Origin of the sequence: Vibrio sp. 1159, from assembly GCF_033340395.1 — a bacterium.
GTDB lineage: Bacteria > Pseudomonadota > Gammaproteobacteria > Enterobacterales > Vibrionaceae > Vibrio > Vibrio alginolyticus.
On sequence record NZ_JAWOWL010000003.1, the window covers coordinates 1 to 57285 of the forward strand.

Here is a 57285-nt window from a genome sequence, read left to right on the forward strand (position 1 = left end):
TTCTTTTAGTTGTTGATTTCATAACACTCTCCAATTTTGGGGGTAGAAAGTGTCAACCTTATTTAGGACGGCACAATCGTTGTAATAAGGTCGAGCATAGTCTCGACCTTTTTTAATCCTGCTTTACTTTGATTCAACAGGTGCGTTTGTCAGCCTGATCAGGTAGTATCTGTGACACGAAATTTTTGGTAGGGCGAAGGATAAATGCTAAAGGTTGCGATCAATGGATTTGGACGTATAGGTCGTAATGTTCTGCGAGCGGTGTATGAAAGCGGAAAACACCAGCAGATCAAGGTTGTGGCGGTAAACGAACTAGCACAGCCAGAGGCGATGGCACACCTACTGCAATATGACACCAGTCATGGTCGCTTTGGTAAAAAAATTTCCCATGACCAAGAACATTTGCATGTTCATCATGACAGCGGTGAATATGATTCCATTCGCATTCTCCACCTCTCCGAAATCGAATTACTTCCTTGGCGTGATTTAGAAGTTGATATCGTCTTGGATTGCACTGGCGTATTTGGTTCGCAAGCGGATGGGCAAGCGCATATAGAAGCTGGCGCGAAGAAAGTACTGTTTTCGCACCCGGGCGCAAACGACCTAGATAATACGATTATCTATGGCGTGAACCACGAAACTCTGAAAGACGAGCACCGTGTTGTCTCCAATGGCTCTTGCACCACCAACTGTATCGTTCCCATCATTAAAGTATTAGACGAAGCCTTCGGCATAGAGTCTGGCACCATTACGACAATTCATTCGTCCATGAACGATCAACAAGTAATCGATGCGTATCATAACGACTTACGCCGTACCCGCGCTGCAAGCCAATCTATTATTCCGGTGGACACTAAGTTGCATAAGGGGATTGAAAGAATCTTCCCGAAATTTTCCAACAAATTCGAAGCAATTTCTGTTCGTGTTCCAACGGTTAACGTCACTGCAATGGATTTAAGTGTCACAATTAGTACAAATGTGAAAGTTAATGACGTAAATCAAACCATTGTTAACGCATCTCAGTGTACATTACGTAACATTGTTGACTATACTGAATCGCCACTCGTTTCCATCGACTTTAACCACGACCCCCATAGTGCGATTGTGGATGGAAGCCAGACTAGAGTGAGTAACGGGCAACTCGTAAAAATGCTCGTTTGGTGCGACAACGAATGGGGCTTTGCTAACCGGATGCTGGATACTGCCTTAGCAATGCAAGCTTCTTCGCAAGTGGAACAGTAATGACGAAGAAGTGATGGAGAATTTTTATTTCAAGCCTTGAAATAAATCCATAATATCTCCATATCTATAACCAGTTTGAAGAATTAACAGGCTTGGCAGGGTTGCCGAGTTTTCAAAAACTTTAATTATTAAATATTTGAGAGGACACATCATGTCTGTAATCAAGATGACTGACCTGGATCTTGCAGGTAAACGTGTATTTATCCGTGCTGACCTAAACGTGCCAGTAAAAGACGGTAAAGTAACTTCGGATGCACGTATCATCGCATCTCTTCCAACTATTAAGCACTGCCTAGAAGCAGGCGCTAAAGTAATGGTTACGTCTCACCTAGGTCGCCCAACTGAAGGTGAATACGCTGAAGAGTTCTCTCTACAACCAGTTGTTAACTACCTAAACGACGCACTAGATTGCGAAGTGAAGCTAGCAAAAGACTACCTAGATGGCCTAGAGCTAAATGCGGGTGAACTTGTTGTTCTTGAAAACGTTCGCTTCAACAAAGGCGAAAAGAAAAACGACGAAGAGCTATCTAAGAAATATGCAGCACTATGTGACGTATTCGTAATGGACGCATTCGGTACGGCTCACCGTGCTCAAGCATCTACTCACGGCGTTGGCATGCACGCAGACGTAGCATGTGCTGGCCCTCTACTAGCAAACGAATTAGAAGCGCTAGGCAAAGCAATGGACAAGCCAGCTCGTCCAATGGTTGCTATCGTAGGTGGTTCAAAAGTTTCTACTAAGCTAACTGTTCTTGAGTCTCTATCTAAAATCGCTGACCAACTCGTTGTTGGTGGTGGTATTGCTAACACATTCATCGCAGCTGCTGGCCACAACGTTGGTAAGTCTCTATACGAAGCAGACCTAGTTGAAACAGCTAAGAAGCTAATGGACGAGTGTGCAATTCCAGTAGCAACTGACGTTGCATGTGCGAAAGCATTTGACGAGAACGCAGAAGCTGAAATCAAGCACGTTTCTGAAGTACAAGACGACGACATGATCTTCGACCTTGGTCCAGATTCAACTGCTGAACTAGCTGAAATCCTTAAAAACGCTAAGACTATCCTATGGAATGGTCCAGTAGGCGTATTCGAATTCAAGAACTTCGAAGCAGGTACTAAAGGTATCTCTGAAGCTATCGCAGCTTCTGAAGGCTTCTCTGTTGCTGGTGGTGGTGACACGCTAGCGGCTATCGACAAGTTCGGTATCAAAGCGGATGTATCTTACATCTCTACTGGCGGCGGCGCTTTCCTTGAGTTCGTAGAAGGTAAAGTTCTTCCAGCAGTAGAAATGCTAGAAGCACGCGCTAAGTAATTAAAGCAAAGCGGGGGAGTGATTCTCCCGCTTTCTTGTTTGCTGCAACGTGTGAGGAACTCTGCTAGAATAGCCTCAGTTGTGAGCAAACGTTTGCAAGATTTTCAACTTAACAAGTTTTGTTTAAAAACGACAGATAAATAGGATTACATCCATGTCTAAGATCTTCGACTTCGTAAAACCAGGTGTTATCTCTGGCGATGACGTTCAGAAAGTATTTGAAGTTGCAAAAGAAAACAGCTTTGCACTTCCAGCAGTAAACTGTGTGGGTACTGACTCTGTAAACGCAGTACTTGAAGCAGCTGCAAAAGTTAAAGCTCCAGTTATCGTTCAGTTCTCTAACGGTGGCGCTGCTTTCTTTGCTGGTAAAGGTCTAAAACTTGAAGGTCAAGAAGCTCAAATCCTAGGTGCTGTTGCTGGTGCGAAATACGTTCACGCTGTAGCTGAAGCTTACGGTGTTCCAGTAATCCTACACACTGACCACGCAGCTAAGAAACTACTTCCTTGGATCGACGGTCTACTAGACGCTGGTGAAGAGTACTTCGCGCAAACTGGTAAGCCACTATTCTCTTCTCACATGATCGACCTTTCTGAAGAGTCTCTAGAAGAGAACATCGAAATTTCTGCTAAGTACCTAGAGCGCATGGCTAAAATGAACATGACTCTAGAAATCGAACTAGGTTGTACTGGTGGTGAAGAAGACGGCGTTGACAACTCTGATATGGATGCGTCTGAGCTATACACTTCTCCAGAAGACGTTGCATACGCATACGAGAAACTAAGCGCAATCAGCCACCGTTTCACTATCGCAGCATCTTTCGGTAACGTACACGGCGTATACAAGCCAGGTAACGTTGTACTAACTCCAACTATCCTACGTGATTCTCAAGCGCACGTTTCTGAGAAATTCGGTCTTCCAGCGAACTCTCTAAACTTCGTATTCCACGGCGGTTCAGGTTCTTCTCTAGAAGAAATCCGTGAATCTATCGGCTACGGTGTAATCAAAATGAACATCGATACTGATACACAGTGGGCTACTTGGGATGGTATCCGTAAGTTCGAAGCTGAAAACCACGATTACCTACAAGGTCAGATCGGTAACCCAACTGGTGAAGATGCACCAAACAAGAAGTACTACGATCCACGCGTATGGCTACGTGCAGGCCAAGCTTCAATGGTTACTCGTCTAGAGCAAGCATTTGCTGACCTTAACGCAGTTGACGTACTATAATCGTTACTGATTAAGTTACTTAAAAACCCGCTCTTTGAGCGGGTTTTTTTATGTCTATCACTTTCTTCCCTGCTGCTTTCTCCCGATATTTTTATGCGTTAGATTGTATTTGCTAGTGAGATATCTCACCTTTAACGTTTTTTTAAAGAAAACATGGGAATATCAGTCTTAAGAGTGGCGAAATCAGAGTGCATTGCGTAACCTGTAACAAGTCAGTGTCAGAAAGCTCTGATAAAGTCTTGTTTTGCATATCTTTGCGAAACTCTGACTTTGAAAAAAGTCAGAGTTGGGATATTGTGCCAAAAATCTGACACTGTTCAGTGGAGCAATAGGGATGTTGTTTTAGAAAAGAGCCTTTAAAAAACAAGGTTCATAAATTAACGGCAATTGGATTTATATCTCTTTATTTTTGAGGATAAGAATTATGGCAGGTGAATCGGTGGGTATCGATACCACTTTAACGGATGGTCTAACTCAGGCTGAAACTTGGCTGACAAACAATTCAGATCTACTGGTTCAGTACGGTGTGAACATTATCTCTGCGCTGCTTATTCTGTTTATCGGTAATCTTATCGTTAAGGCAGTCGCTGGTAGTGTTTCTAAAGTACTAGAAAAGAAAAACATGGATAAGGCCGTCGTTGAATTTATTCACGGTCTTGTTCGTTACTTGCTATTTGTAATCGTGCTAATCGCGGCTCTTGGTCGATTAGGAGTTCAAACCGCTTCTGTTGTTGCTGTGATTGGTGCGGCAGGTCTTGCTGTTGGTCTTGCACTACAAGGTTCGCTATCAAACTTTGCAGCAGGCGTACTTATTGTTGCGTTCCGTCCATTCAAATCAGGCGACTACGTAGAAATCGGTGGTGTAGCGGGTAGTGTTGAAGCAATTCAAATCTTCCAAACCGTTCTAAAAACACCAGATAACAAAATGGTTGTTGTGCCTAACTCTTCAGTTATCGGCGGTGCCATTACTAACTACTCTCGCCATGCGACACGACGTGTCGACCTAGTGATTGGTGTTTCATACAAAGCAGACCTTAAACTAACCAAGAAAGTGATTCGTGAGACGCTAGAGAAAGATCCACGTATCTTGAAAGACCCAGATATCACAATTGGTGTACTTACGTTAGCAGACTCTTCAGTTAACTTTGTGGTTCGTCCATGGGTGAAAACTGCAGATTACTGGGGCGTATACTTTGATGCAATGCAAGGTATTAAAGAAGCATTGGATGAAAATGGTATCGAGATTCCATTCCCACAAATGGATGTTCACCTGAACAAAGTCGACGCTTAATCAAAAGCAGTCGATATTCAAAAGCGAGGCCAATAGGCCTCGCTTTTTTATATTTCGTAAAGGGTGTGATGACCAGCAAGTAAGAGGCGTTTTAGATGTTTACCTGCAAATCCAAATGTGAACTCAGGTAAGCCAGGCGTATAGAGCAACTCTTGATGTTGATAGAGATTGGTATCAACAATGATAGTGATGTATTCCGGTAAGCCTATTGGGCAAACCGCGCCGGGTACGCAACCTAACACTTCGACCATTTCATCGTCATTACAAATAGAGGGACGTTTACCTGTAATCGCTTTAATCTGCTTGGCATCGAGGCGCGAGTCCTTATCTGCCAGATAAACCGCGTAACCTTGTCCTTTGAGGGTTAAAAAGAGGCTTTTGGTATGCGTACCCGTCCAACCAAGCTCTCTCGCAATGCGTATATCTGTCTCAAAGTCTAAGATGGCTTCGTGCTGCCATTCCCGAAAAGGAATAGAGAGCGCGTTGAATCGCTCTCTATTGTTGTTATAAATACGTTTTAGTGACTCCATGTCTTTGCTGCCTTACTACCTGGTGATTACCAATACTTATCAATAAGCTCACTCGCTAAGATATATGCGATTGTGAACATCATCATTGCGATTGCAATGTCGATGGTTTTTTTCACTTTTGGTTTAGAGAGTGTTGGACCTAGTTTGGCTGCTCCTATCGATAAAGTGTAGAACCAAACAAAGGAAGCCATAATCGTACCTAGTGCAAAAGCAATGCGATCATGGCCTTCAAATTGTCCACCGATCGAACCTAGAATAACGACAGTATCTAAATATAAGTGCGGATTAAGCACAGTGACGGCTAACGCACCTAGAATAACCGTTCGACGACCTCGAGCTACGATCTCCCCTTTTGATTCCGATTCACTCTCTGGCTTAAAAGCACTTTTTAGTGAGAGCAGTCCATAGAAGCTCAAGAAAGCAATACCACCAAGTGTCACCGACGTCAGTAAGATTTCATTTTGAGACAGAATTGCACCACCACCAAAAATACCTAGAGAGATGAAAATCATATCTAGCACGCTACAAATAGTGGCGGTTGTTAGGTGGTGGTTACGCTTTATGCCTTGATTCAAAACATACGCATTTTGCGCGCCGATCGGAATGATCATTGATGCTCCTAAACCAAAACCTTGCAATAGAACCCACAAGCTCACACTTCACCTCACTTCAAAATAACAAATACATTTACAGAAAAGGGAAAGATAAAGCGTTTATCTAAATAAGTATAATTAATGATTTTAATCTTACATTAGATAGACTAATTTAACGGGAGGCGTTTGATCAAGAGTGAGAGGAAAGGTATGCGAGGGTTAGATTACAAATGGATTGAGGCATTAGACGCTATAGTTTATCAGGGTAGCTTTGAGCGTGCTGCCGAGCATTTATTTGTTTCTCAATCCGCCATTTCTCAACGTATCAAGCAGTTAGAGAAGTTTCTCGCGCAGCCTGTTTTAATTCGAAGCCAGCCACCTAAGCCAACGCCAATTGGTAAAAAATTGTTGGGTCTTTATCGGCGAGTACGCTTGCTAGAGCATGAAATTCTCCCCGAACTAAAAAATGATACCAGTACGCGACCTGTGCAACTCTCTTTAGCGACTAATGCAGATAGCCTTGCAACATGGCTACTGCCAGCGCTGCAAAATGTTATGAAGCAGCGTCAAGTTGAACTAAAACTGACTATCTATGGTGAATACCGCTCTATTGAAAAACTCAAAAGTGGCGAAGTGACAGGAGCGATCAGCTTGGAGTCCCAGCCAATCCCCGGATGCAGAGCAGACTATTTAGGTCGCATCGATTATGTTTGTGTCGCGAGCCCAGAGTTCTATCAGCGTTATTTTTCTAAAGGCGTAAATAATCAGACATTGGCAAAAGCACCGGCCGTTTCATATGACCAATATGATGATCTACATAAAACATTTCTTACCGAGCATTTTAACGTCAATCCTGACAGCGTTATTCATCACAACATCAGTAGTTCTGAAGCGTTTCTAAAAGTGGCGTTAGCTGGTGTTGCTTATTGCTTGATCCCCCGCTTGCAAATTACCGACGAATTAGACAGAGGTGTGTTGGTTGATGTGACTCCAGGTTTTTTAATGTCCCATCGGATTTATTGGCACCACTGGCAGTTAGAAACTGGGGTATTACAAGAAATCTCACACGCGATAGTGGGGTATGCGCAGCAGCATCTACCTCAATAAGTTTGTCAGAGCTGCATATCGTTAACTTAGTGTGTTTTGTTTAAAAATTACGCCAATGTTACATAGTCAAAGTTGTGTTAGAAGTCACTATGGGTGCTTGGATAATCGGCGGAAGTTTCTATTATGAAACCACACGCTTTCTCAGCCATGATAGTGATGTTGGAATCTGAGATTAAGTACTTAATTTTGTATGGATGGATTTATTGAATGAAATTGTATTCATTTTTGCTGGCTTCAGCACTCAGCCTTACCAGTGCTTCAGTTTTGGCGAATACGCCAGAGTTTGCTCATGTTACGACAACGGGGTATGGCGAAGTGACGGCCACACCTGATATGGCTACGTTTTCTGTAAAAGTAGTCGATACGACAATGACGGCCGAACAAGCGAAATTGTCCGTAGATAAAACCGTTGAAGAGTTTCTAAAAAGCTTATCGGATGCCGGCTTGTCAAAAGACAATATTACTAGCTCGAATTTATACCTTGCTCCTCAGTACCATTACCCTAAATCGGGAAAAGCAGAACTTGTTGGGTATCGAGCATCTCGCAGTATTGATGTCACGGTGACGGAGCTGAAAAACCTTAACCAATACCTAGATATGGCGTTAGAAGCGGGAATTAATCAGGTTGATAATATTCAACTTAAGGTAAGCAACCAAGCCGAGTATCAGCAAAAGGCACGAATGGCTGCGATTAAGGACGCAAGAGAAAAAGCAGGGTCATTAGCGACTGGTTTTGAGAAAAAGTTGGGCGATGTATGGCAGATCAATTACAGACAGATGCACGTTCAGCCTGTGTTAATGCGTTCAATGGCGATGGATAGTAAAGAAGGAGCGAATAGCTACCAAGATTCAACCATGATCATTCGCGATCAAGTCGATGTCATTTATAAGCTAAAGTAAGGCTTAGCAAACAGTAAAAAGCAAAAGGCAGGGAGTTACAACCCCTGCCTTTGTCGTTTCTGTTTCACTGTTTAGTGAAGGATACGAGCACGGATTGTGCCTTCAATGTTTTTGAGCTTTGTTAGAGCTTCTTCTGCTCGTTCAGTTTCAACGTCGATCACTACGTAGCCTATTTCAGCGGCTGTTTGTAGGTACTGCGCGGCAATGTTAATGCCTTCTTCAGCAAAGATGGTGTTGATCTGAGTTAGAATACCAGGACGGTTCTTGTGAATATGAAGCAGACGAGAGCACTCACCACTGTGTTCTGGCAATGACACTTCAGGGAAGTTTACGCTTGAAAGTGTCGAGCCGTTATCAGAGTACTTAGCCAGTTTGCCCGCCACTTCTAAGCCGATATTCTCTTGTGCTTCTTGCGTTGAACCACCAACGTGTGGAGTGAGAATGACGTTATCGAATTTTTGTAAAGGAGACTCGAACGGGTCAGCATTTGTTTTTGGTTCAGTTGGGAATACATCAATTGCAGCGCCGGCAAGGTGACCAGCTTCTAAGCTATGGCAAAGTGCAGGAATATCCACAACGGTGCCACGTGCCGCGTTGATAAAGATGGAACCTGGTTTCATTCGAGCAAATTCAGCTTCACCCATCATGTTTTTCGTTTCCGGTGTTTCGGGAACGTGCAAAGAAATCACATCACATTTGTTCAATAGTTCACTCATGGTATGTACTTGCGTCGCATTACCAAGGGACAGTTTGTTCTCAATATCGTAGTAGTAAACGCGCATACCTAAGTTTTCGGCAATAATACCAAGCTGCGTACCAATGTGACCGTATCCGATAATGCCAAGGCACTTACCACGAGCTTCGTAAGAGTTGTCTGCACTTTTCTTCCAAATACCGCGATGTGCAAGAGCATTCTTTTCAGGAATACCACGCACTAGTAAAAGGATTTGCCCAAGTACAAGCTCTGCCACGCTTCGAGTGTTAGAGAATGGTGCATTAAAGACAGGAATACCGCGTTTTGCTGCTGCGTCTAGGTTTACTTGGTTAGTGCCAATACAAAAACAGCCAATTGCAACCAGCTTGTTCGCCGCATTGATTACCTCTTCGGATAGGTTCGTACGGGAGCGGATACCAATGAAGTGCACGTCTTTTACTGCTTCAATTAGTTCTTCTTCCGGAAGGGAACCTTTATGGTATTCAATGTTGGTATAACCAGCTGCTTGAAGAACTTCAACTGAAGAAGGGTGGAGTCCCTCTAACAAGAGGATCTTAATCTTTTCTTTTTCCAGTGAAACTTTGGCCATTTTTTCTCGTCCTTAAAATGGAAAGGTGGGCTAATGTGGCGCACATTGGGCAAAACTATTAAAAAGGGGATAATTAACAGTTTTGTAGGAAGACAAACGTTTCCCTGTGCGTCTTCTGTTCAATAAAGTAACAAAAAAAAATTGCTTTGGGTAAGAAAATTACGGAATAAGAGATAATTTTCTTATAGAAAGGAATAAAAAACGGTGCCTTTCAGCACCGTATGTAATGAAATAACAGAAAAGTGAACCAGATAGGTTCATTTTGGGCTGTTATTTACTCTTCAATTTTTGCACCTTCTGGTGTGCCAGTGATCACTACGTCTGCACCACGATGAGCGAAAAGACCCACAGTCACCACACCAGCGATGCCGTTTATTTTGTCTTCCATTTCTTTCGGGTTGGTAATTTGCATATTGTGCACATCCAGAATCACGTTGCCGTTGTCAGTCACAACGCCTTCACGGTAAGCTGGATCACCACCTAGTTTTACCAATTCACGAGCCACGTAAGAGCGTGCCATTGGGATTACTTCAACAGGCAATGGGAACTGGCCAAGTACGTCAACTGCTTTAGTGCCGTCAACGATACATACGAACTTATCAGAGATTGCTGCGACAATTTTCTCACGAGTCAGAGCCGCGCCGCCGCCTTTGATCATTTCACGTGCTGGGTTGATCTCATCTGCGCCATCAACATACACATCCAGCTTCATTACATCGTTACACTCGTATACTTCAATACCAAGCTCTTTAAGGCGCTCAGTTGAAGCGACAGAGCTAGACACTGCACCTTTAATATCATCTTTGATAGTGCCTAGTGCATCGATGAAGTGATTCACGGTAGAGCCAGTACCAACACCGACAATGCTGCCTTTCTCAACATATTTTAGTGCTGCCCAACCAGCCGCTTTTTTCATTTCATCTTGAGTCATGCCAATCTCCTGAATAGATGTTCGTTAACGTTTGCGGGCGTGATTATAGCGGCTTACTTGTCACTTTCCCATTGCCATATTTGGCTTGGGGTCACGATCTTAGGTAATGGAATATCCCAGCTTTCAATTGGTAAGCGTTCTACATGTTGGCAGTCATGAGCGATACCAACAGGTTTAGCTCCCTCTCCAGTTATAAACCAACGTGATAGAGTGCGATCGTAGTACCCTCCGCCCATGCCTAAGCGGTGTCCGATACTGTCGAACCCAACTAAAGGCGTGCAGATTAAATCAAGCTGGCGAACGGGTTTGAGGTGTCTGATATCGAGCTTGGGCTCTAAGATGCCGTACTTGTTGTAGACGAGCTGTTCATCACTTATATACTGAAGAAACAGTAACTGACCTTTAGAAAAGGGATGGATGACGGGCAGATAAACCGATTTTCCCTGTTGCCATAACCATTCAATGAGCGGTTTAGTATCAAGCTCACCGTCTGCAGAAAGGTAGATGGCAATATGTTGCGCCTGATCGATTTCAGGAAGTTGGGAAAATTGAGTAATAAGGTCGATTCCCGCTTGGTATTGCGTATCACTGCACAGAGCGTTGCGCTTTTCACGAATCAGTTTGCGGAAGTCTTGTCGAGAGAGGTCTGACATAGAGAGAATACCCCAGGGTGCCGTTGAGGATTGTGGCCCTTGAACCAGCTGGTTCAAGGCGGATCAGCAATGACAACCGTAGGCTTCTCGGTGCATGCCGAGCTTGCTCAATAGTTACCAAATACTAACCCTTAGGTATTGCTTATCGGCTCAGGGACTTAAATCCTGCTGACGCACACCCCAGGGTAAATTTTGTATTTACTGCTGTCCTTGCGTAACTTTGCTTAGTGCGTTCTCTAAAGACGCGGTGAGCTTTTCCATTCGCTCAGTAATTTCTTGCTGTTGACCATTGGATTCGTATGACTTGGTGTGCAACTCATAGCAAATATTCAATGCAGCAAAGGTCAGCAGTTGGATTTCATTGGTTACCTTAGTACGTTCGCTCATTTCTTTCAATCGGCGATCCAGATCTTTTGCCGCTGCAACAAGAGACTCTTCTTGTCCTGTCGGACAATTCACTCGTGTAAGTTTGCCTAATATTTCAACGTCGATCGCTTGATTGCTCATGATGAATAAACTCTATATTCGCGCTATCTAAGGTGTTGCTTCATACAACTACCGAGGAGCAAACTATAGGAAAACCGCTATTAAGATTCAAGCATTTCCCATCACAGAAAGAGAAATGATGACGAGATCACACAGGAATTGGGCAAATTGAACAAATGCTGTCCAAAATTGAATTTGATAGCCGTTTCAGACCACTAACCTTGATGGTAGGATATACCAATACATTATTACGCAAGAATGAGCCAAGTTATGAGTGAAATCACCCTTCCTGAATACCAATCTATTGCTGCTGAACTGCAATCGGCAAGCCTGGCTGTGACACCGGCGGAGTTACATGGCTTATTTGTTGGCATGTTAAGTGGTGGATTGGCGATCAATGATCAAACTTGGCAGCCGATTCTTTTTGACTACACCAATGATGGGATGGGGTGGCCCTCGACAGCACTCACTTTTGCTCAGAGCATATTCAACGTTACTGTTAATGAGCTTACTGGCACATCAATGGAGCTGTCTTTACTATTGCCAGATGAGCCGGGCGAAGAAGGCTTATTCGCATTAGCCGACAGTGTGTCCGACTTTGTAAACCACTTTATTTCTGGGCTAGGTCTAGCAGGCGTTGCGCTTAACAAAGCATCTGATGACGCTAAAGAAGCACTGGCTGACCTAGAAGAGATTGCCAAATTAGGCATTGATGAAGATGACGATCTTGGTGAACAAGCGCAATTGCTAGAGCAAGTGATTGAGCACATCAAAGCTTGCGTACTAACGATTCATGCTGAATTTGGTGTTCGTCCTGAAAGCAGCGACAAAAACCCTACTATTCACTAATCGTAGACCGTCCAGAGGTTAGTATGAAGCAATATGATGTAGTCATTGCTGGTGGTGCCATGGCTGGTGCAACGTTAGCATTGGCGATTGACCATTTGTCTCAGGGAAAGCTCCGCATTGCCGTCGTTGAGCCTTTTAAAGCACAATCAGATATGCACCCTGGTTTTGACTCTCGCTCAATCGCATTGTCTTACGGTACTGTCAATCTGTTGCGTCAACTACAGCTCTGGACGTCAGTAGAACCGTTTGTCACACCCATTGAACATATCCACGTTTCTGACCGTTCTCATGCTGGGATGACGGAGATTACCAAGCAAGAGGTTGGGGTGGGAGCTCTAGGGTATGTTGTAGAATTAGCCGATGTTGGGCGTGTATATCAAGAATTATTAGACAGCAGCGCATCCATTACGCTGTTTTGTCCTGACTCCGTTACCGATATCGAGCGCGAGCAAAACTGTACCCATGTGACGTTGAAAAGTGGTGAGCAACTTGAAGCAAAACTGTTGGTGGCTGCAGATGGTGCTGTTTCGACCTGTTGTCAGAAAATTGGTCTAGAACTTTCTGAGCAAGATTTTGAACAAGTGGCTGTCATTGCCAATATTGTGACTCAAGAATCTCATCAAGGTAGAGCCTTTGAACGTTTTACTGAGAATGGCCCTGTTGCTTTATTGCCAATGAGTGACAATCGAATGTCCTTAGTTTGGTGTTTGCACCCTGAAGAAGCCCAAGCCGTTCTTGAGTTATCTGATCAAGCATTTCTCCAGCGTTTACAGAACGATTTTGGTTGGCGTTTAGGCGCGATGAAAAAAGTGGGGCGCCGTGCAAGTTACCCATTGCTTCTTCGCCATCGAAAGCAAAATATTTCACATCGCTTTGCGATTGTTGGAAATGCGGCGCAAACGCTGCACCCGATAGCTGGACAAGGCTTTAATCTCGGTATTCGCGATGTAGTCTCACTAGCAGAAGAAATTGTGCAGCAAAGTGAGGATGTGGGTCTTTATCAAGGCCTGATGCGCTTTAGTCAACGTAGAGAAGCAGATCGAAGCGAAACTATTTGGCTAACCAGTGCCTTAGTGCATGTTTTTTCAAATGATTTACCCGCGATGCGAATTGGCCGAAATACTGCCTTAGCAGCGATGGATAACCTTTCTATTTTTAAGCAGCCGCTACTACGCCATACACTTGGCTTGGTAAAACGATGAACGGCCGCACTGAATTAGGTAATAAAAAGCAATGATGCAAAGTGTAGATATCGCCATCATCGGCGGAGGGATGGTTGGGTTGGCACTTGCTGCCGCGTTCAAAGACAGTGATCTGCGTGTCGCCGTTATTGAAGGTAAAGTGCCAGATGATTCGTTGAAAGAATTACCCGATGTTCGTGTGTCTGCGCTGAGCCGCTCTAGTGAGACGATTTTGCGTAAACTTGGTGCTTGGCAGGGCATAGAACAGCGCCGAGCTTCACCTTACCATGGCATGGAAGTATGGGAACAAGATAGCTTTGCCAGCATTGAATTTAATGCACAAAGTATGGCACAACCTGATTTAGGGCATATTGTTGAGAATCGTGTGATTCAACTTGCGCTGCTTGAACAAGTCCAAAAGCTCGATAACGTCACTATGTTTATGCCTGCACGTTGCGCGACTCTCGCGGTCGGTGAGCAAGAAAGCTGGCTGACGCTCGATAATGGCCAAGCCATGACCGCTAAATTAGTGGTCGGAGCCGATGGGGCGAATTCGTGGCTTCGCCATCAAATGGATATTCCATTAACGCATTGGGACTATGGTCATCATGCTTTGGTCGCGAATGTCAAAACTGCTATGCCACACAACAGCATTGCGCGCCAGATATTTACTCCTCACGGACCGTTGGCATTTTTGCCAATGTCTCAACCAGATATGTGCTCTATTGTTTGGTCCACGGAGCCAAATCGAGCAGAGCAGTTAGTGGCGATGAGTGAACATGATTTCAATAAAGCGTTGACGAGTGAGTTTGATGCTCGACTTGGTCTATGTGAAGTAGTGGGAGAGCGTGCTGCGTTTCCTTTGAAAATGCGCTATGCGCGAGATTTTGTTGTCGAGCGAGTCGCGCTGGTTGGTGATGCGGCCCATACCATTCACCCATTAGCGGGGCAGGGTGTGAATTTAGGTTTATTAGATGCGGCCAGTCTTGCTCAAGAAGTATTAGCACTTTGGAAGCAGGGTCAAGATATCGGCAGTAAACGCAACCTAAGAAGCTACGAGCGTTGGCGAAAAGCGGAAGCGGCAAAGATGATCGCTACTATGCAAGGGTTTCGAGATTTGTTCTCTGGCGAGAACCCAGCTAAGAAGCTCGTTCGTGGCATTGGCTTAAGTTTAGCGGGGCAACTGCCGGGAGCGAAAGATGAGATCATGAAGCGCGCGCTTGGTTTAAAGGGACACTTGCCGGATCTAGCGCGTCAGTAAGTGCAAAGCGAACTTCAAATACACAAAAGGCTGGTTAATCCAGCCTTTGTTTTATCAACATCTTGCTAAGCATATGCGCATCGGAGTTTCATTATTTCTTGATTGATCTCTTTGACCGCTCGGAAATGGCGTTGCTCTGCTTTCTCCGGCAGTATTAACTTACCGTTATCAAACTCGAATCTACCGACCCCGTAAATATAAATTCTTCCTTTAAAAAGACGACTTATATGTTTAGCAATCATACTTGGTGTATAGCGCTTAAACAGTCTCATATTTACTTTCCTTTTATCTAACCTAGCCTAGGTATTCTACGTTCTGGACGCGAAAATTATTGTGACAGCAATAGTATTAAATACAGATGTAGGGTGTTGCGTCAGAGAATTGTGTTGTCTTAGACAATTTGACAGTGTCATCTCTTAAATAGCGTGAGGATTACCCCAAAAATAACCTCTCTAAAGGAACCCTTACGCCAATACACTCCTTTTTACGTGACGCATTAAGCAATAGTTTTGTTACAGAATTAAGAATAGAACGAAAACGGTTGTTTGCTAGTTGTTTCTATTAAGGTCGTGCCTCGCGCAACACACTTTGCGTTCTAACGATTAGAGGAAATGAAAGAGAAAAAGTTCCACGTAAAAAAAAGCCCGCTTCAGCGGGCGAATAGTCACAGATGCATTACACAAAAGTGGATAACTAACTGCATGAATGCTGTCACTCAGCTAGCTGACTCACTTTATATTGGTTAAGTGCTTGTTTGAAACTTAACCAACAAATTCAGCATATACGAGTTTTATCTTTGTGACTATTTATGTTTTATATGTGATTAAAAATTCTCATGTCTATTTTTGTAGATATGAGCGAGATCACGCAGTGATAGAAACACTACGTGTCATTACATTGTTTTTAGACGATTAACGACAGATCTCAGCTACGGTCGGCTGGCACAATTGGATAAGATCTTGAATAGAAAGCGCCAGCCCAGCCATTCGATCGCCACTGCTGATCGTGACTTCCTGTTCTTCTAGTAAGCTGGGGTCGAACACGATTGGCATATGACGTTTGAGTAACAGAGGAGTGACAGTACCAACTTTGTAACCAGTGATGGACTCAACATCGGCTTGATCAACACAAGTCATCCGGCGACATTTCAGTAACGAGCGCACTTTTTTGGGATCAACGCTACGATCACCTGGTGCACAGGCGAGTGCATATTGATTACCCATGTCTCGTAGCAAGATTGCTTTCACCATTTGAGAAGGGCGAATGCCGCGTTGGTGCGCGGCATCCTCAATGGTGGTTGCTGGTCTTTGATGCGGTAACAGACGAAACGGAATGTGTTGGTCTGTGAGAAATTGCATCAAAGGAGTATTGATTGTATTACTCATCATCAAGACTGTAAGGCAGTGATTCGATTGTCCATTCACATTCTGGTTGCGCAACTAAACGAAGACGAGTGTCTTCATCGAGATTATTAGGCAGTACGATCAGGCCAATCGCGTGATTGTCACTGAACTGGTAGTGATTTAATAAAGCACCTACTGAACGCCAGTTTTCACCTACGCTGCGTTCGAGCTCAATTGGTTCGTCACTGAATGGAGCAGAAGTTGCACCTTTTACGATATACATCGCACGTTTATTGGTACCGCGATACTTCGCTCGTGCTACCGTTTCTTGTCCCGTGTAGCAGCCCTTTGTGAAGCTTATGCCTCCTAAAGCTTGCACGTTAAGTGCTTGTGGAATGTGAGCATTCTGCGCGGATGCAGAGACAAATGGTAAACCTGCCTTAATATCGAAACGATTCCAAAGCTCATTTGTCGTAAAGACAGCGTCGGTAGTTTCAACGATTTGCTGTGCTTCTGGCGCACTTAATATCAGTAACCAGCGATCTTGTGCAACTTGCACTGCTGTGCCACCGTCAACTGGGCGAACGCTGCCAGTTGTCTTGCTCATTGTTGAAATGAATTCATCGGCTTTGACGCCAGCGACACCTAAGATAACGTCATCAGAAGCTTCAATCGTTACTTTAGAGAAAATGGCGTATTTCTTTATTTCACTAAGTTCTACGTCAATCGCCGATTTTGGTTGGATCATGCCGTAGCCATCATGATGATGGAAAAGGCGGAACACGCTCCACACTTTGCCTTTCGCATCACAATGTGCGCCCAGTGTTGATTGGTCTTGTTCTAAAGAAACAACATCGCAGGTAACCTGACCTTGTAAGTATGATTTTTTATCGTCACCGATCATGGTGATCATGCCGAAGTTATCCAGCAGTGAGATAGATAACTCTGGAAGTGCGTCTTGAGTTGAGAGAGGTAATGCTGAAAAACGAGTTTGCCATTCCATAATTACAATGCCTTTTGAAGATATTTTTCCGCTATGTTATACCCAAATAACCTTGAGATACTAGGGGAGCGATTTACGAATCAACATTTGTCTGCTTTCACTATCGTATTGTGACCCGCACACTAGTGACGTAGCACATCCCTTGTTACACTCCGCACTAACAACAAGACATCTATGAAGGAATAGTGAATGTACACTCCGGAAGAAAAAGCGCGTATTAAATGGGCTTGTCGTCGAGGCATGCTTGAGCTTGACGTAGTAATTATGCCGTTTTTTGAAGAGTGCTTTGATACTCTGAGTGAACAAGAGCAGCGTGACTTTGTTTCTTTACTTGAATGCGATGATCCTGATCTGTTTACTTGGGTAATGGGGCATGGCCGTAGCGAAAATTTAGGTCATGCAGCAATGGTTGATAAAATTGTCGCCCATAACCTCAGCAAAGTTCGTTAATTTTACTGCTTCTCCCTCTCTGACTGCCCGAGTCCTCAATGTTGTACTTTTCTTATTGATGACTTGGGCTGTTATCTTCTCTAGCATTCCGCTCGTATTATCGACTTATTTGTTATTACTGATTGTTAAGGCTCTCTCAAGCCAAGGCCTTGTTCAACCTACAAGTCATGGGCATTGGTATGTGCACTGCGATGGCTCGGTTAGGTTTGATGCCCTTGAGTATGGCGAATACTCGGAAGATATTGAGTCCGAAAAGGGTCATTTACAGCGAGTCGATACATCGGCATCACCATTCAAGATAACATTCCAATTGCAATCTGGCCGTAGTGTTACGATTTGGCGTGATAGCTGTGACGATGAGCAGTATCGTCAACTATCTTTGGTATTACGCCAATGGGAAATGAAACAGGGAGCTAATGCTCCCTGCTGATGTAATAGTTTACTTGGTAAAGTTAAAGCTGTTTAGCTGGAACCAAAATCGTTGGGCCGCTGTTTTCCAGTTGGTTCGGATAGTCAAGCGTGTAGTGCAAACCTCGACTCTCTTTACGCTGCATCGCACAACGAACCATCAACTCTGCTACTTGTAAAAGGTTACGCAGTTCTAATAAGTTGTTCGACACGCGGAAATTGCTGTAGTACTCGTGTGTTTCTTGTTGCAATAGTTGGATACGGCGTAAGGCGCGCTCTAAACGCTTGTCAGTTCGCACAATGCCCATGTAGTCCCACATAAACAGACGAAGCTCGTGCCAGTTGTGCTGAATGATCACTTCTTCATCACTATTGGTTACTTTGCTTTCATCCCAACATGGCACCTGTGAAGGTAGCTCAACGTTAGTGTGATGTTTTAGAATATCTTTTGCCGCAGACCAAGCATAAACCACGCATTCGAGAAGTGAGTTTGATGCCATGCGGTTAGCACCATGCAGCCCGGTGTAGCTAACTTCACCAATCGCATACAAATTTTTCAGATCGGTGCAGCCATTTCTATCCACCATGACACCGCCACAAGTGTAGTGTGCAGCAGGTACGATTGGGATTGGCTCTTTAGTCATGTCAATGCCCAAGTCCATCAAACGTGAATAAATGGTTGGGAAGTGTTTCGTAATAAAGTCAGCAGGCTTATGGCTGATGTCGAGATACATACAGTCGGCACCTAAACGCTTCATTTCGAAGTCGATAGCACGAGCCACGACGTCACGCGGAGCAAGCTCTTTACGTTCATCGAAATCTGGCATAAAGCGAGAACCATCTGGACGACGCAGGTAAGCACCTTCGCCACGTAACGCTTCAGTTAGCAAGAAGTTACGTGCTTCTGGGTGATATAAACACGTCGGATGGAACTGGTTAAATTCCATATTAGCCACACGACACCCTGCACGCCAAGCAATCGCAATACCATCACCAGACGACACATCTGGGTTAGAGGTGTATTGATAAACCTTTGAAGCACCACCTGTAGCGAGAACCACAAATTTGGCTCGCACGGTTTCGACATGCTCTTCGTTGCGGTTCCAAATATAAGCACCGATAACTTTGTTTTTATCACCGCCAATTTTGTCTTCGGTGATTAAGTCCAGAGCATTATGACGTTCGAGAACATGAATGTTTGGATGATTATGAGCGTTATCTTGCAGGGAGGTTTGCATCGCCATACCTGTCGCATCTGCCGCGTGAAGAATACGACGACGGCTATGACCACCTTCACGAGTTAAGTGGTAGCGAGGTTCATCGTCAGAGTCATCTTCTTCACGATCAAATGGGACACCACCGTCAATCAACCACTGTACACACTCTTTTGAATGCTCAGCAATGAACCTTACGGTCTCCTCATCGCAAATACCATCCCCGGCGATTTGCGTGTCTTCAACGTGTGAATCAATGGTGTCTGACTCATCAAATACGGCAGCGATACCGCCTTGAGCATAGTAGGTCGCCCCTTCGCTGCGTGGTCCTTTACTCAGCACCATCACCTTACAGTGGTTAGCAACGCGCAAAGCCAACGACAAACCTGCCGCGCCACTCCCTACCACTAATACATCACACTCATGTTCACGATTTGTGTTCATATAACTTTTATAATCCCAAGCTAAGGTAACAAAGTTACCTTGTGTATTATTTGCACACCATGTGCATTCCATTATCGCGACATCTGTCGCTAAGGGCTAAGTTGGGAGACCTATCGACGTCCGTGTTACGGCGGTGACTGAGCCACTCTTCTTTTTCATGCAGAGCATGAGCATGCTTCCTAAGTTATAATTTGTAACGCGGTGTTCAGATAGCCATTAGCCATGCAAATGAAAAGTAATAGTTTGTCAATGCCATTGCTTTTCCATGCTCGACCCAGCACAATCTGGGACAGAGATCATTCATTATACCCATTTCCCTCCAAGATGCTCGCTTGTCAAACTTAGACTAAAGTCAGGCAGCGGTGGTCATTTGGGTACAGACATCACACTGTGAAAAAACAATGACAAAAAACTTGAGAAACCATGGAACTTTCTCATTCACGTTAGGGTCACAATAGTGCTCAAGTAAGCAGTGGTGTCAATACTACGTTTTGCATAATTAGTACCCATATCTGAGAAGAGTAGGGGCATAACAAATAGGAGTATCCGCTCGAATGAACGAGCAGCTGACCGATCAAGTATTGATTGAGCGAGTTCAGAATGGCGATAAGCAAGCATTCAACCTGTTGGTAACAAAGTACCAGAATAAGGTATGTAATCTTATTTCCAGATACGTTAGTAATCCTGGCGATGTACCAGATGTAGCACAAGAAGCGTTTATTAAAGCTTACCGAGCTATCCCTAGCTTTCGTGGGGAAAGTGCGTTTTATACGTGGCTGTATCGCATTGCAGTGAATACTGCGAAAAATCACATTGTTGCTCAAGGGCGTAGACCTCCAGCGACAGATGTCGATGCTGAAGATGCTGAATTTTACGAAACAGGTAGTGCACTTAAAGAAATATCGAACCCTGAGAACTTAACGTTGTCCAAAGAATTGCAACGGGTGGTGTTCAGTGCAATCGAAGCTTTACCTGAAGATTTAAAAACCGCAATGACATTACGAGAGCTCGATGGCTTGAGTTATGAAGAAATTGCAGAAGTGATGGATTGCCCGGTAGGAACGGTACGATCGCGTATCTTCCGTGCTCGTGAGGCGGTGGAAAAGAAAATCAGACCTCTTTTGCAACGCTAGTACAAGTAATAACTATGGTGAAAATAATGGCTGACAAAGAAAAACTTTCAGCTCTCATGGATGGAGAATTGGTCGATAAGGCTTTAATTCAAGAGTTAGAGCAAGACCAAGAGAGCCGTGATGCTTGGCAGAACTATCACCTGATTGGTGATGTGATGCGAGGCGAAGCGCCAGCAAAACCTGAGTGGAATATTGCTGAAAGCGTGGCGTTAGCGTTAGAAGATGAACCTGCACACCGTGCGTTTGATTCGCACAGTGCAAATGTTATCTCAATTGCGGATACGCCAAAAGAGTCGCAACCAGAACCGCAAAAAGCAAAACGTCAGTTGCCAGGTTGGTTGACGCAGTTTGGTCAAGTTGCTGTTGCTGCATGTGTATCGCTTGTTGTTATTTTAGGTGTACAGCAGTACGGTGGTAGCGATTCAATGTCGCCGCAAACAGATCAATTACCTGTATTGCAGACGGTTCCGTTTGCTGGCAGCGCAGAACCAGTGAGTTTGACTCGTGAGTCTGTAGAACGTTCTGTAGGCGAGGCAAATATGCAAGAGCAGCGCAAGCGTGTTCATGCTATGCTGCGAGACTACGAATTGCAGTTACGAATTAACAGTGATGCATCTCAACAAGATGCAAATCTGAATCCGGATATTGAATGAAAAAATTTCTGATCAGCGCTTGCGCTCTGTTCAGTATGATGTCTTCTCAAGCCTTTGCTGGTGATAAGCCAGCGGAGGCTTTATTGCATCAAATGAGCGAGGCGAGTAAGAATTTAAGTTACGAACTCTCTTATATCCTTATCAAAAAGAACAGCATTGAGCCGTTGCTGTATCGTCATGCCACGCATGGTGACGATCAATATGCTCATCTTGTCTACTTAAGTGGCCCTGTGCGTGAAGTGATTCGTCGCGGAACTGAAGTAAGTTATATCGAAACGGGTTTAGAACCATTCACCATCGAGTCAGGTAAAATGGTCGCTCCGACTATGCCTATGCTCAACACCAATATCGATGAGCTAAACTTGTATTACGACTACGTAAAAGTGGGTAGAGCTCGTGAAGCTGGTGTGGCAACACAAGTGCTGCGTATTGTTCCTAAAGACGGTCTGCGCTATTCATACGTACTATGGATCGATGAGAAGAGTAAATTGCCGTTACGTGCCGACCTTGTGGACCGCGATGGTGAGATGCTTGAACAATATCGCACTATTTCTTACACGGTAAACCCAAAAATCGCAGAGTTAATGAGTGGCCTGCAAGATGTTCAATTACCTGCTGTTCTCACCATGCCAAAAGGCGATATTGGGACCAGTAATTGGCAGGTTGGTTGGATCCCTGAGGGTTTCGAGCCGAACGAGCTCAACCGCTATCGTATGGCCGTTACTAACCAAATGGTGGAGAGCCAGCTGTATTCTGATGGTCTGTTTAGCTTCTCTGTTTACGTAGCAAACAAGGATGAGCATTCGTTAAAAGGGCAGTTGGTTCGCCAAGGCAGAAGAACGCTACACAGTTTTGTGAGTGGTCAACATGAAATCTCTGTTGTAGGAGACATTCCACCGACCACAGCACAGCGTATCGCCCAATCTGTCACATTTAATGTAACAAAGAGTAAATAACAATGATGACCGCGTTGGCTACCGTGACAGACGTGCATCGTCGCGGCAAGCAATACGAAATTGATTTAAGTTGCGAACAGCAGACCAGTTGCAGTAGTTGCTCTTCACAGAAAAGCTGTGGAACGGGCGTTGTTACTAAAGCCATTGGTAACAAGAGTTTATCTTGGCACCTGCGCACGGATAAATCGGTGAAAATAGGTCAAGTCGTCGAGATTGGTTTTCCTGAGTCGAGCCTAATAAAATCAGCAATGGCGGTTTATTTACTGCCATTGTTTGGTTTGATTATCGGTGCGATGTTTGGTCACTTCCTATTAGCGCCGCTGACAGCCGGCGGGGAAGGCATCATCATATTGGCATCGGTATTGTTTGCCGCTGGTGGAATGTGGATCGCAAAACGTGTTTCTCGTCCGTTAGAAGATGAATCTAAGCGCCAAGTTACCCTCGTTCGGGTACTTGGAGAGCCAATCCAGTAAGTGCTGTCCCCTCCACTAAAGGTTATTTGGGTATGTACTTTAAATTACGTGCGCCCGTTAACGAAATTCGGTAGAATCTGCCAACTTGATTGAAATGCCGTCAGTAGATGGCGTTTCTTACTGTCCCTATTTGTAAAGAGTTAGTCACCCTAAATCTATGAAGCACATTCGTAACTTTTCGATTATCGCCCACATCGACCATGGTAAGTCGACCCTATCAGACCGTCTAATCCAAGTTTGTGGCGGGTTAACCGATCGTGAAATGGCCGCACAGGTTCTGGATTCTATGGATCTTGAACGTGAGCGTGGCATCACCATCAAATCTCAGAGTGTGACGCTAAACTACACCGCTAAAGACGGTGAGACGTATCAGCTGAACTTCATCGATACTCCGGGGCACGTTGACTTTGCATATGAAGTATCACGTTCTCTAGCGGCTTGTGAAGGTGCGCTATTGGTTGTGGATGCGGGTCAAGGTGTTGAGGCTCAAACACTGGCTAACTGTTACACCGCGATCGAAATGGATCTAGAGGTTGTGCCAATCTTAAACAAGATTGACCTACCTGCAGCCGATCCTGAGCGTGTAGCGGAAGAAATTGAAGAAATCGTTGGTATCGATGCAATGGAAGCAACCCGCTGTTCTGCGAAGACAGGCATCGGTGTTGATGACGTTCTAGAGAACATTGTGTCAGCGATTCCAGCACCGGAAGGTGATCCAGATGCGCCACTACAAGCGCTGATCATTGACTCATGGTTTGATAACTACCTTGGCGTTGTTTCTCTAGTGCGTATTAAAAACGGCGAACTGAAGAAGAACGATAAGATCAAAGTGATGAGTACGGGCCAAGTTTGGGGTGTAGACCGCCTTGGTATCTTTACGCCAAAACAAGTGGATACCGATACCCTTCGTACTGGTGAGGTAGGTTGGGTTGTTTGTGGTATCAAAGACATTCTTGGTGCCCCTGTTGGTGATACGCTGACTCTAGCGAAGAATGGTTGTGATAAACCGCTACCTGGCTTTAAGAAAGTTAAACCTCAGGTTTACGCAGGTCTGTTCCCTGTATCTTCTGACGATTACGAGAACTTCCGTGACGCACTAGGCAAACTAAGCCTTAACGACGCATCGCTATTCTACGAGCCAGAAAACTCTGCGGCACTTGGCTTTGGTTTCCGTTGTGGTTTCCTTGGCATGTTGCACATGGAAATCATCCAAGAGCGTCTAGAGCGTGAATACGACTTGGATCTTATTACCACAGCACCAACGGTAGTTTACGAAGTTGAGAAGACGGATGGCGATCTGCTGTATGTTGATAGCCCAGCAAAACTACCAGCGATCAATGATATTGAAGAAATTCGTGAACCGATTGCGCGTTGTAATATCCTTGTGCCTTCAGAGTACCTCGGTAACGTAATCACCCTGTGTGTTGAAAAGCGAGGCAGTCAAGTTGATATGGTTTACCACGGTAACCAAGTCGCTGTGACTTACGATATTCCAATGGCTGAAGTGGTACTGGATTTCTTCGATCGTCTGAAATCAACATCACGCGGTTACGCATCTTTGGATTACAACTTCCAGCGTTTTGAAGCTTCGAACATGGTACGTGTAGACGTTCTTCTTAACGGTGACACTGTTGATGCATTGGCGATGATCACACACAAAGATCAGTCTCAGACTCGCGGTCGTCAGTTGGTAGAGAAGATGAAAGAATTCATCCCTCGCCAAATGTTTGATATCGCAATCCAAGCGGCAATTGGTAACCACATTATCGCTCGTTCAACGGTAAAACAGTTGCGTAAGAACGTTATTGCGAAATGTTACGGCGGTGACGTAAGTCGTAAGAAGAAACTTCTGAAGAAACAGAAAGAAGGTAAGAAACGCATGAAGCAGATCGGTAACGTTGAGCTGCCTCAAGAAGCGTTCCTAGCCATCCTTCACGTAGGTAAAGACTAAAGTTGAACTTTGTCTCACACTTGTCGGTCTTAAGACGTTAGATATTAAAATAAGTGAAAGGGTTTCGGCTCTTTCACTTTCGTATTTTTAGATAAGGGAATTTAATGGCGAATACATTCTCACTGATGTTGGTTATTGCGACTTTGGTAACTGGCGTGGTTTGGCTATTGGAAAAGCTGGTTTTCGCGAAAAAGCGTCAGGAAAAACTGGCTGAGATTCAAGCTCAGACGTCTAATGGTTTGGATGCAGTGACCTTGCAAAAAGTTGAGCGTCAGCCTTGGTGGGTTGAAAATAGCGTCTCTATTTTCCCTGTGATCGCGTTCGTTTTAGTATTACGTTCTTTTATCTACGAACCATTTCAAATCCCATCAGGCTCAATGATGCCTACCTTGCTGGTTGGCGATTTCATTTTAGTTGAGAAGTACGCGTACGGTCTAAAAGACCCAGTATGGCGTACTCAGCTAGTGGAAACTGGTAAGCCTGAGCGTGGTGATATCGTGGTATTCAAATACCCACCACAACCAAGTGTGGACTACATTAAGCGTGTAGTTGGTTTACCTGGTGATATCGTGCGTTATTCAAGTGATAAGCAGCTTTGCGTGCAAAGCCAAGGCGAATCGGCGTGTAAGCCAGTTAAACTGAGCAATGTTGAAGAAAGTCAGTTTAGCTCGAACGGTATTCCAATGATCCAACTGGATGAAAAATTGGGTAACGTTGAGCACAATATTTTGGTTAACCCTCTTGTGCGTAACCGCGTGGAGCAATATTTCCCACGCAGCGGCACGACAGAGTGGGTTGTACCACAAGGTCAGTATTTTGTGATGGGTGATAACCGTGACAACAGTGCTGACAGCCGTTACTGGGGCTTTGTTCCAGAAGCAAACTTAGTCGGTAAAGCTGTCGCGATCTGGATCAGCTTCGAGTTTGATCGTGGCGCAGATAGTGTTCTACCTTCATGGATTCCAACTGGTGTGCGTTTTAACCGCATCGGTGGCATTCACTAACCATTCAAATATCGAGAGAGTATGAATTCTCCAATTGATAAACTAGAGAGAAAGCTCGGCTACCAGTTTCAAGATGCCGGGCTTATCAATTTGGCGCTGACGCACCGCAGCGCCAACAGTAAGCACAATGAACGTCTTGAGTTTCTGGGCGATTCAATTTTAAGTTTTGTCATCGCTGATGATCTGTACCATCGTTTCCCAAAAGTGAACGAAGGTGACATGAGCCGCATGCGTGCTACTTTGGTTCGCGGACATACATTGGCGGAACTGGGTCGTGAATTCGATCTAGGAGATTATTTAAAATTAGGTCCAGGTGAATTGAAGAGTGGCGGTTTTCGCCGAGACTCTATTTTAGCCGATGCGGTTGAAGCCATTATTGGCGCAATTTACCTAGACAGTGATCTTGAAGTTGTGCGAGGCATTGTACTGAGTTGGTATCAGTCACGCCTTGAAGCCATTAAACCAGGCGTTTCACAAAAAGATCCGAAAACTCGCCTACAAGAGTTCCTACAAGGCAGAAGAAAACCGCTGCCTGTCTACACAGTGACTAATATTAAAGGTGAAGCGCACAACCAAGAGTTCACGGTTGAGTGCGAAGTAGCAGGTGTGGATAAGCCTGTAATCGGTAAAGGCACCAGCCGCCGCAAGGCAGAACAAGCGGCTGCTGAAACAGCACTTGAGCAATTAACAAATGGCTGATAACGAATTCGATATCGATGCGTTTTTCGCATCACAGGGTGAGCCAAGCTCGCCAGAAAACCAACACTGTGGCTTTATTGCGATTGTTGGTCGCCCAAACGTAGGTAAGTCGACACTTCTGAACAAAATCTTGGGTCAGAAGATTTCGATCACCTCACGTAAGCCGCAAACAACACGCCACCGCATTATGGGTGTGGACACGGATGGCGATTACCAAGCGATTTACGTCGACACGCCAGGACTTCACATTGAAGAAAAGCGTGCGATTAACCGCCTGATGAACCGTGCGGCTAACTCATCTCTAAGTGATGTAAACCTAGTGTTCTTCTTAGTCGATGGTACGCATTGGACCAAAGACGATGAGATGGTGCTAACTAAGCTTCAAAAATCGAACTTCCCAGTTGTGCTTTGTGTCAATAAAGTCGACAACGTACAAGATCGTAACGAGGTGATGCTACACATGGCTGAGATGTCGAAGAAGATGGACTTCGTGGACGTTGTGCCAATCTCTGCCAAGCAAGGTAAGAACATTGACGTACTGCGTAAGCACGTGCGTAATCACTTACCTAAAGCAACGCATCACTTCCCAGAAGAATACGTGACTGACCGTTCTCAGCGTTTTATGGCGTCTGAGATTGTGCGTGAAAAGCTGATGCGCTTTACTGGTGAAGAGCTGCCATACTCAGTAACGGTTGAGATTGAACGTTTTGATTACAACCCAGAAACCGACGGTTTCCACATCAATGCCTTGATTCTTGTTGAGCGTAATGGCCAGAAGAAAATGGTGATTGGCAAAGGCGGCGAGAAGATTAAGACCATTGGTCGCGAAGCGCGTTTAGATATGGAAGAATTGTTCGGTCGTAAGGTTTACCTAGAAACCTGGGTAAAAGTGAAATCTGGCTGGGCAGACGACGAACGAGCGTTGCGATCGTTGGGTTATATAGACGATTTATAATCTTGGCTGCGAAGGTGCTTCGCTCCAACATCGATGAAAAATCAGTATCGATTAAAATAAGGAGCCGCTCGGCTCCTTATTTTTTATTTCACACTTTTTAGGCACAATGACTTAGATGAGTAATCTGTCTTCCGAAGGTTTACAGCGCTGTTTTGTATTGCACCGACGCCCTTACAGTGAATCGAGCTTAATCCTTGATGTATTTAGTGAGGAATATGGCCGAATGACTTTAATGGCCAAAGGCGCGCGCAGTAAGCGTTCGAACTTAAAAGGCGCATTGCAACCTTTTACCCCGCTATTACTTAAATGGTCGGGGAAAGGCTCAATGAAAACTTTGCGTCAAGCCGAGCCGATAAGTCTAGGCTTGCCGTTAACGGGCATTAATCTCTACTCAGCCATGTACGTCAATGAACTGATTGGCCGTATTTTGATGGCTGAAGTGCCGATGCCAGCACTATTTCATGATTATTTGCATGCGTTAACCGAGTTGGCGCACAACGAGAACCCTGAGCCTGCACTGCGTCGTTTTGAGTTAGCCTTGCTGTCTGCGATGGGGTATGGCGTGGATTTTTTGCATTGTGCAGGTACCGGCGAGCCCGTCGACCCAGAAATGACCTATCGTTACCGGGAACAGAAAGGGTTTATTGCTTCGGTTAGGCGCGATAACCTCACGTTTTTAGGGAATGAACTGATTGCTATCAGTGAGCGGCGGTTCGTCACTAAAGAGCAGCTAAAAGCGGCAAAACGCTTTACACGTATAGCCTTAAAGCCGTATCTTGGCGGCAAACCTTTAAAAAGTCGTGAATTTTTCATTCAGACCCCCAGAGCACGGAGTAACGGAAAATGAGCTCAATTTATTTAGGCGTCAATATCGACCATATTGCCACTCTACGTAATGCACGTGGTACAAAATACCCAGATCCTGTTCACGCTGCTGAAATTGCTGAGCGTGCAGGCGCGGACGGTATCACTATCCACTTACGTGAAGACCGTCGCCATATTTTGGATCGTGATGTACGTATTCTGCGTGAAACCATTCAAACGCGTATGAATCTAGAGATGGCAGTGACGGACGAAATGGTTGAGATTGCGCTGCAAACTAAACCAGAGTTTGTGTGTCTAGTGCCTGAAAAGCGTGAAGAACTGACGACGGAAGGTGGCTTAGATGTAGTAGGACAGCTTGAAAAAATTAAAGCTGCGACGAAAAAGCTGACAGATGCCGGCATTAAAGTTTCGCTCTTTATTGATGCTGACCGTCAACAGATTGAAGCTGCGAAAAAGTGTGGTGCTCCGTTTATTGAGCTACATACTGGCCATTATGCAGATGCGACGACAGAAGACGAACAACAAGCTGAACTGAAGAAGATTGCCGCTGGTGCGAGTTATGCACATGATCTAGGTATTATTGTTAATGCCGGGCATGGCCTGACTTATCACAATGTCGCACCAATTGCTGCATTACCAGAAATTTACGAACTCAACATTGGTCACTCAATCATTGGTCGCGCAGTATTTGATGGTTTAAATAAAGCGGTTGCTGACATGAAAGCACTGATGATTGAGGCTCGCCAGTCATAGGGCTATCTAGATGGCGATTATAGGGTTAGGGACCGACATTGCAGAAATTGAGCGTATTGAAAAAGCGTTAGCTCGTAGTGGTGAACCTTTTGCTCAGCGGATTCTTTCAGAAGAAGAAATGGCCAAATTCTCACAGCTTAAGCTGCAAGGTCGTTATCTTGCTAAGCGCTTTGCTGTTAAAGAAGCTGCCTCAAAAGCATTGGGGACAGGGATCGCAAAAGGGGTCACGTTTCACGACTTTTCCATCTCGAACGATGAGCTTGGAAAACCAGTACTCGCATTGACGGGCACAGCCAAGCAAATAGCGGATGCGATGGGTGTTAACCACATTCACCTGTCCATTTCCGATGAGCGTCATTACGCTGTGGCGACGGTCATTTTTGAATCCTAGCTTGTAAGTCTTAAACAAAATACTAAAAAGCCAGAGCATTTGCTCTGGCTTTTGTTTCTCTTCAATAGATCACTGTTCAAGGTATAACTTTGCGGTTGTTGTTACTTTAATCATTTCATCTTGCAGCTCGAACATTTCAGGCTCAACCTCCTCAAGACTGACCCCTGAGCGCAGTGCTTGCTCAAGCGTCGCACAGAGTGATTTCAGCCTTGGAACGCCACAATATGAACTACTGCCGTGCAGCTTATGGATGACATGAATTAGGTCGTCACGAGAGATATCTTCTTGCTCCAGAGCTTGGTCAACGACTGCTTCTACTTCAGGGATGAACTCAATCAACATGCGCAGCATATCTTTGGCGAGATCCTCTTTATTCGCGCTCTGTTTCAAGGCTGCTTGCCAATCAATAATCACATCCTGCTGAGGCGAAGAAACGGATTGTGGTGCGCTTCCTTCAGGTTCATCAACGTATGAAGGGGCGACTTTGCCAATGCTCTCTGTACAAGCATTTGGGTTCCAGTGAACCAAAACCTGTTGCAGCACATGCTCTTCAATAGGTTTGGTCAAGTAGTCATCCATTCCTGCTGAGAGCAAGCGGTCTCGTTCCCCTGCCATGGCATGCGCCGTTACCGCAATCACTGGCGTGTCTTTATTTAGCTCCAACTCTTTAATGTGCTTACAAGCGGTCACACCATCCATTTGTGGCATTTGGATATCCATGAAGATTAAATCGTACTTTTTCTCTGTCGCCAGGTTCACCGCTTGCTGGCCATTGCTACAGGCGGTGACGGTTTCTACTCGTTCGCGGAGCAGTGCAGAGATCAGCTTCAAGTTTGCAGGGTTGTCATCCACTGCTAGTACAGTGAGAGGTAAACGGTCCCCTTCGCTTGGCGTAATTGGAGCGCTTAATACAGGTGGCGATTCTACATGTTCGCTAATCAGGCTTTGTAGCAATTTACGGCGAGACAATGGCTTGGTCAGGCACTGGACATGATGCTCTGTCATTATTTGGTCCGCAAGCGCCAATTCGGTACTCGGTGTCCCTAGGAGAACACTCGGAGCCATGCGTTTTGCTTGTTCTATCCAAGGTGTAATAACTTCCGCATCGTGAGTCTGGTTGGCCGCTAAATTCAACAGTACATAATCATATTGTTCTTCGTTGTTTGGTAGCGAAGAGCGGTAGGTTACTAAAATACCCTCCTGACTTAGAATCTGTTGGGTTACGGATGCGGCTTGCATGTTTGGTTCAATCAGCAGTAACTGCTTCCCAGTCAGAAGTTCCACTTCAATCAGTTCGCTCATTGGCATCTCGGTTGAGTGCAAGCGCACCGTAAACCAGAAGGTTGAACCTTGGTGTAGACGGCTGGTTAAACTGATTTCGCCGCCCATCTGGCTCACCAGTTTCTGAGTGATAACCAGACCAAGACCAGTACCGCCGTAACGACGTGAAATACTTGCATCTGCTTGGCTAAAGGCTTGGAACAACTGCGCTTGCTGACGCTCAGAGATACCAATACCTGTATCACGCACCATGAATTGCAGTTCGACGGAGTCTCCTGATTGAGAGCGCATTTCTACGCTAACATCAATGTTGCCTCGCTCGGTAAATTTGATTGAGTTACCGACTAAGTTCGTCAAAATTTGCTGGATACGTAGTGGATCCCCAACTAAACCTGGTGGAATTTTAGGGTCCACTTTTAGGGTAATTTCTAACCCTTTCTCATGTGCACTTGTGGCTTGTAGGTTAATTACCTCTTCTAAACTTTCTCGGAAATCAAAAGGAATGTTTTCCAGCGCCAGCTTACCCGCTTCAAGTTTCGAGAAGTCGAGAATGTCATTGATGATATTCAGCAAGTTGTTCGCCGATTTCTCAATCGTCTGTAGGTAATCCGTTTGGCTGTTAGAAAGCTGCGTTTTAAGCATTTGACGAGTAAAGCCAATCACCCCATTGAGCGGAGTACGCAGCTCGTGCGACATGTTCGCCAAGAACTCTGACTTAACCCTGGCCGCTTCTTGCGCGCGTTTCTTCGCGATATCCAGCTCAACGTTCTGAATTTCTAGCTGCTCAAGCGTTTCACGTAAGTCGGACGTGGCTTGGTCTATACTGTGCTGCATCTCCACGTGATATTCTGATAACGATACCGCCATGGCGTTGATGCCATTTTTTAGCTGGTCTAACTCACCGTGCATTTTGCCTTCGATACGCACATCAAGATGACCGCGGCGAATGCGGTCAACGACATTCTTCATGTGGGTGATAGGTTGGGTCACATCGTGCATTAGACGTGAAGCAAACACACTTGCTAAGCCAAGACCGAGAACCAGAACTAAAAAAGCAGAGAAGACTTCTTGATACTGTTGCAGCCTCAAGGAGGAGAGATCTAACTCGACGGCGATGTAACCAATCGCTTTTGTGCCTTGGCTTTCGTTCGACAACTCCGCTAAGTAGTGACCTTCTGACAAAATGGGGACACGCAATATCAGTGAGTTTTCGTAGATTTCCGAATTACCCAGTTGCGGGATCGGTTTATCTTTGGGAAACATCAAGGCTTCAAAATTAGGATGAAAGTTAGAGGTCACAAAGAGCTCATGATGTTCATCAAATACCGCGATACTACGAACCAGTTTGGAGTTTTTGCGGTGCGCGTAGCTTATCAAGCGACGTACCGCCTCTCGGCTTTCTGATAGTAGATGAGTTTCACTGGCAATCGCCAGCGGCTCAATAATGCTGTTACCAGTGGTGATAACTTGTTTCTCAAGGTCTTGGTAGCGGTTAAATGAGAAAAAGCCGCTCAGTAATAAACCAATAATGAGAGTGGGAGCGAGAGTTAGTGTAATTACACGTGCTCGTAAGCCATATCTGGTCATGTTATCTAATTACATCGGAGTCTGGATATGGGAAAATAACGCATTATTTCTCAAGCGCACGATAAAGCCTTGAGCAAAGAAGTGACGTCACCGAATAAACGGTAAGCATAATCAAGTCACTCGAATCACACAACGGCTGCAATCAAGAATAGTGAAGCCGAAGAGCAATTACACATAAATCAGGCATAGAGCATGGCACGCATCTTTCAACCGAAAAAGAAAACCCAACTCAATACTCGGCACCAAGCAGTGCAATTAGAGCGTTTAGATCACCACGGCGCAGGCATTGCTTACCTCAAAAAGAAGCCATTGTTTATCGATGGAGCACTGCCGGGTGAGGAGGTGGTCACTCAATTGGTGGAAGAAAAGAGCAAATACGCTCGCGGTAAGTTGATTAAAATCCTTAAGCCGAGTGAAGCTCGTGTGGAGCCATTTTGCCCACATTATCATGAGTGCGGTGGCTGTGATTTGCAGCATCTAGATTATGACCAACAATTGACGTACAAACAGCAAACGTTGCGTCAGCTAATGCGAAAATTTTCAGGCAGTGACATTGAACTAGATGCCCCGTTATTGGGATATTCGCAGGCCTACCGTCGCCGTGCGAGAGTGAGCTTGTTTGTTGATAAAAAAACACGTCAGCTACATTTTGGTTTCCGTAAAAAGCAGAGTAAGCAAATTGCGCAAGTGACCGATTGCCCAGTGCTGGCACCGGAACTGAATGTTTTGCTGCCAGAGATTTACTCAGCCCTAAAAGCGTTCAAAAAGCCGGAACAATTGGGTCATGTAGAGCTGGTACTTGGTGATAATGGGCCGTGTATTACGCTGCGCCACTTGAGCGCTCTGACAACGAGTGAAACTCAATCTCTAACGGAGTTGGCAAAACGTCATGGCGCATCGTTGTACTTAATGCCATCGACAGAACAATTAGACCTTATCGAAGGCGATATGCCTTTTTATCAAGAAGTTGGAGTAAAAATCCCTTTTGCACCAAATAACTTTATTCAAGTAAACCAAGGTGTAAACCAACAAATGGTCAAACAAGCGGTTGAGTGGTTAGACCCACAAAAGAGTGACCGAGTGTTAGATTTGTTCTGTGGTTTAGGCAACTTTAGTTTACCAGTTGCGAAATTAGCTAAGTACGTGGTTGGAGTAGAGGGTGTTGCAGAGATGGTAGAAAAAGCCACAAACAATGCATCTTTGAACCAAATCAATAACGCGCAATTTTATCACGCTAACCTTGAGCAAGATTTTGAAGGCCAAGCGTGGGCCGCAGAGCGGTTTGATAAAGTATTATTAGACCCGGCACGCGCGGGAGCGAGTGGGATCATCGATCAAGTTTCTGAGCTTGGCGCACAGCGTGTAGTTTATGTTTCTTGTAATCCTGCTACCCTTGCTAGGGATAGTCAAAGCTTGATAGAGCAAGGCTATAAATTAACTAAATTAGGTATGCTGGACATGTTCCCTCATACCAGTCATCTAGAATCGATGGCATTGTTTGAAAAGTCCTAACTTTAGGACTTTGACCCCTTATTTGTGGTGGGTGGTCATAAAGCCAGCGTGTACGCGCGGTAAAAAGAACTAACCTGGACGGTGTTAGTCAAACCACACGAATATAATAATTAGGATGATGAGATGGTTGCGGTAAGAAGCGCGCATTTAAACCAAGATGAACAGTTTGAACTCGAAAACTGGGTGGCTAGCCTAGGACAAGAGAAAAACACAGCCTCACGCTTAATCGAAGTATATCGAGATTGCCAGACGGTATTAGCTGATAACGAGCAAGCGGAGCTGTTGTTGTGGCGTGGACGAGAAATGATCGAAATTTTGATCACCTTGTCTATGGATCAAGCCACTTTAGTGGCTGCTCAACTGTTTCCTTTGGTTTCAAGTGGTGCTTTTAACAGAGAAATTCTGGAAGAGAAATACAGCAAAGAAATCATAAAATTAATCGACGGCGTTGAAGAAATGGCTGCTATTGGCCAACTCAACGTCAACATGGAAGGCAGTGCAGCGTCATCTCAGGTAGACAACGTACGCCGCATGCTGCTTGCCATGGTGGATGACTTCCGCTGCGTAGTTATCAAGCTCGCGGAACGAATTTGTAACCTTATTGAAGTTAAAAAAGCGCCAGATGAAGTTCGACGTGCGGCGGCAAAAGAGTGTGCCAACATCTATGCGCCGCTAGCAAACCGATTAGGCATCGGTCAGCTGAAATGGGAAATTGAAGATTACGCTTTCCGCTACCAACAACCGGAAACTTACAAACAAATTGCCAAACAGCTTTCTGAGCGACGCATCGTTCGTGAACAGTACATCAAAGACTTTGTTGAAGACCTCACGCACGAAATGGAAGTGTCGGGCATCAATGCCGAAGTGAGTGGTCGACCTAAGCACATCTACAGCATTTGGCGAAAAATGCAGAAAAAGAGTTTGGCCTTTGATGAGCTGTTTGATGTGCGAGCAGTGCGTATCATCGCGGACAAACTGCAAGATTGTTACGCGGCTTTAGGCGTAGTTCACACCAAATACAAGCACCTACCGAGCGAGTTTGATGACTACGTTGCTAACCCTAAACCAAACGGTTATCAATCGATCCATACAGTAATTCTAGGGCCAGAAGGCAAAACCATCGAGATCCAGATTCGTACCAAGCAAATGCATGAAGAGTCGGAACTGGGTGTTGCAGCGCACTGGAAATATAAAGAAGGGGCAAGCAGCCGAAGCGGTTATGATGAGAAGATCACGTGGCTGCGTAAGCTACTGGATTGGCAAGAAGAAATGTCTGACTCTGGCGAAATGCTCGATGAGTTACGTAGCCAAGTCTTTGATGACCGTGTTTATGCCTTTACACCACGTGGTGATGTTGTCGATTTGCCAATGGGGGCAACGCCGCTAGATTTTGCCTATCACATTCACTCCGAAGTGGGACACCGTTGTATCGGTGCCAAAGTCGGAGGTCGTATTGTGCCGTTCACGCATAAATTACATATGGGTGACCAAGTCGAGATTATCACTCAGAAAGAACCTAACCCATCACGTGACTGGTTAAACCCATCATTAGGCTTCGTTCATTCTGGTCGTGCGCGTGCCAAAATTAACGCCTGGTTCCGAAAACAAAGCCGTGAGAAGAACCTTGAAGCAGGTCGTGAAATCCTTGAGCATGAGTTAGCCAAGATTGGCGCAACGTTAAAAGATGCAGAGCATTACGCCCTCAAGCGGTTTAACGTCAAAACACCAGATGAATTGTATGTTGGTGTAGGTAGCGGTGATTTGCGCATCAACCAAATCATTAACCATATTAACGCGTTAGTTAACAAGCCAACGGCAGAGGAAGAAGACCAGCAAGCACTGGAAAAACTGCAAGAAGCTGAGCATAAATCACCCGCGCAAAGCCGACCGAAAAAAGACGCAGTTGTAGTAGAAGGCGTCGATAACCTAATGACACATCTAGCACGTTGCTGTCAGCCAATTCCAGGTGACGATATCTCTGGTTACATAACGCAAGGTCGTGGGATTTCAGTACACCGTAGTGACTGTGAACAGCTAGAAGAACTGCGCCATCATGCGCCAGAGCGCATCATCGATACAGTCTGGGGCAGCGGCTTTGTGGGGTCATACATCCTCACCGTGCGTGTTGAAGCGATGGAGCGAGGTGGTCTACTCAAAGACATTACGACACTGTTCGCCAATGAAAAGATCAAAGTGACCAGTATGAAGAACCGAGTCGACTACAGACGTCAACTTGCCATCATGGACTTTGACCTAGAAGTCACCAATATTGAGGTGCTTTCGCGGGTTTCGAAACGTGTGGAACAGATCAAGGATGTCATGACGGTGAAACGCCTCGGCTAAAACTCTCGTCATAGTTATCGTTGTAGCGTTGTTGACTGCACGCACTCGCTCCATCACATGGTGAACCATGCTCAGGAGTCTCGTTTGTTTGTCGCCTAGCTACAACTTCAACTATTTACAGGGTTACACTTGCGTCATATTTGGCTTTTTATCTGCGTTAGCTGCACTTATTCCGACGTGCCGGCTCAGGGGCATCACATAGTAGGCTATGCTCAGGAGTCGCGAAAACTTGTTGCCTTGTCAAAGTAACAATTACTTAGTGAAAGCTGCTGAGAAAATATAATGTAGAAGGTGAGTGGTTTTGGCTGCTCACCTTTTTCTTTAATAGAAAGGTTTAAAGGAACAAAAAATGAGTCATCCAATTGAACAGTTAGAACAAATCATGGCGAAGCTGCGTGACCCCGAAAACGGTTGCCCTTGGGACTTAAAACAAACCTTTGACACCATCGTTCCGCATACAATAGAAGAAACCTACGAGGTGGTGGACGCGATTCAAAATCGAGATTGGCTCAATCTAAAAGAAGAGCTAGGGGATTTGTTGTTTCAGGTGATTTTTTACAGTCAGCTAGCGAAAGAGCAAGAGCTGTTCGACTTTTCGGATGTCGTCGAAACCGTGAACGAAAAACTGACTCGTCGCCACCCGCATGTTTTTTCAGATGTTGAGTTTGAATCTGACGAGGAAATTAACGCGAACTGGGAAGCGGAAAAAGCAAAAGAAAAAGCCCTAGTAGGCAAAGCGGAAGAAAGTATCCTAGACTCAATACCAAACTCTTTACCGGCACTTTCTCGTGCTACAAAAATTCAGAAAAAATGTGCAAAATTTGGGTTTGATTGGGATTCACTTGGCCCGGTTGTCGATAAAGTACGAGAAGAAATTGACGAAGTCATGGAAGAGGCACTGCAAGTTCAGCCCGATGAAGAGAAAGTTGAGTTGGAGCTCGGTGATTTGCTATTTGCGACTGTCAATTTGGCTCGCCACCTTGATAAAAACCCAGAAGTCGCGCTAGGAAAAGCAAACGTAAAGTTTGCGCGACGTTTTAAACAAGTTGAAGGCAAGGTCCAGCAGTCAGGCAAAGTACTTACAGATTGTTCTTTATCAGAACTTGACCATTTTTGGGATGAAGTAAAACAAGAAGAATCGAGGCAGAGGTAAACTGGCAGAATACATAATATAAGGTCAGCTTGTTTGGTTACACGAAAACGGACTTTGGTTTGTCTTTGCTCACTTTGATTTGAAGCAAAAAATAAAAAATTACGGTGTGATAGATTTCACGTTGTGGCGGTAAGGAGCTTCTGGTATATTTATCTCCCGTCCAGAAGCACTCCATTTCCCTCATTCAACCAATTTCAGGTTAAACATGACGACAAATTACATTTTTGTTACTGGCGGGGTTGTATCCTCTCTAGGTAAAGGTATTGCAGCAGCATCTCTTGCGGCTATTCTAGAAGCTCGTGGTCTTAAAGTGACTATGATGAAGCTTGACCCTTACATCAACGTTGACCCGGGCACAATGAGCCCTACTCAGCACGGTGAAGTGTTCGTTACAGAAGATGGCGCAGAGACTGACCTTGACCTTGGTCACTACGAGCGTTTCATCCGTACCAAGATGACCAAGCGTAACAACTTCACTGCAGGTCGTGTTTATGCCGACGTACTTCGTAAAGAACGTCGTGGTGACTACCTAGGCGCAACTATTCAAGTTATCCCTCATATCACTAACGCGATCAAAGATCGCGTTATTGCAGGTTCTGAAGGCCATGATGTGGCTATCGTTGAAGTTGGCGGTACTGTTGGTGATATCGAATCACTACCATTTATGGAAGCGATTCGTCAGCTAGCTGTTGAGCTAGGCCGTGAGCGCGCAATGTTCATGCACCTAACACTTGTTCCTTACCTAGCGGCAGCGGGCGAAGTGAAAACTAAGCCGACGCAACACTCTGTAAAAGAACTTCTATCTATCGGTATTCAGCCAGACATCCTAGTTTGCCGTAGCGATCGCGTTATTCCTGCGAATGAGCGTAAAAAAATCGCACTGTTCTGTAATGTTCCAGAAAAAGCAGTAATTTCAATGAAGGATGTAGACTCTATCTACAAGATCCCTCAGTTGATTAAATCTCAAGGGCTAGATGACCTTGTGTGTGCTCGCTTTGGTATTACTGCTCCTGAAGCAGACCTTTCTGAATGGGAACAGGTTATCTACGAAGAAGCAAATCCTACTGGTGAAGTAACCATCGGTATGGTTGGTAAATACATTGAATTACCAGATGCATACAAATCTGTGAACGAAGCGCTTAAACACGCTGGCTTGAAAAACCGTCTAAGCGTCACAATTAAGTATGTAGACTCACAAGATATCGAAACAAAAGGCGTTGAACTTCTAGAAGGTTTGGACGCGATCCTAGTACCAGGTGGCTTCGGCGATCGTGGTATTGAAGGCAAGATCCGTGCGGCTCAATATGCACGTGAAAATAACGTGCCTTACCTAGGTATTTGTTTGGGTATGCAAGTTGCACTAATCGAATACGCGCGTAACGTTGCGGGTATGGAAGGTGCACATTCAACAGAATTTAACAAAGAGACTAAGTACCCTGTGGTAGGTTTGATCACAGAGTGGGTAGACGAATCAGGTAGCGTAGAAGAGCGTACTGAAAAGTCTGACCTAGGCGGTACGATGCGTCTTGGTTCACAGCTGTGTCACCTAGAGAAAGGGACTAAAGCTCGTGAACTGTACGGTAGCGCGACGATCCATGAACGTCACCGTCACCGTTACGAAGTGAATAACGTGCTTCGTCCGCAAATCGAAAAAGCAGGCCTAAAAGTATCAGGTCTATCTGCGGACAAGAAGTTAGTGGAAATGATTGAGAACCCAGCTCACCCATGGTTTGTAGCGGCTCAGTTCCACCCAGAATTCACCTCGACTCCTCGCGATGGACATCCATTGTTTGCAGGTTTTGTTAAGGCTGCGGGCCAAAACGCACGCGGCGAATTCGAGAAGTAAAAGGATACGGGCGGCGGCGAAGGTTGTGCTGCTGCCCTTTAAGATTGACATTTATATTTGAAACGAGAGGAAACATTAATGTCTAAGATCGTTAAAGTTCTAGGTCGTGAAATCATCGACTCACGTGGTAACCCAACTGTAGAAGCTGAAGTACACCTAGAAGGCGGTTTCGTAGGTATGGCGGCAGCTCCATCTGGCGCATCTACTGGTTCTCGCGAAGCTCTTGAGCTACGTGACGGTGACAAAGCACGTTTCCTAGGTAAAGGTGTTCTTAAAGCAGTTGAAGCTGTAAACGGCCCAATCGCTGAAGCTCTAGTTGGCAAAGACGCTAAAGACCAAGCTGCAATCGACGCAGTAATGATCGAACTAGACGGCACTGAAAACAAATCTAAATTCGGTGCTAACGCTATCCTAGCTGTTTCTCTAGCAAACGCTAAAGCTGCTGCTGCTGCGAAAGGCATGCCTCTATACGAGCACATCGCTGAGCTAAACGGCACTGCAGGTCAGTTCTCTATGCCTCTACCAATGATGAACATCATCAACGGTGGCGAGCACGCAGACAACAACGTTGACATCCAAGAGTTCATGATCCAACCAGTTGGCGCTAAGACTCTTAAAGAAGGTCTACGTATCGGTGCAGAAGTATTCCACAACCTAGCTAAAGTTCTTAAGTCTAAAGGCTACAGCACTGCAGTTGGTGATGAAGGTGGTTTCGCTCCTAACCTTAAATCTAACGCTGAAGCTCTAGAAGTTATCGCAGAAGCTGTTGCAGCTGCTGGTTATGAACTAGGTAAAGACGTTACTCTAGCTATGGACTGTGCTGCATCTGAGTTCTTCGACAAAGAAGCTGGCATCTACAACATGAAAGGCGAAGGTAAAACTTTCACTTCTGAAGAGTTCAACCACTACCTAGCTGAGCTAGCTAACCAATTCCCAATCGTTTCTATCGAAGACGGTCTAGACGAGTCTGACTGGGATGGCTTCAAGCACCAAACTGAACTACTAGGTGGCAAGCTTCAACTAGTAGGTGACGATCTATTCGTTACTAACACTAAGATCCTTGCTGAAGGTATCGAGAAAGGCGTAGCTAACTCTATCCTTATCAAGTTCAACCAAATCGGTTCTCTAACTGAGACTCTAGCTGCAATCAAGATGGCTAAAGACGCAGGTTACACAGCAGTAATCTCTCACCGTTCTGGCGAAACTGAAGATGCAACTATCGCTGACCTAGCGGTAGGTACAGCTGCAGGTCAAATCAAAACTGGTTCTATGAGCCGTTCTGACCGTGTTGCTAAGTACAACCAGCTAATCCGTATCGAGGAAGCTCTAGGTGAGCGCGCTCCTTTCAACGGTCTTAAAGAAGTTAAAGGTCAAGCTTAATTCTTAATTGAATTAACCGCTTAACTTAAAGCTTTTGAAAACGCCTCGCACTTGCGGGGCGTTTTTTATATGACGGAAGCTCTAAGTGAGCGCGCTCCTCCATGTTTCAAGGAAGTGGTCTCAAAGAAGTTAAAGGTCAGGCTTAATTCTTATTGAGTAAAGTTTCGCTAAATAGCTTTTTGAAACCATCGCTACGGCGGTTTTTTGTATTTATAGGTTTGTATTTTTGGCTCTTACTTTGGTCATGGGTAAGGAGCGCTTCCTATGAGCTTGTTTCATTTTGCTGCTTATTTCTTGTAAGGAGCGTGTGAGTCTCCCTTTCTCCCCTAGAGGCAACCTCGCATTTATGCTATATATGTCACCTTATCTAATTCCTTCCGGTACAGAATGTTAGCAGCGATATGCGAATCTTTGTTATAGCCCTTACGCTACTGTTTGGCTTGCTTCAATACACTCTATGGTTTGGTAAAAACGGAGTGTCTGACTACTACACAGTAAAAGATGAAATTGAAGTTCAGCAACAAGTGAACAGCAAGCTACAAGCTCGCAACAATGAAATGTTCGCTGAGATTGATGACTTAAGGCAAGGTCTTGATGCGATTGAAGAACGTGCGCGTCATGAGCTCGGTTTAGTTAAAGATGGCGAGACTTTTTACCGCATTATAGGTGAGGAAAACCATTAAAATGTTGGATATGAACTCATCGCATATCGCAATTGTGCCAGCTGCGGGTGTGGGTAGCAGAATGAAGGCAGATCGCCCTAAGCAATATTTATTGATCGAAGGTAAAGCGGTACTGGAACATACCGTAGAGAAACTGCTTTCCCACCCAAATATTTCTAAGGTTGTCGTTGCCATTACTGACGGCGACCCATATTACCCAGAATTGTCCATTGCTAAGCACCCAGATGTGATTCGTGTAGCTGGTGGTAAAGAAAGAGCAGACTCTGTGTTATCAGGGCTAAACTATGTCAATGAGCATCTGGAAAGCGAGTGGGTATTAGTCCACGACGCTGCGAGGCCATGTGTATTAACATCCGACATTGACCGTTTGATTGATGTTTGCTGCGCCCACTCAACGGGTGGCATTCTCGCATCTCCTGTGAGAGATACAATGAAGCGAGCAAACGCAGTACAAGATATCGATCATACGGTAGATAGAGAAGCATTGTGGCATGCACTTACTCCACAAATGTTTAAAACTCAGCAGCTTACTCAAGCACTGGCTGACGCATTAGAACAGGGTGTAACCATTACCGATGAAGCCTCGGCTTTGGAATGGTTAGGCGAGAAGCCAGCCTTAGTTCAAGGGAATGCGAACAATATAAAAATCACTCAGCCAGAAGATCTTGCGTTAGCCGAGTTTTATCTAAGCCGTGAGCGCGGCGAATAAAGAAAGGATAGAAAATGATTCGAATTGGTCATGGTTTCGATGTACATAAATTCGGTGGTGAAGGCCCAGTCATTATTGGTGGTGTAGCAATCCCTTATGAGCAAGGTTTGATTGCTCACTCAGATGGCGATGTAGCGTTGCATGCGTTAACGGATGCTCTGCTGGGCGCGATTGCTGCCGGCGATATTGGTCGTCATTTCCCAGATACGGATGATAAATGGAAAGGCGCAAACAGTCGTGAATTACTGAAAGACGTTTACCGTCGAGTTAAAGAGCAAGGCTACCGTCTTGGCAATGCTGATGTAACTATCATGGCACAAGCGCCTAAAATGGCACCACACATTGACGCAATGTGTGCGGCGATAGCCGAAGACCTAGAAACCGACATTAGTAACATTAACGTAAAAGCGACGACGACAGAACGTCTCGGTTTTACTGGACGCAAAGAAGGCATTGCAACGGAAGCCGTTGTACTTCTGTTTAAGCAATAACTAGCAATTTGCTCCTCTAAGCTGTGATATCAGCGGAAACACATCATGTCAGACATTTTATCTTCATTGGCTTACCTAACGGGTAAGCCAGTTGCATCGGCAAAAATTAAAGCGCAGCCAGAGCATTTTCAGGTTCGCGAAGATTTAGGTTTTGCCTTTACGGGCGAAGGCGAGCACTTAATGGTTCGTATCCGTAAAACGGGCGAGAACACCAGCTTCGTTGCTAACGAGTTAGCAAAAGCCTGTGGTGTTAAGTCGAAAGACGTTAGCTGGGCGGGTCTTAAAGACCGTCATGCGGTGACGGAACAGTGGTTAAGTGTCCATTTACCAAAAGGTGAAACGCCAGATTTTTCAGCGTTTTTGGCTCAATACCCAAGTATCGAAATCCTTGCAACAGATCGTCACAATAAAAAACTGCGTCCTGGTGACCTAGTAGGGAACGAGTTCGTGGTTACTTTGTCTGAAGTGACAGATATAGCGGATGTAGAGCAACGTCTTGAAAAAGTGAAACAAGTTGGCGTGCCAAACTACTTTGGTAGTCAGCGTTTTGGTAACGATGGCAACAACCTTGAAGAAGCACGTCGATGGGGACGCGAAAACGTTCGTACCCGCAATCAAAACAAGCGAAGCATGTATTTATCAGCGGCTCGTTCGTGGATTTTCAACCGCATCGTTTCAGCTCGTCTAGAGAATGGTGTGTTTGATAAGTTCATTGATGGTGACATTGCACAGACGAATTCTGGCACTCAGTTGATTGATGCAAACAACATCACTGATTTGCAAGTGCAATTTGCACAAGGTGAAGCGGCAATTACCGCTGCGCTTGCTGGCGATAATGCACTGCCTACTCAAGCCGAGGCTCTGGCATTAGAGCAACCGTTTTTAGACGAAGAGCCTGACCTCATGGCGCTGATTCGTGGTAATCGCATGCGCCACGATCGTCGCGATATTGCGCTGAAGCCAAAAGATTTAGCTTGGACGGTTGAAGGTAACAACATTACGCTGACTTTCTCACTGGATGCGGGATCTTTTGCGACCTCTATTGTTCGTGAGTTAGTTAATGAGGTTGAAGTAGAAAGAGAATACTAATGGAACAGGATTCACGAAACCCGAAGCCCTTAAGAGTCTTAATCAGCAATGATGATGGTGTTCATGCACAAGGGATTCATGCCCTCGCTGATGAGTTGAGAGATATCGCCGAAGTGACCATTGTCGCACCTGATCGAAATCGTTCAGGTGCTTCGAATTCACTCACATTAGAACAACCATTACGCGTGACTGAAATTGCCCCAAATATCTACTCAGTGCAAGGCACGCCCACGGATTGTGTGCATTTCGCGCTGAATGAGCTAATGAAAGATGATTTGCCTGATCTTGTTCTGTCAGGAATCAACCATGGCGCTAATTTGGGTGATGATGTTCTTTATTCTGGAACAGTAGCAGCCGCCATGGAAGGTCATTTCCTTGGCGTTCAGTCGGTGGCTTTTTCACTAGTGGGTAAGCGACATTTCGAATCCGCCGCTAAAATTGCACGTCAAATTGTACAACAGCATTTAGCGTCGCCGATTCCAACGAATCGTCTACTGAACGTAAACGTGCCTGACTTACCATCAGAGAATTTAGGTGAAATTGAAGTTACGCGTTTAGGTGCACGTCATCACGCAGAGAATATGATCAAGCAGAAAGATCCGAGAGGCCATGACATTTATTGGTTAGGGCCACCAGGAAAGGAGCAAGATGCAGGAGAGGGCACGGACTTTTATGCAATTGAGCATGGCCGAGTTTCAATGACGCCTCTGCAAGTTGATCTCACCGCTCACGAGTCGCTGCGTGCTATGGATAGTTGGTTAAAGGAAGAGAAGTAATGAGTAACCCACATGCTGACAGGTTGATAGCGTTTCTTATCTCCAGTGGCATCAAAGACCAAAGAGTTCTGGATGCTATCCAACGCTTGCCACGAGAAAGCTTTGTTTCTCAAGCGATGATGCACCAAGCCTATGATAACAATGCGTTACCAATTGGTCAGGGACAAACTATTTCTCAGCCTTATATCGTTGCTCGTATGACCGAGTTGCTTGAGCTAGAATCGGCGAGTCGTGTTCTGGAAATCGGAACGGGATCGGGTTATCAAACTGCGGTACTGGCGCAAATTGTTGATCATGTATACTCCGTTGAGCGAATTAAATCGTTGCAATGGGAAGCAAAGCGTCGCCTGAAGCAATTGGATATTTACAATGTTTCAACTAAGCATGCTGATGGGTGGCAGGGCTGGGAAGCGAGAGGTCCTTTCGATGCTATCATTGTTACCGCTGCCGCTGAAGTGATTCCCCAAGCTCTTCTCTCACAATTAAGAGATGGCGGCAAAATGGTCATTCCTGTTGGAGATACGGAACAACAGTTATTAAAAATAGAGCGTAAGGGAGACGAATATCTCTCTACCGTTGTAGAAATGGTTCGGTTCGTACCTCTGGTTGCGGGTGATTTAGCTTAAGGGTTAGGGATAGGTGAATAAGTTACTACGTCATATTGGTATTAGCTTTGTGTTTGCTGCAGGACTAGTTGGTTGTGCAGCGCATTCCCCTGCACCTGTCTCTAGCCTAAAAAAAGACTATTCAAGCCTTGAAAGAGGGAGTTACAGAGGGAGTTATTATGAGGTAAAAAAAGGCGATACACTTTACTTCATAGCTTATGTCACAGATAAAGATGTAAATGATCTTGTTCGTTACAATGAGTTAACTCAGCCTTACACTATCTACCCAGGACAGAGGCTAAAACTTTGGGCTCCGAAATATGTCGCCCCTAAATATGGTCAAAAAGTTGAACCCGTTGTGGCTCCTGTTGTTACGACACCCCCAGCTCCAGTGACGAAAACATCAACAGCCTCTAAACCTAAACCTTCGAGTAAAAACTCTAGTCAAAAACCTACAGAGACTAAGCCTAAAGTCGTACAAAAACAGCCTCCAAAGAAGGTTGAACAATCGAAAACAAAGGAGTATGTTGGTTCAAAAGACAACCAAAAAGTGAAGCAAAAATCGCCAACTACCACAGTAAAGAGTGATAAAGTCTCAAAGTGGTTGTGGCCAACAAAAGGGAGAGTAATCAAGAACTTTTCGGCGGGAGAACAGGGAAATAAAGGTATCGACATCGCAGGACAGCGTGGTCAACCTATCGTTTCAACCGCAGCCGGCACAGTCGTTTATTCAGGCAATGCGCTACGAGGTTATGGCAACTTAATTATAGTAAAGCATAACGACAATTATTTAAGCGCATACGCACATAATGACAAACTGCTGGTCACAGAAGGACAAAGCGTAAAAAGCGGACAAAAAATCGCCACCATGGGTAGTTCAGGTGCAAAGTCGGTCAAACTACACTTTGAAATTCGCTATCAAGGTAAATCAGTGAATCCAAAACGCTATTTGCCTTAAAACTTTGAAAAACAACTTGCGACATCATTTAGCGACATATTGAGTTGTCATGTCTTGCTAACTCGCCAGGGGGAGGCGTTATGAGTATCAGCAACACAGTAACCAAAGTTGAAGAGTTTGCATTTGACAATGCGTCAGTGAAGACCATTGATAACGAACTCGAAAGATCATCATCCACAGAAAGCAAAGCGACTGCGCGTGAAGAATTTGACGCGAGCAGTAAAAGCTTAGATGCAACTCAGTTGTATTTGGGCGAAATTGGCTTCTCACCTTTACTTACTGCCGAAGAAGAAGTGCTTTACGCAAGACGCGCCCTACGTGGCGACGAAGCGGCACGCAAACGTATGATCGAAAGTAACCTACGTTTGGTTGTTAAGATTTCTCGTCGATACAGTAACCGTGGTCTAGCACTACTCGATCTGATTGAAGAAGGTAACCTCGGCTTGATCCGAGCGGTCGAAAAATTCGACCCAGAACGTGGTTTCCGTTTCTCTACTTACGCAACATGGTGGATCCGACAAACGATAGAGCGAGCGTTGATGAACCAAACTCGCACGATCCGTCTACCTATCCACGTAGTGAAAGAGCTGAACATTTATCTGCGTACTGCGCGTGAACTTTCTCAAAAGCTCGATCACGAACCGACCGCAGAAGAAATTGCTGCTCAATTAGATATTCCAGTCGAAGACGTAAGCAAAATGTTACGCCTTAATGAGCGTATTAGCTCTGTCGACACGCCAATCGGTGGTGACGGTGAGAAAGCGCTGCTGGATATTATTCCTGATGCAAACAACTCTGATCCAGAAGTTTCGACTCAAGATGACGACATCAAATCATCGTTGATTCATTGGTTAGAAGAGTTGAATCCGAAACAGAAAGAAGTGCTTGCACGTCGCTTCGGCCTACTAGGCTACGAGCCTTCGACGCTGGAAGAAGTTGGTCGAGAGATTGGTCTGACACGTGAGCGAGTACGTCAAATACAAGTGGAAGGTTTACGTCGTCTTCGTGAAGTCCTAATCAAACAAGGTTTGAATATGGAAAACTTGTTTAACGTAGAAGACGATTAAGTAATCCGTATTTCACTAGATACACAAAAGGCTATGGTTCCCCCTAGCCTTTTTTCTTTTTTGCTCGTCGGTGTGAGTCTGTTTACAGCATCTTCTTCAAGCGATACAGCTCTTCAAGAGCTTGGCGTGGCGTTAAGTCGTCAGGATCAATACCTGACAGAGCTTGTTCGACCTCGCTAGGCTCTGGAATCAGGCTCAACTGGTTAGCCACATCTACTGCACTTGGACGCGGTGTGTCACTGTTTTGCCCCAGTTGCTCTAGCTGAGATAGCTTGTTACGCGCATTTTTGATGACCGTTTTTGGTACGCCAGCTAAGCCCGCAACAGCCAAGCCGTAAGACTTACTTGCCGCACCTTCTTGAACTGCGTGCATAAAGGCAATGCTGTCTCCATGCTCTACGGCATCCAAGTGAACGTTCGCTAAGTTTGGCAGTTGGTTCGGTAACTCTGTTAATTCGAAGTAGTGAGTTGCAAATAGGGTCATCGCACCAATTTGTGTTGCGAGCCATTCCGCACTTGCCCAAGCTAAAGACAGACCGTCGTAAGTACTAGTACCGCGTCCGATTTCATCCATTAGCACCAAACTGTTCTTAGTTGCGTTGTGAAGAATATTGGCTGTTTCGGTCATTTCTACCATGAAGGTCGAGCGGCCAGATGCAAGATCATCTGATGCACCAATACGAGTAAATATACGATCTAAAGAACCAATCTGTGCGGATTCTGCCGGTACATAAGAGCCGATATGTGCCATCAATGCAATCAGCGCAGTTTGACGCATGTAGGTTGATTTACCACCCATGTTTGGACCGGTGATGATCAACATCTTACGGGCTGGGTTAAGCTCAATTGGGTTCGCGATGAACGGCTCTGTTGTTACTTGTTCTACGACTGGATGACGGCCAGCTTGAATGTGAATTCCTGCGTCTTTCACAAGCGTTGGGCGGCAGTAATCTAACGAATCTGCACGCTCTGCAAGGTTTTGTAATACATCTAGTTGAGACAGAGCAGAAGCTAGGTTTTGCAGCTTCTCAAGGTTTGGCATCAATAGATCAAACAGTTCTTCCCACAACTGTTTCTCAAGTGCTAACGCTTTAGATTTCGAGTTAAGTACTTTGTCTTCGTGTTCCTTAAGCTCTGGGATGATGTAGCGTTCAGCGTTTTTGAGTGTTTGGCGACGTACATAATGCGGTGGAACCAAATGGCTCTGGCCACGGCTCACTTGGATAAAGAAGCCATGAACGTTGTTATAGCCTACTTTAAGCGTATCGATACCGTGTCGTTCACGCTCATCTCGCTCAAGCTGCTCAAGATATTCTGTTGCACCGTCTGCCAATTTTCGCCATTCATCGAGCTCCGCATTGTAGCCTTCAGCGATGACGCCACCATCACGAATAACAACCGGCGGATTTTCTTTAATCGCGCGTTCTAACAGGTCACATACTTCGTCAATCGGAGCTGCATACTTCGCCAATTTCGTTAGGTACGGATGGGTCAAAGAAGCGGTGACAGATTCTAGCTCTGGTAGCTGTTGCATGGCATTGCGAAGTCTAGCCATATCGCGAGGGCGAGCAGAGCGTAATGCAAGGCGCGCTAAGATACGTTCAATATCACCAATTTGCTTTAACGTTGGTTGAAGATCGGCAAACAGAGCTTGTTCTTTAATCTCACCAATTGCATCAAGACGATTGTTTAACGTTTCAATGCAACGCATAGGCTGATGCAACCAACGCTTCAGCATTCGGCTGCCCATCGGAGTTGCACAATGGTCGAGTACTGCAGCTAGCGTGTTATCGGTTCCGCCTGCTAGATTTTGAGTAATTTCCAGATTACGTCGGGTAGCAGCATCAAGGATGACGGATTGATCCTGATGATCAAACGTTAAAGAGCGAATATGAGGTAAAGCCGTACGTTGAGTATCTTTTACGTACTGGATCAAACAACCAGCAGCACATAACCCTAAGGACGCATGTTCTACACCAAAACCAACCAGATCTTTTGTGCCAAATTGTTGATTGAGTTGTTGCTTAGCCGTATCAAGCTCAAACTCCCAGACTGGGCGACGACGGTTACCATTGCGGCTCGCCATTAAATGTACAGGTTCAAAATCTTCTGGGAACAGTAGCTCACGTGGTGCGGTACGTTGAAGCTCGGCTGTCATCGCTTCTTCAGTTTCTGGTTCTGTCAGTTGGAAGCGACCAGAGGTGACATCCAGCGTCGCATAACCGAACTTACCGTTGTGATGGTAAATTGCTGCGATTAAGTTATCGACACGCTCAGAAAGCAGCGCCTCATCCGTCACAGTACCTGGTGTAACGATACGCACAACTTTACGTTCTACTGGGCCCTTGCTGGTGGCCGGATCGCCAATCTGTTCACAGATCGCCACAGACTCACCAAGCTGAACAAGTTTTGCCAGGTAGCCCTCTACGGCGTGAAATGGCACACCCGCCATTGGGATAGGTTCACCTGCAGACGCACCACGTTTGGTCAATGAAATATCAAGAAGCTGAGAAGCTCGCTTGGCATCATCGTAAAAGAGTTCGTAGAAATCGCCCATGCGGTAGAACAGCAAAATCTCTGGGTTCTCAGCTTTTAGCTTGAGGTATTGCTGCATCATCGGAGTGTGTTTTTGTTCAGCTTTCACAGGTAAGTTCTTTTGTTTATTTCCGTAGCGGCTTAGGATACGTGAATCCCTATCAAGTAAAAAGAGACAAAGGGCATTTTGGCTATGGAAAAAACAACAAAATTGAGTGCCGATTTAGGCGCATTATTGGCTAAACACGGGCATCTTTTAACGACCGCAGAATCATGCACTGGTGGTGGTGTTGCAACCGCCATTACTGACATTGCTGGTAGTTCAGCGTGGCTTGACCGTGCGTTTGTCACCTACAGTAATGAAGCGAAAATGGAGATGCTTGGTGTGCAAGCTTCAACGTTAGAAGCGCATGGTGCAGTGAGTGAGCCAGTTGTGATTGAAATGGTACAGGGTGCAATGAAAAACTCCAATGCGACCATCGGTGTGTCCATCAGTGGTATTGCAGGGCCGGGGGGTGGCAGTGAAGAGAAACCAGTCGGCATGGTCTGCTTTGCTTTTGCTGATAACCAAAGTTGGCAGCAAGTCGAAACCATGCATTTTACTGGTGACCGTGCAGAAGTTCGCAAAAAAGCGGTCGAGCATGCGCTGACTCAATTGTATCAACATCTACTCTAGAATTTCTTAAATTGTTTTAGCCCAGCATTGATAAGGGCTAGAGCAAATCACGACTTTAGGTCAGCCAAATTTTTTTCATACAGGTATGGACACTGTATGAATCAACAGTATAATAACTTTCATTGCTGAGCAGTTCTTCTGCTTAAGAAAAATGAATTACTATTCGTCGCCCAAAGAAGATGAATAAATCGGAGAAAGTAATGGACGAGAACAAACAGAAAGCGCTCGCCGCTGCGCTAGGTCAAATTGAAAAGCAATTCGGTAAAGGCTCTATCATGCGCCTTGGTGATAACCGCGCAATGGACGTAGAAACCATCTCAACGGGTTCTCTTTCTCTTGATATCGCTTTGGGTGCTGGTGGTCTACCAATGGGTCGTATCGTAGAAATCTACGGCCCAGAATCTTCAGGTAAAACAACATTAACGCTTGAGCTTATTGCTGCTGCGCAACGTGAAGGCAAAACTTGTGCGTTTATCGATGCAGAGCACGCTCTAGATCCTGTATACGCGAAGAAACTTGGCGTAGATATCGATGCATTGCTAGTTTCTCAGCCAGACACAGGTGAGCAAGCGCTAGAGATCTGTGACGCACTTGCACGTTCTGGTGCTATCGATGTTATGGTTGTCGACTCTGTTGCAGCGCTAACACCGAAAGCAGAAATCGAAGGCGAAATGGGCGATAGCCACATGGGTCTGCAAGCACGTATGCTTTCTCAAGCAATGCGTAAGCTAACGGGTAACCTAAAGCAGTCTAACTGTATGTGTATCTTCATCAACCAAATCCGTATGAAGATTGGTGTGATGTTTGGTAACCCAGAAACAACAACAGGTGGTAACGCACTTAAGTTCTACGCTTCTGTTCGTCTAGATATCCGTCGTACTGGCGCAATCAAAGAAGGTGACGAAGTCGTAGGTAACGAAACGCGCATCAAAGTTGTTAAGAATAAGATTGCAGCACCATTTAAAGAAGCAAACACACAAATCATGTACGGCCAAGGCTTTAACCGCGAAGGTGAACTTGTCGATCTAGGTGTGAAGCACAAGTTAGTTGAAAAAGCCGGTGCTTGGTATAGCTACAATGGCGATAAGATTGGTCAAGGTAAAGCGAATGCATGTAACTACCTGCGTGAGCACCCTGAAGTGGCTAAAACTATCGATACAAAACTGCGTGAAATGTTGCTAGCGCCAGCACTTGCGGAAGCGCCTGAAGCTGGTGAAGCGCCAGAGCAAGCTGAAGAGTTTTAATCTCTCATAGATTAATAAATGACAAAGCCCTGCAATGCGGGGCTTTGTTGTATCTATTGAAATCAAAAATCGAATTATCACAAAGGCCATTGAGAGCCTGTACAGCAAAAATACTTTTAGGATCATCATGTACCAAAAACGCCAGGCGCCAACATTATCGAGCAAAGAGGCTGCTATACAATTGCTTAGCCGTCGCGATCATGGTCAGTATGAGCTTTACCAAAAATTATCGATGAAGGGCTATGAAGAATCAGACATCGACATCGCAATTAATTTTTGCCTAGACCATAACTATTTAGATGATTTACGTTACGCGAAGAGTCAAATTAGACAGCATGTATACAAAGGACATGGAGAGCGTCGAATTCGTCAAGAGTTAAACCAGAAGCGTGTTGCGGAGTCGGTGATTGAGCAAGCTATGGCTGAAGAGCCGCAAGATTGGTTTGAACTGGCTAAACAGGCGGCAGAAAAGAAATTCAAAGGTATTAAAGCCAAAGACCAAAAAGAGTACGCAAAACAAGTTCGTTTTCTGCAATATCGTGGCTACAGTTTTGACCAAATCAGCTACGCGCTGAGCTTTGAGGACGAAGATTAACGGTCAGTCGTCCGCACTGATTTTTGTTTTGCTTCAAATTTTTTCTCCTACTCCCTCTTTTCCTCAAGAAAACTAGTCTCAGCTGTTTGCATGATCTACAATACGGCAAAATTCTAACTCGACTATTTTCAGGAAGAGCTGCATGTACATGAGCACTGATGAGGTTCGTAACGCGTTCCTCAAGTTCTTTGAGAGCAAAGGACACCAAATCGTAGAAAGTTCATCGTTAGTTCCACATAACGACCCAACCCTGCTGTTCACAAACGCAGGTATGAACCAATTTAAAGATTGTTTCTTAGGCTTAGAAAAACGAGCCTACACTCGAGCGACTACGGCTCAGCGTTGCGTACGTGCTGGTGGTAAACATAACGACCTAGAAAATGTTGGCTTTACTGCTCGTCACCACACATTCTTTGAAATGTTAGGCAACTTCAGCTTTGGCGATTACTTCAAAGAAGATGCGATCTCCTTTGCTTGGGAATTCCTAACCGAAGTTCTTAAACTGCCAGCGGATCGTTTATTGGTAACTGTTTACGAAACCGATGACGAAGCGTTTGACATCTGGAACAAGAAAGTTGGCGTACCCGCTGATCGTATTGTTCGCATTGGTGATAAAGAAGGCGGCAAGCCGTACGAGTCTGATAACTTCTGGCAAATGGGCGACACTGGCCCTTGTGGTCCATGTACTGAAATCTTCTACGATCACGGTGAGCACATCTGGGGTGGCCGTCCTGGCACGCCTGAAGAAGATGGTGACCGTTTCATCGAGATCTGGAACAACGTATTCATGCAGTTCAACCGTCACGCAGACGGCACTATGGAACCGCTACCAAAACCATCGGTAGATACTGGTATGGGTATCGAGCGTATCTCTGCAATCATGCAGGGCGTTCACTCAAACTACGAAATTGATGTATTCCAAGCTCTTATCAAAGCAGCAGCAGAAGTGATCGGTTACGAAGACCTATCAAACCAATCACTACGCGTTATCGCTGACCACATCCGTTCATGTTCATTCCTGATCGTGGATGGCGTTATGCCTTCAAACGAAGGTCGTGGTTACGTATTACGCCGTATCATCCGTCGCGCAGTTCGTCACGGTAACAAGCTGGGCGCACAAGGTGCATTCTTCCACAAGTTGGTTGGCGTTCTAGCTGACATCATGGGTACGGCTGGTGAAGAGCTGAAGCGTCAACAAGCTGTGGTTGAAAAAGTACTGCGTATCGAAGAAGAAAACTTTGGTCGTACACTTGAGCGCGGTATGGCGATTCTAAACGAAGCACTAGATAACCTAGACGGTAAAGTACTAGACGGCGAAACCGTATTTAAACTTTACGATACTTACGGCTTCCCAGCTGACTTAACTAACGACGTAGCACGTGAGCGTGAGTTCGCAATCGACGAAGAAGGTTTCGAGAAAGCGATGGAAGAGCAGCGTCAACGTGCGCGTGAAGCGGGTAACTTCGGTACTGACTACAACGCAGCAATCAAAGTTGATACGCAAACAGAATTCTGTGGTTACACAGGTACTAAAGGCTCTAGTTCTGTAGCAGCGATGTTCGTTGAAGGCAACGAAGTAGATTCGCTATCTGCGGGCGACAAAGCAATCATCGTACTTGGTGAAACACCATTCTACGCAGAGTCAGGCGGTCAGTGTGGTGACGCTGGTGAAATCCGTACTGAGTCTGGTGTATTCCGCGTTGAGGACACTCAAAAACTAGGTAACGCAATCGCGCACCACGGTGTAATGGCAGAAGGCGTTCTAGCGAAAGGTGATGAAGTAGCAACTATCGTTGACGCAGAGCGTCGCGCAGCTATCTCTCTAAACCACTCAGCAACGCACTTGCTACACGCAGCACTACGCCAAGTTTTAGGTGAGCACGTAACGCAGAAAGGCTCATTGGTGAAGGCAGACAACCTACGTTTCGACTTCTCGCATCTAGAAGCCGTAACCGCAGCAGAGTTGAAAGAAGTTGAGCGCCTAGTTAACGCGCAAATTCGTCGCAACCACACGATTGAAACCAACGTGATGGACATTGAGTCAGCTAAGAAGAAAGGCGCAATGGCTCTATTCGGCGAGAAGTACGACGACGAAGTACGCGTATTGTCTATGGGTGACTTCTCGACAGAGCTTTGCGGTGGTATTCACGCATCAAGCACAGGTGATATTGGCCTATTCAAAATCACTTCAGAAAGCGGCATTGCTGCAGGTATTCGACGTATTGAGGCGGTAACAGGCGAGGCTGCATTAGACGCTATTGAAGCTCAAAACGCGAAGTACGAAGAGAAACTGGCAGAATCTGCACAGAAAGCAAAAGCGCTAGAGAAAGAAGTGCAGAAGCTAAAAGATAAGATGGCGGCAGCAGAAAGCGCTAACATCATGGGCAAAGCGGTTGAAGTCAATGGTACAAAAGTTCTAGTCGCAGCTCTTGAAGGCGCTGACAGCAAGAACCTACGTACTATGGTTGATGACATCAAGAACCAAATGGGGTCTGGTATCGTACTGCTTGCCAACGTAACAGGTGACAAGGTTGGCTTGATTGCTGGTGTGACTAAAGATCTAACTGGTAAAGTAAAAGCCGGAGATCTAGTTAAGATGATTGCTGAGCAAGTCGGTGGTAAGGGCGGTGGTCGTCCTGACATGGCTCAAGCTGGTGGTACTGATGTAGCCGCACTACCAGAGGCAATTAAAACAGTTCAGCCTTGGTTAGAAGAGCGCTTATAAGCTTTTAACTACTAAAATTACGCTCAATCAAGTTTCTTTGATTGAGCGTAATTTTTTTTAGCAGCCAAGTGGTTTAATTGACCAAAAGTTAACCGAGCCATTTAGGCTATTTGGTTTTTGTTGTAACTACTGCTTATATAATTTTTCTAAAAGGAAATACTGAAGATGTAAGCAGTTCTAAAGAGACTTCGGTCTTGGGAAGGTGAAGACTGGTGAAAAAGCCCCTTATCGTGCAAAAGTTTGGCGGAACCTCAGTGGGTTCAATTGAAAGAATCCACCAAGTGGCTGAACACATCATTAAGGCGAAAAATGATGGCAATCAAGTTGTTGTTGTCGTGTCTGCAATGTCAGGCGAAACAAACAGACTGATGGACCTCGCTAAACAGATAGATAGCGTGCCTACAGCTCGAGAACTTGATGTTTTGCTCTCTGCTGGTGAGCAAGTGTCAATGGCACTGTTAGCAATGACACTCAATAAATTGGGTCATGCTACACGCTCGCTTACCGGAGCACAGGCGAATATTGTGACGGATAATCAACACAATGACGCAACGATTAAACACATTGATACTAAGACAATTCTGGGGTTGCTTGAGCAAGACCAAATCGTGATTGTTGCAGGCTTTCAAGGTGTGAATGAGAACGGGGATATCACCACATTAGGTCGAGGTGGCTCAGATACGAGCGCAGTGGCACTGGCAGGCGCATTGCGCGCTGATGAGTGTCAAATCTTTACCGACGTTGATGGTATTTATACTTGTGACCCACGTGTAGTGAAAAACGCGCGAAAATTGGCGGTTATCGATTTTCCTTCCATGGAAGCGATGGCAAGCCGAGGCGCGAAAGTATTACATTTACCTTCAGTGCAATTTGCATGGAAGAATAATGTGCCACTGCGCGTGCTTTCGACATTTGATGTTAATGAAGGCAGTCTGGTAAAGGGGGAGTTAGGCAATCAAGCCGTCTCTGGTATAGCCATTCAACGTGACCTTGCCATAATCGAAGTCGATAAAGAACATTTATCTAGTGCTACAAAACAATGTCAGATGTTGGGTATCGACATTTGGAATGTGATCGAGGAAACAGAACGGGCAGGTATCATGATAAAACAAGATGCATGTGCCAAGTTCGATCTGGTGTTCAGCGACAAAATCCGTAATAGTGAAGTGGTAAGCCTGTTGACCGCAGTGGGGCTTGAGGCCAATGGAATGGTAGAGCACGCATGCGATTTGTTGGCAAAGCGAGATATTGAGATCAATTTCAGCGCAACGAATGCACTCACTATGATGCTAGTTTTAGCACCCGAATGTGTGGATACAGCAGCAAACATTCTGCATGATGCTTACATTACGTCTAGTGAAGCATTAAACATTCAACAAAAACATGCCTTTTTAGGCTGATTTTCGCTAACAAGGTAGTTTACGAAAATATAACTTTTGTTGGATAATAGCTTTGTAGCAAGAAAATTTAGAGATTACTCAAGGAGCAAAGAATGCTAATTTTGACTCGCCGCGTAGGCGAAACACTGATGATTGGTGATGAAGTGACTGTAACTGTACTAGGTGTTAAAGGTAACCAAGTGCGTATCGGCGTTAACGCTCCGAAAGAGGTTTCAGTTCACCGTGAAGAAATCTACATGCGCATTCAAGCTGAAAAAGGCAATGGCAACGTTGCTTCAGGTAACTACTAAGTCGCTCCTGTTTACAGAGCTTAGTTTGAATGAAAAAGGCTAACCGAAGGGTTGGCCTTTTTAGTTTTTACTGTTTTTGAAAATTTGCAGAAACTATTGTGTTGAGTATGGCTGTGAATTCATCAATAATGTTGATTCGAACTTCAGAAAGTTATTTGAAAATAAATGTCTTTTTTTCAGAGAAGACTCTCTTTTTTTCATCATAATAGAGTGATAAAGTTCGTTTAATAGTCACTTTGATTAAATCAGCAACGGTTAAGCCAGTTTCGTAGATTTTTTCAAAGAAAGTGTTTGACATATTTTCGGTAAAACGTAATATGTGCCTCCGCAAGACGGTGAGGTGGCCGAGAGGCTGAAGGCGCTCCCCTGCTAAGGGAGTATACGGTTTATCCCGTATCGAGGGTTCGAATCCCTCCTTCACCGCCATTCTTGCAACGTTGATTTATCAACAAAAAGTGCGTCCTTAGCTCAGCTGGATAGAGTACCTGGCTACGAACCAGGCGGTCGGAGGTTCGAATCCTCCAGGACGCGCCATATCTCTTTTGAGATATAACAATGAAAACGGTGAGGTGGCCGAGAGGCTGAAGGCGCTCCCCTGCTAAGGGAGTATACGGTTTATCCCGTATCGAGGGTTCGAATCCCTCCTTCACCGCCATTCATTGATTGGCCCGATGGCCTTTTTTTTGTTTCGTAAGAAATGAATGTGATTTACTTCACAACTTCTTAGCAAGAAGATCTGCGCGTCCTTAGCTCAGCTGGATAGAGTACCTGGCTACGAACCAGGCGGTCGGAGGTTCGAATCCTCCAGGACGCG

The 57285-nt window shown here is 45.2% G+C and carries 53 protein-coding genes, 4 tRNA genes and 1 other RNA gene; 45 read left to right on the forward strand and 13 right to left on the reverse strand.

All coding sequences use genetic code 11. The features are described 5' to 3' along the window. Positions 1-204 precede the first annotated feature (204 nt). From epd to mscS, 4 genes are all read left to right on the forward strand, one after another. Positions 205-1242 (forward strand): erythrose-4-phosphate dehydrogenase, encoded by a 1038-nt coding sequence (epd, locus tag R7127_RS03335; RefSeq protein ID WP_005384545.1) that lies wholly within the window; start codon positions 205-207, stop codon positions 1240-1242. A 151-nt stretch (positions 1243-1393) separates the two neighbouring features. After that, positions 1394-2554: a phosphoglycerate kinase gene (locus R7127_RS03340; RefSeq protein ID WP_005384547.1), complete on the forward strand. Its 1161-nt coding sequence runs from the start codon at positions 1394-1396 to the stop codon at positions 2552-2554. Between the two features lie 154 nt (positions 2555-2708). After that, a complete protein-coding gene (gene fbaA, locus R7127_RS03345; RefSeq protein WP_005380996.1) occupies positions 2709-3785 on the forward strand; it encodes a class II fructose-bisphosphate aldolase in 1077 nt (358 codons plus the stop codon). Between the two features lie 424 nt (positions 3786-4209). Continuing rightward, positions 4210-5076 (forward strand): small-conductance mechanosensitive channel MscS, encoded by an 867-nt coding sequence (gene mscS, locus R7127_RS03350; RefSeq protein WP_005380995.1) that lies wholly within the window; start codon positions 4210-4212, stop codon positions 5074-5076. Between the two features lie 47 nt (positions 5077-5123). Here mscS and R7127_RS03355 read toward each other — a convergent pair whose 3' ends face one another. Together R7127_RS03355 and R7127_RS03360 are read right to left on the reverse strand one after the other, a co-directional pair. Continuing rightward, entirely contained in the window at positions 5124-5606 is a 483-nt protein-coding gene (locus R7127_RS03355; protein ID WP_172563492.1) for a YbaK/EbsC family protein, read from the reverse strand. 26 nt (positions 5607-5632) lie between these two features. Then, positions 5633-6262, reverse strand: a complete 630-nt coding sequence (locus R7127_RS03360) for a LysE/ArgO family amino acid transporter (protein ID WP_025998531.1) — start codon at positions 6260-6262, stop codon at positions 5633-5635. 147 nt (positions 6263-6409) lie between these two features. Between R7127_RS03360 and R7127_RS03365 the strand changes: the two genes are divergently transcribed. Beyond that, entirely contained in the window at positions 6410-7306 is an 897-nt protein-coding gene (locus R7127_RS03365; protein WP_005380990.1) for a LysR family transcriptional regulator ArgP, read from the forward strand. 207 nt (positions 7307-7513) lie between these two features. After that, a complete protein-coding gene (locus R7127_RS03370) occupies positions 7514-8206 on the forward strand; it encodes an oxidative stress defense protein (protein WP_064377011.1) in 693 nt (230 codons plus the stop codon). A gap of 71 nt (positions 8207-8277) precedes the next feature. On the opposite strand, the gene serA is transcribed toward R7127_RS03370, so the two are convergent. The 5 genes from serA to R7127_RS03395 form a co-directional block, all read right to left on the reverse strand. After that, positions 8278-9510 (reverse strand): phosphoglycerate dehydrogenase, encoded by a 1233-nt coding sequence (serA, locus tag R7127_RS03375; RefSeq protein ID WP_017821632.1) that lies wholly within the window; start codon positions 9508-9510, stop codon positions 8278-8280. Between the two features lie 274 nt (positions 9511-9784). Continuing rightward, on the reverse strand, positions 9785-10441 hold the full coding sequence (gene rpiA / locus R7127_RS03380; protein WP_005380982.1) for a ribose-5-phosphate isomerase RpiA: 657 nt from the start codon (positions 10439-10441) through the stop codon (positions 9785-9787). 53 nt (positions 10442-10494) lie between these two features. Next, positions 10495-11094: a 5-formyltetrahydrofolate cyclo-ligase gene (locus tag R7127_RS03385; protein ID WP_005384552.1), complete on the reverse strand. Its 600-nt coding sequence runs from the start codon at positions 11092-11094 to the stop codon at positions 10495-10497. Positions 11095-11099: 5 nt separating this feature from the next. After that, positions 11100-11284, reverse strand: a non-coding RNA gene (gene ssrS, locus R7127_RS03390) — 6S RNA. Positions 11285-11292: 8 nt separating this feature from the next. Beyond that, positions 11293-11601 carry a cell division protein ZapA gene (locus R7127_RS03395; RefSeq protein ID WP_005384553.1) on the reverse strand — a complete coding sequence of 103 codons (309 nt, stop codon included), beginning with the start codon at positions 11599-11601 and terminating at the stop codon, positions 11293-11295. A gap of 249 nt (positions 11602-11850) precedes the next feature. Between R7127_RS03395 and R7127_RS03400 the strand changes: the two genes are divergently transcribed. Genes R7127_RS03400 through R7127_RS03410 form a run of 3 tightly spaced genes read left to right on the forward strand, consistent with a single transcriptional unit; the run spans position 11851 to position 14871 of the window. Then, positions 11851-12429, forward strand: a complete 579-nt coding sequence (locus R7127_RS03400; protein WP_262584470.1) for a YecA family protein — start codon at positions 11851-11853, stop codon at positions 12427-12429. A 23-nt stretch (positions 12430-12452) separates the two neighbouring features. After that, positions 12453-13631 (forward strand): 2-octaprenyl-6-methoxyphenyl hydroxylase, encoded by a 1179-nt coding sequence (gene ubiH / locus R7127_RS03405; protein WP_262584471.1) that lies wholly within the window; start codon positions 12453-12455, stop codon positions 13629-13631. A 31-nt stretch (positions 13632-13662) separates the two neighbouring features. After that, positions 13663-14871, forward strand: a complete 1209-nt coding sequence (locus R7127_RS03410) for an FAD-dependent 2-octaprenylphenol hydroxylase (protein WP_033907445.1) — start codon at positions 13663-13665, stop codon at positions 14869-14871. Between the two features lie 65 nt (positions 14872-14936). Here R7127_RS03410 and R7127_RS03415 read toward each other — a convergent pair whose 3' ends face one another. The 3 genes from R7127_RS03415 to ygfZ form a co-directional block, all read right to left on the reverse strand. Then, on the reverse strand, positions 14937-15143 hold the full coding sequence (locus tag R7127_RS03415; protein ID WP_005380970.1) for a DUF1107 domain-containing protein: 207 nt from the start codon (positions 15141-15143) through the stop codon (positions 14937-14939). Positions 15144-15782: 639 nt separating this feature from the next. Further along, the gene (locus R7127_RS03420) at positions 15783-16256 is read right to left on the reverse strand and encodes an aminoacyl-tRNA deacylase (protein ID WP_053306796.1); all 474 of its coding nucleotides are present in this window, start codon (positions 16254-16256) and stop codon (positions 15783-15785) included. Then, positions 16249-17217, reverse strand: coding sequence for a tRNA-modifying protein YgfZ (gene ygfZ / locus R7127_RS03425; protein ID WP_262584472.1), 969 nt, complete (start codon positions 17215-17217; stop codon positions 16249-16251). The genes R7127_RS03420 and ygfZ overlap by 8 nt, the downstream gene beginning before the upstream one ends. A 189-nt stretch (positions 17218-17406) precedes the next feature. Between ygfZ and R7127_RS03430 the strand changes: the two genes are divergently transcribed. Both R7127_RS03430 and R7127_RS03435 read left to right on the forward strand, forming a co-directional pair. Then, on the forward strand, positions 17407-17667 hold the full coding sequence (locus tag R7127_RS03430) for a succinate dehydrogenase assembly factor 2 (protein WP_005380951.1): 261 nt from the start codon (positions 17407-17409) through the stop codon (positions 17665-17667). After that, positions 17636-18097 carry a protein YgfX gene (locus R7127_RS03435; protein ID WP_230623489.1) on the forward strand — a complete coding sequence of 154 codons (462 nt, stop codon included), beginning with the start codon at positions 17636-17638 and terminating at the stop codon, positions 18095-18097. Before R7127_RS03430 ends, R7127_RS03435 begins: the two co-directional genes overlap by 32 nt. A 22-nt stretch (positions 18098-18119) precedes the next feature. Here R7127_RS03435 and nadB read toward each other — a convergent pair whose 3' ends face one another. Beyond that, on the reverse strand, positions 18120-19733 hold the full coding sequence (gene nadB / locus R7127_RS03440; protein WP_005380947.1) for an L-aspartate oxidase: 1614 nt from the start codon (positions 19731-19733) through the stop codon (positions 18120-18122). Between the two features lie 554 nt (positions 19734-20287). Here nadB and rpoE point away from each other — a divergent pair. The 11 genes from rpoE to acpS all read left to right on the forward strand — a co-directional run bounded on the left by rpoE (position 20288) and on the right by acpS (position 29526). Next, positions 20288-20866, forward strand: coding sequence for an RNA polymerase sigma factor RpoE (gene rpoE / locus R7127_RS03445; RefSeq protein ID WP_005380946.1), 579 nt, complete (start codon positions 20288-20290; stop codon positions 20864-20866). Between the two features lie 26 nt (positions 20867-20892). Further along, positions 20893-21519 carry a sigma-E factor negative regulatory protein gene (locus tag R7127_RS03450; protein ID WP_005380944.1) on the forward strand — a complete coding sequence of 209 codons (627 nt, stop codon included), beginning with the start codon at positions 20893-20895 and terminating at the stop codon, positions 21517-21519. Then, positions 21516-22475, forward strand: a complete 960-nt coding sequence (rseB, locus tag R7127_RS03455) for a sigma-E factor regulatory protein RseB (RefSeq protein ID WP_005380941.1) — start codon at positions 21516-21518, stop codon at positions 22473-22475. The genes R7127_RS03450 and rseB overlap by 4 nt, the downstream gene beginning before the upstream one ends. 2 nt (positions 22476-22477) lie before the next feature. Further along, positions 22478-22948 (forward strand): SoxR reducing system RseC family protein, encoded by a 471-nt coding sequence (locus tag R7127_RS03460; protein WP_005384575.1) that lies wholly within the window; start codon positions 22478-22480, stop codon positions 22946-22948. Positions 22949-23105: 157 nt separating this feature from the next. Beyond that, a complete protein-coding gene (gene lepA / locus R7127_RS03465; RefSeq protein WP_005380934.1) occupies positions 23106-24899 on the forward strand; it encodes a translation elongation factor 4 in 1794 nt (597 codons plus the stop codon). A 104-nt stretch (positions 24900-25003) separates the two neighbouring features. After that, positions 25004-25903, forward strand: a complete 900-nt coding sequence (gene lepB / locus R7127_RS03470) for a signal peptidase I (protein WP_005380933.1) — start codon at positions 25004-25006, stop codon at positions 25901-25903. Positions 25904-25924: 21 nt separating this feature from the next. Continuing rightward, a complete protein-coding gene (gene rnc, locus R7127_RS03475; RefSeq protein WP_005380932.1) occupies positions 25925-26602 on the forward strand; it encodes a ribonuclease III in 678 nt (225 codons plus the stop codon). After that, a complete protein-coding gene (gene era / locus R7127_RS03480; protein ID WP_006743309.1) occupies positions 26595-27557 on the forward strand; it encodes a GTPase Era in 963 nt (320 codons plus the stop codon). Before rnc ends, era begins: the two co-directional genes overlap by 8 nt. A gap of 115 nt (positions 27558-27672) precedes the next feature. Next, the gene (gene recO, locus R7127_RS03485; RefSeq protein ID WP_005384578.1) at positions 27673-28404 is read left to right on the forward strand and encodes a DNA repair protein RecO; all 732 of its coding nucleotides are present in this window, start codon (positions 27673-27675) and stop codon (positions 28402-28404) included. Further along, the gene (gene pdxJ / locus R7127_RS03490; protein ID WP_005384579.1) at positions 28401-29135 is read left to right on the forward strand and encodes a pyridoxine 5'-phosphate synthase; all 735 of its coding nucleotides are present in this window, start codon (positions 28401-28403) and stop codon (positions 29133-29135) included. The genes recO and pdxJ overlap by 4 nt, the downstream gene beginning before the upstream one ends. Before the next feature lie 10 nt (positions 29136-29145). Then, positions 29146-29526: a holo-ACP synthase gene (gene acpS / locus R7127_RS03495; protein WP_005380927.1), complete on the forward strand. Its 381-nt coding sequence runs from the start codon at positions 29146-29148 to the stop codon at positions 29524-29526. 69 nt (positions 29527-29595) lie between these two features. Here the strand turns inward: acpS and barA are convergent, their stop codons facing one another. Continuing rightward, on the reverse strand, positions 29596-32394 hold the full coding sequence (gene barA, locus R7127_RS03500; RefSeq protein WP_213886902.1) for a two-component sensor histidine kinase BarA: 2799 nt from the start codon (positions 32392-32394) through the stop codon (positions 29596-29598). A gap of 192 nt (positions 32395-32586) precedes the next feature. Here barA and rlmD point away from each other — a divergent pair, with 192 nt between their 5' ends. From rlmD to rpoS, 13 genes are all read left to right on the forward strand, one after another. Further along, a complete protein-coding gene (gene rlmD / locus R7127_RS03505; RefSeq protein WP_318142724.1) occupies positions 32587-33906 on the forward strand; it encodes a 23S rRNA (uracil(1939)-C(5))-methyltransferase RlmD in 1320 nt (439 codons plus the stop codon). Between the two features lie 123 nt (positions 33907-34029). Next, the gene (gene relA, locus R7127_RS03510) at positions 34030-36249 is read left to right on the forward strand and encodes a GTP diphosphokinase (RefSeq protein WP_005380915.1); all 2220 of its coding nucleotides are present in this window, start codon (positions 34030-34032) and stop codon (positions 36247-36249) included. Positions 36250-36598: 349 nt separating this feature from the next. Further along, complete coding sequence (gene mazG / locus R7127_RS03515) at positions 36599-37402, forward strand: nucleoside triphosphate pyrophosphohydrolase (RefSeq protein ID WP_033907439.1); 804 nt, start codon at positions 36599-36601, stop codon at positions 37400-37402. Positions 37403-37607: 205 nt separating this feature from the next. Beyond that, positions 37608-39248 (forward strand): CTP synthase, encoded by a 1641-nt coding sequence (locus tag R7127_RS03520; RefSeq protein WP_021034029.1) that lies wholly within the window; start codon positions 37608-37610, stop codon positions 39246-39248. 78 nt (positions 39249-39326) lie between these two features. Next, positions 39327-40628: a phosphopyruvate hydratase gene (gene eno, locus R7127_RS03525; protein WP_033907438.1), complete on the forward strand. Its 1302-nt coding sequence runs from the start codon at positions 39327-39329 to the stop codon at positions 40626-40628. Positions 40629-41029: 401 nt separating this feature from the next. Continuing rightward, positions 41030-41311, forward strand: a complete 282-nt coding sequence (ftsB, locus tag R7127_RS03530; protein ID WP_005380907.1) for a cell division protein FtsB — start codon at positions 41030-41032, stop codon at positions 41309-41311. A gap of 1 nt (position 41312) precedes the next feature. Continuing rightward, positions 41313-42020: a 2-C-methyl-D-erythritol 4-phosphate cytidylyltransferase gene (gene ispD / locus R7127_RS03535; RefSeq protein ID WP_017821625.1), complete on the forward strand. Its 708-nt coding sequence runs from the start codon at positions 41313-41315 to the stop codon at positions 42018-42020. Positions 42021-42034: 14 nt separating this feature from the next. Then, positions 42035-42511 (forward strand): 2-C-methyl-D-erythritol 2,4-cyclodiphosphate synthase, encoded by a 477-nt coding sequence (gene ispF, locus R7127_RS03540; RefSeq protein ID WP_005380896.1) that lies wholly within the window; start codon positions 42035-42037, stop codon positions 42509-42511. Between the two features lie 45 nt (positions 42512-42556). Beyond that, entirely contained in the window at positions 42557-43600 is a 1044-nt protein-coding gene (gene truD, locus R7127_RS03545; protein ID WP_033907437.1) for a tRNA pseudouridine(13) synthase TruD, read from the forward strand. Next, entirely contained in the window at positions 43600-44376 is a 777-nt protein-coding gene (surE, locus tag R7127_RS03550; protein ID WP_005380894.1) for a 5'/3'-nucleotidase SurE, read from the forward strand. The genes truD and surE overlap by 1 nt, the downstream gene beginning before the upstream one ends. After that, entirely contained in the window at positions 44376-45002 is a 627-nt protein-coding gene (locus R7127_RS03555) for a protein-L-isoaspartate(D-aspartate) O-methyltransferase (protein ID WP_033907436.1), read from the forward strand. The genes surE and R7127_RS03555 overlap by 1 nt, the downstream gene beginning before the upstream one ends. 13 nt (positions 45003-45015) lie before the next feature. Continuing rightward, positions 45016-45939, forward strand: a complete 924-nt coding sequence (locus R7127_RS03560; protein ID WP_033907434.1) for a peptidoglycan DD-metalloendopeptidase family protein — start codon at positions 45016-45018, stop codon at positions 45937-45939. A gap of 80 nt (positions 45940-46019) precedes the next feature. Continuing rightward, the gene (rpoS, locus tag R7127_RS03565) at positions 46020-47006 is read left to right on the forward strand and encodes an RNA polymerase sigma factor RpoS (protein WP_005380887.1); all 987 of its coding nucleotides are present in this window, start codon (positions 46020-46022) and stop codon (positions 47004-47006) included. 82 nt (positions 47007-47088) lie between these two features. Here the strand turns inward: rpoS and mutS are convergent, their stop codons facing one another. Then, the gene (gene mutS / locus R7127_RS03570) at positions 47089-49650 is read right to left on the reverse strand and encodes a DNA mismatch repair protein MutS (protein ID WP_033907432.1); all 2562 of its coding nucleotides are present in this window, start codon (positions 49648-49650) and stop codon (positions 47089-47091) included. A gap of 84 nt (positions 49651-49734) precedes the next feature. On the opposite strand from mutS, the gene pncC reads away from it, so the two are divergent. The 10 genes from pncC (at position 49735) to R7127_RS03620 (ending at position 57285) form a co-directional block, all read left to right on the forward strand. Continuing rightward, on the forward strand, positions 49735-50217 hold the full coding sequence (gene pncC / locus R7127_RS03575; RefSeq protein ID WP_005380875.1) for a nicotinamide-nucleotide amidase: 483 nt from the start codon (positions 49735-49737) through the stop codon (positions 50215-50217). Positions 50218-50417: 200 nt separating this feature from the next. After that, positions 50418-51461, forward strand: coding sequence for a recombinase RecA (gene recA / locus R7127_RS03580; protein ID WP_005380874.1), 1044 nt, complete (start codon positions 50418-50420; stop codon positions 51459-51461). Positions 51462-51588: 127 nt separating this feature from the next. After that, positions 51589-52056, forward strand: coding sequence for a recombination regulator RecX (recX, locus tag R7127_RS03585; RefSeq protein WP_017633543.1), 468 nt, complete (start codon positions 51589-51591; stop codon positions 52054-52056). A gap of 142 nt (positions 52057-52198) precedes the next feature. Further along, positions 52199-54781, forward strand: coding sequence for an alanine--tRNA ligase (gene alaS / locus R7127_RS03590; protein WP_033907431.1), 2583 nt, complete (start codon positions 52199-52201; stop codon positions 54779-54781). Between the two features lie 212 nt (positions 54782-54993). Further along, positions 54994-56181, forward strand: coding sequence for an aspartate kinase (locus tag R7127_RS03595; RefSeq protein ID WP_033907430.1), 1188 nt, complete (start codon positions 54994-54996; stop codon positions 56179-56181). Positions 56182-56273: 92 nt separating this feature from the next. Next, entirely contained in the window at positions 56274-56471 is a 198-nt protein-coding gene (gene csrA / locus R7127_RS03600) for a carbon storage regulator CsrA (protein ID WP_004415691.1), read from the forward strand. Between the two features lie 334 nt (positions 56472-56805). Then, positions 56806-56897, forward strand: a tRNA-Ser gene (locus tag R7127_RS03605). A 31-nt stretch (positions 56898-56928) separates the two neighbouring features. Further along, positions 56929-57005: transfer RNA gene (locus R7127_RS03610), tRNA-Arg, on the forward strand. 29 nt (positions 57006-57034) lie between these two features. After that, a tRNA-Ser gene (locus R7127_RS03615) sits at positions 57035-57126 on the forward strand. Between the two features lie 85 nt (positions 57127-57211). After that, a tRNA-Arg gene (locus R7127_RS03620) sits at positions 57212-57285 on the forward strand.

Bases quoted from the DNA above. Each gene is read 5' to 3' on its own strand.
- csrA (WP_004415691.1), top strand. From the start codon at position 56,274: ATGCTAATTTTGACTCGCCGCGTAGGCGAAACACTGATGATTGGTGAT.
- lepA (WP_005380934.1), top strand. From the start codon at position 23,106: ATGAAGCACATTCGTAACTTTTCGATTATCGCCCACATCGACCATGGT.
- R7127_RS03410 (WP_033907445.1), top strand. From the start codon at position 13,663: ATGATGCAAAGTGTAGATATCGCCATCATCGGCGGAGGGATGGTTGGG.
- R7127_RS03395 (WP_005384553.1), bottom strand. From the start codon at position 11,601: ATGAGCAATCAAGCGATCGACGTTGAAATATTAGGCAAACTTACACGA.
- rpoS (WP_005380887.1), top strand. From the start codon at position 46,020: ATGAGTATCAGCAACACAGTAACCAAAGTTGAAGAGTTTGCATTTGAC.
- ispD (WP_017821625.1), top strand. From the start codon at position 41,313: ATGTTGGATATGAACTCATCGCATATCGCAATTGTGCCAGCTGCGGGT.
- rpiA (WP_005380982.1), bottom strand. From the start codon at position 10,441: ATGACTCAAGATGAAATGAAAAAAGCGGCTGGTTGGGCAGCACTAAAA.
- R7127_RS03340 (WP_005384547.1), top strand. From the start codon at position 1,394: ATGTCTGTAATCAAGATGACTGACCTGGATCTTGCAGGTAAACGTGTA.
- R7127_RS03415 (WP_005380970.1), bottom strand. From the start codon at position 15,143: ATGAGACTGTTTAAGCGCTATACACCAAGTATGATTGCTAAACATATA.
- R7127_RS03460 (WP_005384575.1), top strand. From the start codon at position 22,478: ATGATGACCGCGTTGGCTACCGTGACAGACGTGCATCGTCGCGGCAAG.
- R7127_RS03420 (WP_053306796.1), bottom strand. From the start codon at position 16,256: ATGAGTAATACAATCAATACTCCTTTGATGCAATTTCTCACAGACCAA.
- rlmD (WP_318142724.1), top strand. From the start codon at position 32,587: ATGGCACGCATCTTTCAACCGAAAAAGAAAACCCAACTCAATACTCGG.
- recO (WP_005384578.1), top strand. From the start codon at position 27,673: ATGAGTAATCTGTCTTCCGAAGGTTTACAGCGCTGTTTTGTATTGCAC.
- R7127_RS03355 (WP_172563492.1), bottom strand. From the start codon at position 5,606: ATGGAGTCACTAAAACGTATTTATAACAACAATAGAGAGCGATTCAAC.
- recA (WP_005380874.1), top strand. From the start codon at position 50,418: ATGGACGAGAACAAACAGAAAGCGCTCGCCGCTGCGCTAGGTCAAATT.
- nadB (WP_005380947.1), bottom strand. From the start codon at position 19,733: ATGAACACAAATCGTGAACATGAGTGTGATGTATTAGTGGTAGGGAGT.
- lepB (WP_005380933.1), top strand. From the start codon at position 25,004: ATGGCGAATACATTCTCACTGATGTTGGTTATTGCGACTTTGGTAACT.
- ubiH (WP_262584471.1), top strand. From the start codon at position 12,453: ATGAAGCAATATGATGTAGTCATTGCTGGTGGTGCCATGGCTGGTGCA.
- rseB (WP_005380941.1), top strand. From the start codon at position 21,516: ATGAAAAAATTTCTGATCAGCGCTTGCGCTCTGTTCAGTATGATGTCT.
- barA (WP_213886902.1), bottom strand. From the start codon at position 32,394: ATGACCAGATATGGCTTACGAGCACGTGTAATTACACTAACTCTCGCT.
- mscS (WP_005380995.1), top strand. From the start codon at position 4,210: ATGGCAGGTGAATCGGTGGGTATCGATACCACTTTAACGGATGGTCTA.
- surE (WP_005380894.1), top strand. From the start codon at position 43,600: ATGGAACAGGATTCACGAAACCCGAAGCCCTTAAGAGTCTTAATCAGC.
- rnc (WP_005380932.1), top strand. From the start codon at position 25,925: ATGAATTCTCCAATTGATAAACTAGAGAGAAAGCTCGGCTACCAGTTT.
- alaS (WP_033907431.1), top strand. From the start codon at position 52,199: ATGTACATGAGCACTGATGAGGTTCGTAACGCGTTCCTCAAGTTCTTT.
- relA (WP_005380915.1), top strand. From the start codon at position 34,030: ATGGTTGCGGTAAGAAGCGCGCATTTAAACCAAGATGAACAGTTTGAA.
- rpoE (WP_005380946.1), top strand. From the start codon at position 20,288: ATGAACGAGCAGCTGACCGATCAAGTATTGATTGAGCGAGTTCAGAAT.
- R7127_RS03430 (WP_005380951.1), top strand. From the start codon at position 17,407: ATGTACACTCCGGAAGAAAAAGCGCGTATTAAATGGGCTTGTCGTCGA.
- fbaA (WP_005380996.1), top strand. From the start codon at position 2,709: ATGTCTAAGATCTTCGACTTCGTAAAACCAGGTGTTATCTCTGGCGAT.
- era (WP_006743309.1), top strand. From the start codon at position 26,595: ATGGCTGATAACGAATTCGATATCGATGCGTTTTTCGCATCACAGGGT.
- pdxJ (WP_005384579.1), top strand. From the start codon at position 28,401: ATGAGCTCAATTTATTTAGGCGTCAATATCGACCATATTGCCACTCTA.
- R7127_RS03520 (WP_021034029.1), top strand. From the start codon at position 37,608: ATGACGACAAATTACATTTTTGTTACTGGCGGGGTTGTATCCTCTCTA.
- ygfZ (WP_262584472.1), bottom strand. From the start codon at position 17,217: ATGGAATGGCAAACTCGTTTTTCAGCATTACCTCTCTCAACTCAAGAC.
- eno (WP_033907438.1), top strand. From the start codon at position 39,327: ATGTCTAAGATCGTTAAAGTTCTAGGTCGTGAAATCATCGACTCACGT.
- R7127_RS03370 (WP_064377011.1), top strand. From the start codon at position 7,514: ATGAAATTGTATTCATTTTTGCTGGCTTCAGCACTCAGCCTTACCAGT.
- acpS (WP_005380927.1), top strand. From the start codon at position 29,146: ATGGCGATTATAGGGTTAGGGACCGACATTGCAGAAATTGAGCGTATT.
- serA (WP_017821632.1), bottom strand. From the start codon at position 9,510: ATGGCCAAAGTTTCACTGGAAAAAGAAAAGATTAAGATCCTCTTGTTA.
- truD (WP_033907437.1), top strand. From the start codon at position 42,557: ATGTCAGACATTTTATCTTCATTGGCTTACCTAACGGGTAAGCCAGTT.
- recX (WP_017633543.1), top strand. From the start codon at position 51,589: ATGTACCAAAAACGCCAGGCGCCAACATTATCGAGCAAAGAGGCTGCT.
- mazG (WP_033907439.1), top strand. From the start codon at position 36,599: ATGAGTCATCCAATTGAACAGTTAGAACAAATCATGGCGAAGCTGCGT.
- R7127_RS03400 (WP_262584470.1), top strand. From the start codon at position 11,851: ATGAGTGAAATCACCCTTCCTGAATACCAATCTATTGCTGCTGAACTG.
- pncC (WP_005380875.1), top strand. From the start codon at position 49,735: ATGGAAAAAACAACAAAATTGAGTGCCGATTTAGGCGCATTATTGGCT.
- R7127_RS03365 (WP_005380990.1), top strand. From the start codon at position 6,410: ATGCGAGGGTTAGATTACAAATGGATTGAGGCATTAGACGCTATAGTT.
- ftsB (WP_005380907.1), top strand. From the start codon at position 41,030: ATGCGAATCTTTGTTATAGCCCTTACGCTACTGTTTGGCTTGCTTCAA.
- R7127_RS03450 (WP_005380944.1), top strand. From the start codon at position 20,893: ATGGCTGACAAAGAAAAACTTTCAGCTCTCATGGATGGAGAATTGGTC.
- ispF (WP_005380896.1), top strand. From the start codon at position 42,035: ATGATTCGAATTGGTCATGGTTTCGATGTACATAAATTCGGTGGTGAA.
- epd (WP_005384545.1), top strand. From the start codon at position 205: ATGCTAAAGGTTGCGATCAATGGATTTGGACGTATAGGTCGTAATGTT.
- R7127_RS03385 (WP_005384552.1), bottom strand. From the start codon at position 11,094: ATGTCAGACCTCTCTCGACAAGACTTCCGCAAACTGATTCGTGAAAAG.
- R7127_RS03555 (WP_033907436.1), top strand. From the start codon at position 44,376: ATGAGTAACCCACATGCTGACAGGTTGATAGCGTTTCTTATCTCCAGT.